The sequence below is a fragment of the Rhodopila sp. genome (genome assembly GCF_965277165.1).
Lineage (GTDB): Bacteria > Pseudomonadota > Alphaproteobacteria > Acetobacterales > Acetobacteraceae > Rhodopila.
Genome location: NZ_CBDICE010000006.1, coordinates 2691127 through 2748170, shown reverse-complemented (window position 1 = coordinate 2748170; position 57044 = coordinate 2691127). Strand labels below are relative to the sequence as shown.

Genomic DNA, 57044 nt, shown 5'->3' with positions numbered 1-57044 from the left:
CGACGTAATTTTTTGTCGCCGCTTGCGGTGCCAGTACGGGGTCGGCTGCGAGTATCAGCGCACCCGTAAGCGTATCGCCGCTTCGAAGAACACGCTGATCGACATATTGTTTAGTCGAAGCTTGTCCATTGCTCGTGGGGTCCGAAGCTAAATATAGACCTCCGGAAAGCGTACCCCCCGATTTCGGCAACGACCCGCCGATCTGGACGTCGACATAATTCTTCGTGGCAGCTTGCAACGAGGAGACGGGATCTGCAGCAAGCGAAAGCACCCCGGTCAGTGTGTCGCCAGTGCGCGCCAGCTTTTGATCAGTATACTGCTTCGTTGAAGCTTGCAGCGCTGAACTCGGGTCGGCTCTTAGGATAAGGCTTCCTGAAAGCGAACCGCCAGCCAACGGCAGCGTGGCCGCGGCAATGGAATCTGCATATCCTTTCGTGACCGCGTCCATGGTCTGCTGAGGTGGCGCTGCGAGCGCCAGAACCCCGGACATTGACCCACCCGATAACGGCAGAGTGGTGCCCACCTGTTGGTCTACATAGGCCTTATTCGCCGCCTGGCCTGCTGTAGTTGGCGCCCCAGCCAACAAGAGGCTGCCGGTCATCGTAGCACCACTTAGGGGAACCGTTGCCGCGGCCAATTGCGCCAGAGTTTGCGTTGTTGCCGAACCAGCCGCCGTGACTAGGGCGTTCGACAAATTGACGTTGGCGACCCCTGCGATTCCACTCAGCAGCTGGCCGTAGGTGACGGCTACATTCACGCCCGCCTGCGACATCGCAATCAGATCGCCGGTTGCCGGCACATTCCCGGACGGCAGCGCGGGTATCGAAAATGGTGCCGCGGTCGCCGACAGAATTGAACCACTCAAATGGAGGTTCTGACCTACCGTGATGACCTGCGGGGCACCTATGCCCGTCCCGATGCCACCAAGCAACGAGCCAGGCGGCACGACCAGTTGCGTTTGAACGCCATTCAAAACCTGAGCGCGCGTGACCTTGCGCGCAATGCCGGCCTGACTGACTATAAATTCGTCAGAGTCAGACGCCGACGTGGCGGGGGCAAGCTCGTCAATTGTGGGCATGAATACTTATTCTCCGGTCCCCGTGTTTTTCTGTCGGGGCGTGATCCGAATGGTGAGAGCCGTGATCGGTCGGTAGCCTAAAAGATTTGAACCCAATCAATCACTTGACAGAAGAGGATTCCCGTTCTGGTCAGTTAATAAAACGCCCGCGGTCGTTAACAATGCGTTTGGCGGGATTGGAGGAACCGAAAGCAGGAGAACAGGGAGCAAGACACTTCTTTGCAGTGATCGGCCGTTGAGTGTAGTTATACCAAACGTAATTGTATAGATTGTGCCGGCTTGTCCTTGGCACAGCCAAAGTATAACCTGACTACCATCCGCCGTAGTGCTCTGAACCTCTAGATCGCCAGGGTTTGACGGCGCAACGCTGACCGACAAGGTTGAAATCCCGTCGCCGTCGTTTCCAACGATCGCTGGTCCGATGTCCAGGATGTAATCCAAGACATCCCCAGGATCCTTCGTCGGCCAATTCAGCGGCGGCGGTGCTATGGCAGCCGAGCCCCGCGGAACCGCAACGAATGAATCGACGGTCACCAGGCGCGCGTGACTTGGCTTCCAGACATGACTTACCGTCGTTGACATACAAAACCCATTAAAGAAACTATACTACAAAGATACGTATCGAACTGTTCTGATTCCGTCACCGAAATCAGAACAGTTCAACGCGCTTAACTGGAACTTCTGACAAAGAGGACGGTACCGCGCGGTTTTGATCGCCTGACATGCCCACATATAGGGCCCGCCCGTAATCACCACCTGACAACAACCAGACCACCGCCACCGGGGCCGCCGTTAAACGTTTGGTTGCCTGAGGCACCCCCAATACCGGCACCTGATGCTCCGCCGCCCGGGAAGCTTCCGACCACTCCGGTCGTCCCGCTGTTCTGGGCTCCACCAATCGGAGATGCACCGCCCAGGCCCCCTTGGCTGGATAAGCCCGCCTGACCTGCCGATCCCACGAAGTTGACATCCCCGCCGACGCCGATCCCGCCCGGTGTCGCGCCATTCTCGGGTGCTGCCACAGTCGCAAGGTAGTTCAAGCTTCCCCCCGTAGCACTGACGATCTGCCCGAAGCTGGAAGTCCCACCTGAACCTGCAGTGCCGCCGCCAGTGGTGCCGCCGGTCCCGCCGGCCCCAATGGTCACCGAAATGAGTTGTCCCGGCGTCAAGCCGGTCACCAGTTTTCGCGCGTAACCACCTCCGGATCCGCCACCGCTCGCCAATCCAGAGATCGAGGCGTAGCTACCGGATCCTGCGCCCCAGACCTCAACTTCAACCTGGGTAACACCCGCCGGAACCGCAAAATAACCATTACTGGAGAAGCTCTGCACCCCGGATGCAACTCCAGGTCGTAGTGACGGTAATTTCCAGGCTAGGAAAGGCGCTGTAGGTACTGTAGCAATATTAGCTGCGATAATTTGGCTTTGACCATACGAGACAGCAATCTGATAGAGCCCGATCCATCCACTGTCGGCACTTGGCGTAAGCTGACTTTCAGTATTGCCAGGTAGCCCCGGTTTGACCTGTAACTGGACCCGTTGCATCCGTATAGTATTTTGTGGTGAACCTGAGTTTGACGGCCCGCTAAAGGACTGCGCGGGATTACTGGCGTTGTAGTAAGGCAGAACAACCGGGTTGCCATCAGATTCTTGAAGCGATGCCTCAATAAGATAGTTGATCGACTGTCCGGCGCTCGGCGGCGGCGTCATAGTAAATGTGGTCGATCCAATGTTGATACCCATCTTCATGATCAGGTCGGTGGGGTCAGGCGGAATCGATCCGTAAGCCAGAATGTCAACAGGCCCAAGTTGCGCGATACTTCCAGGTCCGACAATGATACTCATAGATGCAGGGCTTGTTGGTTGACACGTTAATCCATCGGCAACTGTACTCGTCCCGAGAACGGCCTGCATGAGAAAGCCCAAGCCTATCATGGCATTCTTGTTGGCCGACAAAAGGTCCGTATCCAGAGGGATGCTACCGGGATAGACAATGTTGCGATCCATGCAGTTTTTTGCCACTTCCTAGATGAAGATTTAAATGAGCCGCAACCAAGCTACTGCGTTGACCGGCAGCAGGCTGCACAGGGTTGCCCGAATGTCGGCATCACTCACATGACCCGGCAACAGGGAAAGATCGACGTAACTGATCGCCCCCTCGCAATAGGCACCATTCGGCGTGCCGTAACCCGCTAGCAAACCAAGCCCAGGCGTTGCCGGGCGGGTGACCGTGACGAAGACCTGAAGCGGCAGCGCGAGGTTTCCCCAGCCACCGGCGACTCCGTAGGCCATTCCAGTGGCCGGCATCGGCTGACCGTGTATCAGACCACCGTAAGAGCCGGTATCCATGCAATTCGCCGGTTCGAAGATGACCGGCGGGCTGCCGATCAGACCCTGGAGCCCAGCCGACACCGCGGATCGCGTGGCCGCCTCTTGCAGCAACGCCCTCTGAATGCGGTTCCGAAAAGAGAAATCTGCCTCGTTGAGCTTACGAGTCAGCATATCTCCAAAGTAATCATTTGATATCAGATCAAGCCAGTTGTCGGTGGCTGTTAAAATCCTGGTTTGCATGATTGCGTAGCTAATCAAACCATAGAGCCAGACCCAGGGTGTGGCTAAGCTACTCAGGACAGCCTGTAGATTCGGACTCTGCTCCGCAAACCACCGCTTCGGAAGCACCGAGCGCAGTCGAAAGACAATGTCGGCAAGATCACCCGTCATTGGTCGTGACTACGATCGAGCCCGCTTTTATTACCGTCAGTGATGGCGGAACGATATCGGATGGCGAGGCGTTCAGGAGAATCCCAGCAATATTAACTATGCCAGAACCGGCCAAATAGGCGTTTTGAGCGACGCGTGTAACCGAGGCGCTGGCGCCTATCGGCAAACTGCTCAGATATACTGCAATATAGTTCTGTATGCTCGAAACACTCTGGGACGCGACTGCGACCGATGTGAGAGTCGCGACAAGTGAAACGTTGACCGTCAGCACCGTTGGAGCGATGACAGCGAATGTCGTGCCAATGGGACGCACGGAATCGACGGCTGTCGCAACGGTCGATAGCAGGCCGGATGGCGGATATCCGGTTCCATCATCGACGACGACCAGGAAAGATCCTGCTCGGATGGACCCGTCAGGAGCGGTGTTTTCCTCTATCGCAACATCCAGGCCCTGCTGGATATTGGCGATCGCGTTTTGGACCGCCAACAGAGTGGCACGGGACCGGCTAGCTAGATAGTTCTGAAACCGACTCCGGAATGCCTGATCACTTTCTGCATCTGCTCCGTCAGTCAGAGGCGCGGCGTTATTAACTTGGTCAATTCCGGGTACGGACGCCGCAATAACGGTTATCGTCCCAGCCAAAACATTCCCGTTGGATCCCCCCGTCAGGCAAACTACCGGCAAATTCGCCGATGCAACTCCGCTCGGCAGCACATAGGCAGAAGTCCCAGCTTGCCATATAGAGAGACTTTGGTCTTCTGTAATTGCAAAGCTCAACAAGCCGTCGGCCGTCTTGAAAACAGTTCCGACCGGTATGGTCGCTGACAGATTGGGAGCAAACCGCGAAATCGTAACGATACCCGTCGAGGGTATCGCCGGTAATCGGATCAATGAGAAGTCCAACATCCAGGAGTCCAGATCCGGGCCACTCGATGTTGAGGCACGGGTCGATTGAAGAACCTGCACTACGAGCCATTGCAGCCACAGAACTACGGATGCGTTAGCCTCGAAAATCGCGCGAATCACCGAACCAACGGTTATATCAATCAGGTTGGAGGATGAACTTTGCAACGCAGCTCCCATGTCCTCGATGAGCTGCCGGAATCCCTTGAGACTTAGGTTCATGCCGGATTAACTCGTGGAGACGTTAAGCTGAGCCGGCGCAAGGGAAAATGGATCAGCATAGCTGATGTTGGCAACAATATAACCGGCTGCCGGATCGACCACCCCGACGTCGACCTGCGGTGCTGGTGTTGCCGGGACCGCGGTTTCCAGCGCAAGCTGGGTTCGGACGATTGCCTCAATATCCGCGCTGTTGGCGGGTTGGCCAACGAATGCGGAAAGTCCTCCGCCGTATTCGAGATTCCAGATGTAATCGCCGGAATTCGTCAGCAGGCGCCGATAAACGCGCTGATTAATGGTGTCGGCGCCCATCGCCACGGCTAGATCGCCACCGCTGCCTACGACTAGGTCGCCACCCCATTGATGAAAAATGTCATACATTTTTATGTTAGTCCAAAGGAGAGGGCGGGCTTGTTGTTCCGTTTGATGTTGAATGCGTATGCGAGTCGTAGTGATTTCGGAGACTCGATAACGCCCCGTGCTGGTCGTACACGTCACCCTGGACGTGCAGATCTCCGCTGATGCGAATAGTCCCGTCGTTGCAAATCTTCAGAAAGCTACCGCTCTGGTGAACAAGCCAGCATTCGCCGCCTGGCACCACGGGGGGCATTTGTTTGTTTGAATAGCTTCGGCCGATAATGATCCCCTGCTCGATATCGCCCTCTTGGGGGGCTATAAGTACTTGATCGCCTGGGCTCGGGGGGCATACTAAACCCCAGCCGCTCCCCACCCACTGCGACAATACCGGAAGCCATCCCGACAAGACGCCGTCCGGCTGAATGAGAACTCTAGCGGTAGCATTTTGCGAATTCACTGACGTTATGGTACCGAATTTCAACTGTCCCGAGGACTGATCCAGACTTGTCGCGTGAGCTTTGATTGCGCTCGATAATCTTTCGATCATACTACCTCAGGGTCAGAACTCGCAGGATAAGCCTCTGCAGAAAAGGCTAAAAAGGGACAGCACGGATGATCTGGCTGGAACCCGAAGAAGAACTATAATGACGCTCTATAGTATCGATTCTGTATATTGCGTCCAGCTGTGAATTTGTTTCGTCGATTAGCACTGCGGTTCGTGCTGCTAAACCGAGGTCCCATGGCATTTCGATGTGCACCACGATTCCAAGTCGACTGAGCTCGCTGGCGTAGCGGCCCGCTGAGTCTGCAACCTGCTGCGAGGTAAAATTCGCCGCGGAGAATAGAAAAGGCTGAATTCCCGCTGGTTGGGAAGCCAGACTTGCGTCAGCTCCATCCTCCGCGGAATTGATCGCATAAGAGGCCATATCTTGGGAATTCCAGGACTGAACCCGCGCGCCGACGTTAGCCGATATGGTTAGGTTCTGCTCGAATCTTATTGTCCGGACGTCGCAAAGGGCGATATGTGCCGGCAAGCCTTCCCAGGAACCAGATGGTTGGAAAAAGAGCGATCTACCCTGAACAAAGACGTCGAAACTATTTTCACGTGCAAGTTGTACAACTAGGTCCCAGTCCGAACGAAGTCGGGAAAACTGCCCAAGTGAAAGCCGCGTGTAACCGTCACCATAATAGCGCCCGACTTCACTTGTCGTTGGCGTAACAACTGGCGTTAGTCCGTGGAATAAAGCTATATTGGAAACAACCTCGGAAGCCGTCTGGTTCACAAAGTCTTGTTGGCTATAGGAGTCAATCAGTGTCGACGATAAGTCTCTTCCTTCGACTGCGACTGTTTGCATTATGGGATCAATGACTACGGTATCGATCATGCCGCTGATCAGGCTTCGCGGTAGAGGGTAGATTTGTGACACAGGAACTATTTCGACATTAGCGGATCCCAGGGACGACCAGAACGAGATATCGCTCAATGGCGAGGATCCCATCGCAAATGTCAGGGCGTATGAGTCGGAGGAAAAGCAATTGCCGGTCACAACCGACGCATGAAGTAACCCTTCGATTGGGACGCCGTTCAACGTGACCTGAAGCTGCATCCTGTCCGCTAAGGATAGCGGCATTTTATTGTGGCCCCGTCCCATCGGAGAATGTTGACGAAGGGGGCGGAATGACGAGCTGCTTTTGCCCGGAAATCATCGGGTCAGTCAGGTTATTGGCTCGTGCTATGTTAATCCACTGCAGTGCACTGCCAAGCCGTTGCGCGGCAATTTCAAACAGGTTTCCACCGATCGTGGTAATTGTCTGCGTGTTAGAGTCCTGCGCCATCAAGAATTCTTCCAATTCGACCTACATACGATCTGGCATTTACTGACGCCGCCAGTAAGCCCGCTCCTCTCGCCATAGAGCTAAACGTGCTGCAAAGAATTGCGGGATCTGCGTTTGGTGTCACGGCCGTGGCAACAATGGTGGATTGCTGGTCGATTTGGCCGTCGATGAAACCTAGTGTGGTTCCAACCGCGCCCACGGCTTGTAGATTATTGACAGTGCCCGTCGTCAGCGCATTAGTCGCTGATAGGGCGCTCTGCAATGATCCAACCGAGAGGCCCGCGCCGGCAATCGCAGCGAGAGCATTACCAAGATCCGAAGAAATTAGCGCTGATACGGTAGATTTGGTTGTAGCGACCCCGGATTGATACGCGACAAGGCAACTGACTTTGTAGGGGATCCACCAGGGACTATGATAATCCGCGAGAAAACTTTTCACCACAACGCGACGTCTGAAAGTCTCCCAAGTCAACCATACGATTTCACCCGATAGGCGCAAGTCGTCGAAGGCGCGAACCCGTTCCTCGGCATTTGGACCTGAAAATATGCCCTGAAAAGCAATTTCCCCATCGTCTGGACCTAGGCGCTCAAGAACCCTCCTGCCACCAGATAAGTTGTGTACAGCCAGTCTGTGTCGGCCTCCGAACCGCACTGATTGGGGAATTTCAAATCCTTCGAGACTAATGGATCCAACTTGAATAGGAGACTGCATCAAGGATCAGGTTGCTTCCGTGACAAAGTGACGGTTTTGAGTCATTGCTCTATTTTAAAACGGTGCGACCCGGCTTCGAGGCGCTGCGGCCCGTGGATCAACACCGGTCATCCCAGTTGTGGGTTTGTTCAGAGCGCGTTCCAAGTGTTGTACAGTCCATCTTCCCAAAGCCGAACCATCGATATGCAGTGTGGATACTGCCGCCTTGCCCCGCTGGCCCTCGCTCGCGGCCGTTGCATCTCCGCCTTGGAAAAATGCGCCCTGGTCATTGGTTGCGCTGCTACTCGATAAAGACTCCTCGCCAGCAAGCATCGAAACCTGGCGTGGGAATGAATGATCGGTTCCGAGGATCGGAAATCTCTTTACGGAATCACTGTTTTTATCTGCAAATAGTTGCGCAGGCGAAGGACGCAATGACGGTGCCAACGCGGCTGACGCCCCGGATCCAGACGATGCGCGAATGAAGTTCATCAACGGCGGAGATTTGTCGCGCCGACCTGATATTCGGCCGTCGGCAAAAGGTTTAGCCGCGATGTGGCGCTCGAGTGTCGCAAGTCGGACTGAAACAGATGTCGGAGTCAGCGGAGCCTGAACCGCTGTCTTGGAGACGGGTTGTTCGGTCGCAATCTTTGTCATGAGGCGTGGAGATGCCGTCGCCGCCTTCGACCCGCCGATTGACTCGGCTATCCGCTTACGACCCGCGAGTGCGTCCCGAGCCGGATATTTAATTCTCTGCGCCGCAGCAACACCGTGTCGAAACATCGCCTCGCCACTGGTTGCGTTGTCCGATGTTTGATCTGAAGGCCGACGTAGATATCGTAAAACCCTCGTTGGAGCGAAGGAAAATCTAGGGAAGCGCAAGATCCTCTGCAGACCGAGGAACCAGGTGATTCGGGTGGCATCCACTCTGGGCATAGGTTTCAACCTCGAGGTTCTCGTTCGGGCTATCTTCTGTCCGAGGGTGACAGAATCCATTCGAAAGCCGTCCAGTCAAAGCTGTGGCCCTCAAGTGTTCCGAGGGCGATCACATAAGCTGCCCTCTCCGTAGCGGAGAGTGAGAAAGCAACGTCGAATGGCACCCCATTCCGAATAAGGTATAGGCAGTCGATCAGGACAGGGTGCCGGGCAAGTTTCCCAGATCGGACTCCGGACCATGAGAGTCTTGTTCGTCTTTCATCGTTTCCGCGATGGCTGCCAAGCCGTCATCGCCCAGTCTCTCGATCAAGCTTTCGATCTGCGGCTCGGTGGCTGGTACGGGCACCGGCACTCCGTCGATCTCCATGACCGAGAATACCAGACTCGCCATCGATAGCCAAGGTTCGTTCTGAGCAAGAACCGGACCAGCGGCTTTGAACAGCCTGAGCGTGTCAAGCGCGGTCGGCCGCCGCACCACTAACCGCCGCCCCCTTTTGTCAACGGCCGTAGAGGTCCTGGCGGACTCTCGTAAGATGCTCTGAGAAGGGGTCATCAGATGCGACGCTTTCTGGTGGCATAAAATTCAAGCTTCTGCTTTACGCTGGCGTCTCCCTTCCAAGCACCTGCACTGGCAAGCTTGAAGACCACCCCATCGAACTGGTAAGTGGAAACCGAACTATCAGTCTCAGTAATGTACTGATACATTGTGCCCGGCTGAGTGCCGCCACCGTTGTAGAAATCCTGCTCCAATCCCGAAATGAAATCGTCTAGTGCGGATGTCCCTCTTTCAACCTCAAAGCTTCCCTCCCAGCCCTTCGGAAGTTCCGCGGCCAGTTGGGTCCCGTCAAGTCGGCTGACCCGGACCGCGTTCGTGAGCTGCCGGCTTTCAAAGCCGGTCACGTGACTCATGTCGACCCGGCCATTAGGCCCCATAACCACAAGTTGGGTATCTCGGCCGATCGAGAACGCTGTCAATGCCACTTCATGATCTCCTAGTTAACCTGGCCCGTGGGCAGCGTTTGCCGGGAGACCTGGACCGTCTGTCCACCCTCAACATTGACGATGAACCGCTCGTTAATCGCCTGATATTGGATCTGAGCGTCCGATTGAACGTAGCCGAGGCTGGTGCGGGAGGAAGGGTTGTTCGTCGTATCACAGATGACACTGAACGGTAGCGAACCATCCGTGCTACCAAGGAGGCCCTGCCCATACATGTTGTTTAAGAATGACAACTGCGTGGACCTGACCTGCTGGAACAGATTGCTATTAATCACTTGACCGACATACTGCCCCATCCCGGCGGCTAACGTCTCGGCAATGTAGTTCGTAAGCCGTGTGTAGTTGTCACCGTCGGTCGCCGGGTTCGACGACGTATTGTGCCCTCCGCGGACACCCCAGAAGGATCCCGCCGGCTGTGGATTGCAGATAAGGTCGATGCCCGCGCCAAGCAGTGCACCCAGCTCGGCGGTTGAGTATGCCGTATTCTGCCCCGAACCAGGTGTGCCAGTGCGCTGGCTGCCGATAATCCCGTAGACCTGTTTGTTGAGGCTAGATTGTTCCGGTGAAAGGTTAGCCAGCCGCCCGGCCGCAAATCCTTGCGGCGACACAAGACGTATCGTGTTATTGACTTGGTCGGACCACCATAGCCAATCGCCGAACATAAGCTTCGCGGCGTAATTGTCCAAACCAATCGACGCTTTGGTCGACACCGCGTTCGAGATCGTGTCACCGGCCGGCGTTGTGAGGATCATGTAGATCCCCTCCTGGAGGCCGAATGCCGCCTGAGTCGTCCAACTCGATGGGTCAGCGCAATCAGCAAGAACCGCCAGCCCGCAGCCTTGCCCGCGCAGAGCATACAGCCCGGTTCGTCCCGGTGCATCGGTGCCGAGCAGTTGAGCACTCCCAACCTGCGTAGCACCGTCAGCCCCGGCACTGGTTGAACCCAGGGTAATTGAGAAGGGTGCCGGCGATGCCGTGGTTCCACCTGCACTGGCGACGATGAGAAGCGAAGGGCCACGTTGCGGTCCTAGACCCCCGTTGACCGCTGCCGCCAGACCGACCCAAAACGCCGCGCCGTCACCAACCAGACCGTCGAAAATTTCAGGCACAAATCCCGGCAGCAGAACCGTCAACATCCAGGTGTTCGGCTTGGAGCCCGCACCAAGAGTTAGCGTAATGTTGTTGCCAAGCGAACCCGTATACATAGCAGTGAAGCTGGCGTTGGAACCGGGAACTAGGGTGTAGGCAGATGCATCTGTGCCGTCGGTGACCCGGACGCAGCGAAAGTTTTGCGCGCCCTGTTGAACCGCGATCGCGACCTGAGTTCCCATGTCATAGGTCCGAGGAACGACGGACCCGAACTGCTGCGCATAATCGCCCATGGTGCCGATGATGGTGGGCTCGTCAACCGGCCCCCACGACGCGGTCCCAACTACTCCAAGAACATTTGTCGGAACGCCATTCAGGACCAGATTTTGCGGCGGAACGATTTGGACATATAGATCGGGTACAATCAGCGATGTCGTGTTGACGCTGCCTTGCTGTGAGATTGGCACCTGAACTAACCTTTTGACCGGGTGGGCAACGCAACCTTCGTGACAAACTTCTTGTGCTCGGTGGAAAGTATCTCGCTGATTTGTCTAGTATCTGCAATAATATCGCCGCGAACGAAGTTAAGAAAAGGTTTCGTGACTATGAGTTGGTGTGTCATGAGAAAGCCTAACCGTATGTTATGTTGCCGTTTATCCCGGAAGCACCAAAAAGCATTGATGGCTGCTCGATTATCGTCACCGTAGGATATTCAACAGTGTACAGTAGGTCTCTCCGATAAAGCAGCGCATTCTGGGACTGATCGTAACAGGCTGTGCTCCGATAGGTTATTCGAGCGCTGGTATCATCCGAAAGAACTAGGAAGCTCATTTCGTTGAACGCCGCGTCAAGTGCAGTGGCAACCAGGTCCCGGATCGGCGGTGTCGGGCACCAGCTGATGATTCGCACATCCTTCTCTTGTCTACGACTTTCAAACGATGCCGAGCTGTCATGCACGACCCTGACCAGGATCGTGCTCGCTCCTGGAACGCTGACGGTAGGACCTTGAACGAGCGAGGGGCGATTCGTCTGAATCAGCCCACTCAAGTTCGCGGCAACGAGGCCGGGAGTATCCCCTGCCACAATCCGATAGGCATAGGCCGCTCCATCGACTATCACCCCGACCACATCACCGGCAGAGGGGTTTCCAGATATTATCACAGTCTGTCCGGTCACACTGCCGGCCACCCCCGGCATCGACGGCATCTTGTACCACTCCGGTAGATACCGAGTGGTTATCCGTCCCGACTCGTTGTCGCTCGTAACGGTGACATTTACCGAACCAGCACTGAGATCCGCATTGAGAGTGGTGGAGTTTGGCCACCCGCGATAGATACGGCAAAACACTCCGAGAATGCTGGATTCAATGGTGCCTGCAGGATACAATATTGATGTCACGGTGCTCGCGACGGCTTGCTCCACATCAGAAATGTCTGCCATTTTAAGTGGTTGCCAATTTCGCGCTTATCCTCCAACCCAAGTCGGTTAGTTCCGATCCAGTGATCACCGCGGTTCGATTCAAATCGTCGGTGATAAGGTCGCCCGGACCAAGGATAACGTTGTCAATTGCCGGCAGCAAAACGTTCCAATAAGGAACGGCTTGATCGGTCGGAAGATTTGTCGTCGACGCGCTTGAGCGATTTTCGCCGAATACGCTCGCCGGCCACCCCTCCATCAATACCGAAGAATGGCCTGAAGTATAGCCACCGTATGCGCTGCCGGCGATGTCCATCTGCATGTTTGGTCTAACAACAGAAATAGTGCGGTTGGTTTTCACACATAGGACCGATAACAGAGGCGCTTGCGACGCTACGAAAAATATTCCGCCAGCTTGGACAAGATAATCGTTTGTTCGCGTGTAGCTGCCATCGAAGATCCCATACCATAGTGCCTCACCATAGACGTTAGTTCGGTAATCACTGTTGCTTAGCGATACGAATGTCGCCGGAAGCCGCAGAAACCGGTTTCTACCATCTAACGGTTTGAATGGTCCTTTGGGACGGAACGCATCTGTTGTCTGCCCGGTGTGACGAGCACACAGGCCCGATCCCAAATAAAGACGATCCTGTAGCTTCCGTCCGTCCATCTCTCATACGATCAATGATGCCGTGCCGCTCGAGAGGGCAGGGCCTGTTGGGACGCCAAGAAAGCCGCAAAGCCGCCGCCTCCATTCATCGAATAGACGCATCCGGTCATTCAATTCATTCTTGTTCCTCGTCCACATGGACGCTGCATCCGTGTCCAGGTTGTCGGACGCTCCGGGGACAGCGGCTTCCAATGCGGTCAGTGTACCGAGATAGCGCCGAACGATCACCACCTCCGAGGTCGAAAGGTTCGTCAGACGGAACTCAAGCACGCCATAAACCTGAAAGTAGCGCCACGACTGCATCCCGGTAGGAGCTGCTCCATAGGCCGGATATCCACAGAAGCGGCGGATGTCGACCTTTTCAGCATCCAGGAGCGGGTTCAAATGAATGATCCATCGCCACGGCTGAACAGGATGCTGCCAGATCCGGTTGGGGAGATCGCCGCCGCAAACGAAATCAAACTGTTGACCGAAAGAATGAGCCGGCTGTTACCCAGTATTGGCATATCCGTCATCGAGGCTGTAACGGTCGCGTCGGAACCAGACTTGATGTAGGCGACAGCACTCATGGTATTCGTGACGACAACCGAGTCACCGCCCCCGGCCAGAGCAGCGTTTGCCGAAATGCTCCCTACCGATACGCTTGTTGTGCCAGTGGGACGAAAGGGGCTTACGGAACCTAGCGGCATTACTATGGAACCCTTTTGTAGCAGTCAGCCGATATGTTCCACGATGACCGCCCGCTTGAACGCGGCGTTGGTCGCGGTTGGAACGGTCGTCGGGTTCGTGGTCGTGTCGGATGGGGCGCAAAACCCACCGATCCAATACCAGGACTGCGCAATGATCTGCTGCAGCCGGTCGATCGCCTCGCGTGTCACCATGGCAATTCCGTCAACCATCGTAACGATGGAATCGACCGGTGCGATGTCGGTTGCAGCCATACCGGCAAAATCACCCTCGATCAGGGCTCCCTGGCCACAGATCATCGGCCGGCGAATCATCAAACCAGACAAAGTGGGGTGCGATTGAACGAACGCCTCGTTGGTCGGGACAAAGCGAAGACCCAGAAAGTCGTTCGTCATACCCTTCTTGAAGACCTGGTTCGCCGACGTCGCACCCTGAAAAAGCTGCTTGAAATCGGGATCCGCAAAAAGCTGGCGTGAGGACACAGGGTCGAGATAGCAGTTATAAGCGCCGTCAATTTCGGGCACGGCATTCAAGCGCAGTTTGGCTACCGCATCGAGCAGATTGGACATCGTCAACGTGTCGGATGCAGTGATAAGCGATGTGTTTCCGCGCTGTGATGGACGCACGATGGTTGCACCGCTCGCCGCAGTGACCGTGTTTCCGGCCGTTCCATCTGATACCGACACATTTCCCGAGAGCGTGAGCGCGCCAGACACGCCGTTCGGCGACGTCGAGACGTTCACAGCATCAACGACAACGCTCACAAGAGTGTAAGAATTGGACCCGATCGTAACAGTCATTGGTGTACTAGCAGTGATCGCCTGCTGAATCCCGTTCAGAAAGACGGTCTGAAAGCCTCGCACATCGTCGACAAAAACCGTCGGACCGGCGCTTGTGAGCGTCGTGCGGACTCGTGTGTTGCCACCCAGGTAGGCCGCGAACAAGGCATTTCGGCTCAATTCGTCTAGGCTTCGGGCCGCCTGCTCGCCATTCACATAAGCGTTCTGCAGGAATTGCGAAGCGATTCCTACTCGCTCAGTCACGACATTGAGGTCGGTTGTCGCCGCATAGAGATTGATGCTGATCGTGTACTGTTCAACACCCCACGTCGTTGGGGTCAGGCCGTTGTCGAAGTTGGTATTTGTGGCCGGCGCAAGTGGCGTCGTCACAGACGGCTTCAGCCCTGCCCTGGTCTTGGTCAGCGTCTCACCAATACCAACCGCAACCGTCACCTGGTCGGCACAGGCCCGGTAGCCTAGCCGCGAACGCAGCGCCTGCTGGAACTCGCGCTCCAGAAAACCCTGCTGAATGATTGGTTGAAGTGAAACGGGGAAGTTTTGAATACCCATCAATCGTCCTATCTAAAATCTGCGACCGTCCGTCCGGATGACACACGATCAGAATTGGTATTTGGTAACCGCCGCCCGCGCAGCGGCATACTCCTCGTCGGTCATTTCCAGGGCCGTCTTGAGCCGCACCGGCTGCGATGCCGGCGCGATAGCTGCACTGGACGATGACACTGGGCCAAATAGCCAGGGCTTGGTTCGCCTGAGATCGTCCATTAACTTCCGCGCACCAACTATTCTATCATCGTTACCTAGTCGGACAGTCGAAAGATCGACCAGCTTTAAGCCATCCAGATCAATCATTCCGGCCCGAACCGCCTCGGTACGCAGGTTTGCCAGAACAAGACGAGATTGAAACTCGCCGCGAAGCTTTGCGACCTCGTCAATCCCTCCCTCGTCCACCTCAACTTCGGATCCAATTCCAGAAAGCACGTCAGCTAAATCATCACTCATTACAATCTCGTGGAATCTCTTCAAGGTTTGTCGATATCAATCCGTCCTCGGTATATTCGAGGTCATAGCAAGCGGCGATTGCTTTCAAAGCGGTCTCGCGACTGATGCAACCCGCTGCAACCAAGGAAGTCAGCGACTGAACGTCCTTTTGGCGCTCATCCGCAGTTGAAGGATACCACCTCGGCCATTTGAGGCTCAGAGACGCACTGGGATCCAAAGGCTCAACCGGAATGCCCAAAACCACAATTGAATACTTCTGCGAAGCCCGCACAATAAGTCGAGCCAATTGCAATAGGCCGGCTTCTCCATAGCTGGCTCGCAGATTGTCGGCCAAACAGATCAGCCCGTGATTCAGCAGTTCCAGCGCCCGGCCGGACTGCGCGGCAGTGATGCGCTCTGGGCTGGCTCGATTGCCGTGGATGCTTTCCAGGGCTAGCTCGCGCAAGGTGCGAACATATTCGATGACTGCAGCCGAGGCCGACCCGCCAATCTCCAGCAGGCGTGCATCGCCCTTCTCCGAAACAACTAGCGCGTTCCCCGCACCCCTGACTAAGTCACCATCCAAAAGGCTGGGGTCCTTCAGCAGTAGAGTGGGGTCGCTGCTATACTTCAGCCCACGGCCTACTTGGCTGAGCTGATAGTCGATTTCCACCTGAGAATGCATCGCGGCTGCGAACGTACAAGCGCCGTCGTTGCTGTCACCGGTTGTTGGTAAGCCCGGCAGGTTTCTGATCCAAATGATCGGCACTACCCCCAGTCTGTGAGACACCGACCGGATGGTATCAATGATCGGTGGGACTGCTTTTCCAACCGGGGCGGGTTCGAACCAGGTCTCGCTTTCACTGTTCCAACTCCGGGCGAACCAATACTGACTGTCTGGATCGTCGATTGAATACCCGTTCCGTACAAGGTCCGATCCGGAGACCTTATAACGCTCGTCAACTCGGGCGAGCGTGTCAGGCGCGGATGGATCCCAGATGGGCGTCAAATACATGGTGTCCAGGACGTCAACAAAGACCCGTCCTTTCAGCACGCGTAGCAGCAACGCCACGGATCCGGTTGCACCTCTCATCGCAGCCTGAGTCATCGTGAGGTTCAGCCGGATCTCTTTGGCGATATCGGCAAAAACCCTTCGCACGGATGCATCATTGCTGTCTATTGTCGGAAAGTGGCCTTCACTAAATAATAGCGACACGCTGTCTTCCACGACAATGCGGCACAAAGGATACCGCACGCTGGGGCGCCGCTGACGCAATGGAATGTACTCGCCTGCTTCACTTCTCTCCTGATGAAAGTGGAACGGTAATACATCATAAAGCGTTCCATCAAGAACGCGGTTCAACACCGTTAATCTGCCGACACGGTCAGGATAGTCACTGTCGCGCGGGACCAGATCGCATAGCGTATCAAACATGAGGTTCCAAACAAAAAAACTCAGCGGCTAAGTAGCGACACAGCAGTTGAATTCAGTAGACGAGGGCGGGCAGTCAATGTTGTAAACGCACGCACCAAGGCATCGACTTGATCGTCTTTCTTTCCCCAGGGAAAATTCCGCATCTCATCAATAAGCGTCCGGGTCCAGTCGCCACCAATAACGGAGACATTGCCGCCCTCAACCTGCGACGCAAGCGGCATCGCCCGCGTTGCCTTTGAACCAGTTTCGCGCGAGGAAACCACATGAAAGCCGGCTAGCTGTCTCGTCAGATACGACATCTGACTTTTTCCGGCCTGACCCGGGTCTTCCGGTATTGCAACGATAACCTTGGCGCCATCCTTCCGAGCTGTAGCCAAAATTAATTCTTCAATCTGATGTGGGCTTCCACGCATTCGGGCCACATCCAGAATTAGATACCGACCAGTCCTATCTCGCGACAACTTGACGCCCACTGTCCAGTCCGGATCGTTCCGTCCCGTAGTCTCCGTGGCCGCGAGATCCCATGCGCGAACCATTGTTTCGGCATCCCGCTCGGATTGCACGACTGCAATACGATCAGTCGAAAACAGCCTGCCGCCTGATGGCAGCGGGGTCTGTTGAAACAACGCCGACCATGCGCGCTCTCCGATCAGCGATCGTTTTCGTCCCAGCGCCTCACTATCCTCCCACTCTGGCCATAGAGCGGCCCCGACCGCGCGACCAAGTGGGTCATCTGCTTCCGCCAGCGCGGGAAGACGCACGACGCGCCATTCTGGTCCGCTTTGGTCCAGCAACTGGCCGGCCAGATCTTCCGGATGCCAGCGAGTCATAATCACGACTACCCTGGCCTTCGGTTTGAGCCGAGTGGTTACATCTGATTTGTACCACTCCCAAACATGGTCACGATGTCGGGCACTCTCGGCATCTGCCTGCGACCTGACTGGATCATCGATTATTACAAGATCGGCTCTACGGCCGGTTATCGCCCCGTGTATGCCAACCGCCAGGTATTCACCCCCCGTGGTTGTCGTCCACATGTCCGCTGCCCGCTGATCTTGGGTTATGCTCAATCCAAGATATTTTTCGTGAGTAGATACAAGGCTGCGGGCGCGCCTGCTGAAGTGCTCAGCAAGGTTAAGCGAGTGCGACGCACTAATGATCGAACTACGTGGATGTTGCGTATACCACCACGCTGGGAAAATGACTGATGCGTAGGTCGATTTGGCGGACCCCGGTGGCATCAGGATCATCAGCCGATCGTTTTGGCCTCTCGATAAACCTTCCAACTCAGACATTAAATAGAGGTGATGCGCAGCCGGCTTATAGCCGGTGTCTTTGAGCGCTTCTTCTGCCCAGGATCGCAGCGAACCCCGAACCCGACCTTTCGCAAATAGTGTTTGTTCGATAGGAGCCCTGTCATTCCGGAAAGTTTGCTACGCAACCGGTATCGGACTGCGCGTCCATCAAGCGGCTACTTGGATCGAGAAATCCGACCGTCGCCGCGTAACCCCGATCATAGGGATTACCTTACACCATTTTGGGGCGTTTGGTCAAGCCTTTTTTCCTATCAGGTCAAAAAATGAGCGGGCCTGAAGCTATCCCGCGGACGTATCTGCTTGTCAGACCCGCGTAACGCGCTCTACCCACTGAATATGGATCTGCCGCCACCACCAACCGCCGAATTCAGCATGCACATTCTTGCCACCGACGGCGACGCCCGCGTTGGCGTTCTGCACACCGCTCACGGGCCGCTTGAAACCCCAGCTTTCATGGCGGTGGCCACGGCGGGCACGGTTAAAGCCATGACCGCCGACGCGGTTCGAACAACCGGGTGTCAATGCGTTCTCGGCAACACCTATCATCTGATGTTGCGGCCCGGCGCCGACAGAATAGTGACGCAAGGAGGGCTTCACCGCTTCATGAATTGGCCAGGCCCGATCCTGACTGATTCGGGAGGCTTTCAGATCATGTCGCTCGCCGTGATAAGGAAAATCGACCCCGATGGGGTTACGTTCCGATCCTTTATCGACGGTAGCATCCATCGTTTGACCCCGGCAAGCTGCATAGAGTTGCAAAACAAGTTCGATTCCACGATCACAATGGTCTTGGATGAATGCACCGCGTTCCCATCAACCTTCAGATCCGCCGAGTTGTCGATGGAGCTGTCGATGCGGTGGGCGGATCTGTCAAAGCAGGCGTACCGACCGCGGACTGGATACGCCTTGTTCGGGATTGTTCAAGGAGGCATTCATGCCGATCTCCGCCTTCGGTCCGTCCGGGCGTTGCGAAGTATAGGCTTCGATGGTTATGCAATCGGTGGATTGGCAGTCGGGGAAGGGCAGGCGGTGATGCTGAAGACATTGGACGTCACAATACCAGATCTTCCTAAGGGAGCTCCTCGCTACCTCATGGGGGTCGGAACACCCGATGACATCCTCAGCGCTGTCGAACGCGGCATTGATATGTTCGATTGCGTGATCCCGACCAGAGCGGGTCGCACCGCACGTGCATATACCACCGCCGGGGTCTACAATCTCCGCAACGCTCGTTTTGCTGACGATCCCGCTCCGCTAGATCTCGCATGCGACTGCCCTGCTTGCACGAGATATAGCCGAGCCTATCTCCACCATTTGTTTCGTGCGAAGGAAATCCTGGGACCCATGCTCCTCACTTGGCACAACTTGACCTTTTATCAGTCATTGATGCGAGGCATCCGCTCTTCGATCATGCTCGGACAATTCATTAGCTATTCCGCTCAATTGCGTGCGGCTTGGGCAGCGCCAAAGACGGTCCGATGACGAACACCTCCCCTTATCGGCACGTCACCCTGCTCGGTCAGCACGCAAAACAACCGATGTCCCCCGAAGACGCCGTTTTGGAGCGTGTCGCCAACCCCGCTACCGGCAAGCATTACATCGTGCGCTTGGTATGCCCGGAGTTCACCTCGCTCTGTCCACTGACCGGCCAGCCGGACTTTGCCCACGTGGTGATTGACTATGTTCCAAACCATTGGCTCGTCGAAAGTAAATCATTCAAACTCCTCCTTGGGTCCTATCGCAACCACGGATGCTTCCATGAGGCCTGCACAATGGAGATTGCCGCTAAACTGGTTGGCCTGATGGACCCGATTTGGCTAAGAATTGGATCCTATTGGTATCCAAGGGGCGGTATCCCCATCGACGTGTTTTGGCAGTCCAATGCACCGCCCGCTGACTTATGGGTGCCGGCACAAGACGTTCCCCCATATCGTGGGCGCGGCTAGGCGACAGTGACCCGCGTCGCTAAGGCCCGCCGAGAAATTATCGAATCGCGGCGGCATTAAGAACGCATGAATAGAATCGCGAATTTGCTGGCTGCGACGCGGTGCCGCACGGCTAGCCTGAACCGGTGATTGATATCGACGACATCCGCGCGCGCCGGCAATTGGCCGCGCCTTTTCTCGACGAGCGTGGACGGCGCTTGTTCGCCGCCAATGAAGCTCTGGCCCAAGGGCTCGGCGGCGTTACCGCAACCGCGCTAGCGTCGGGGCTGGCGCGGAGTGCGATCAACCGTGGCAAGCGCGAGCTTCGGTCTGCGTGCAACGATATCGCTCGGCGGGTGCGCCGTCCGGGCGTCTGGCACCAGCAAATGGAACAAGATCGAAGATCGTCTGTTCGCCTTGATCACCGTGAACTGGCGCGGCAAGCCGCTGCTCAGCCATCAGGCTATTGTTCAACTGATCGGATCGACAACAACCGAAGCTGGCCTCAAGGTCTGCTGCGAGATCGATGGAAATGGATACCCAAAGGTGATCAAAGTCACGGACGAGAAAACGTAGGCGATCAACATCACCCGCGGTGAATTCCATGGCGAACGGAACTACACCATAGCACCCAACCAACAACCGCCTTGAAGCACTCATTATTCCGCAGGCCCTAAACGCAAACCGTCAAGCCAGCTAGCCTTCGTCATGAATTTGCAGGGCTCGGGCGTAAACTGCCTTACGTGGCAATCCGGTCGCCGTGCTCACCAGCGCTGCGGCATCCTTCACCGTCTGCGTCGTCAGAGCGGACCTGAGCCGCCCGTCCAGATCCTCCGGATCGTCTGTCTCAGGGGGGCCGATCAGCAGCGTGATCTCACCGCGAGGCGCATCCCGTGCAAACAAGTCAATGAGACTGCTCACTTTACCGCGTTCGACCGTTTCGAATCGCTTCGTCAATTCACGCGCCACCGCCGCGCTTCGATCGCCGAACACAGCCAACAGATCCCTTAGCGTTTCCAGAAGCCTGTGCGGCGCCTCATGCCAAATGAATGTCGTCGAGAGTCCCGCGCGCTCTGCAACTCGCAAACCACCGAAAGCAGACCGGCGCGCCGCCTGCTTCGGCGGCGGAAACCCGAGAAACATGAAGGGCGACGGAGGCAAACCAGACAAGGTCAGAGCGGTTACCGCAGCGTTTGGCCCCGGAACCGATGTGACCCTCAGGTCGGCTTCTATCGCCGCCCGAACTAATCGGTAGCCTGGATCCGATATCAAAGGTGTCCCCGCGTCGGAAACCAGAACGATCGTCTGGTTTGCCCGCAACCTCTCCAGCACTGAACCAATTTTAGCATCCTCGTTGTGCTCATGCAGGGTTTCAATTCGGCTATGGATCTCCACCGCCGCCAGTAGCCGGCCGGTCCGGCGGGTATCCTCACATAGAACGAGATCGCAGCTATCAAGGATGGATCGCGCTCGCGCCGAGATGTCCCCAAGGTTGCCGATCGGGGTAGAAACAAGCACAAGGCCATTCAGCGGGGCGGGTTGGCCACCCTGCTGACTATCGGGAGGCGCGGCCGATGCGGCAACGGGCATTGTTTCTCCTTATCTTCGCCCTGACTTGCTCCGGATGCGATTTTCAGAATTCCGGGCGATACGGCGGATTCTACCAATCTGGAGCGAACGGTCCAACGCCGCTAGGTCCGAACGGTCAGGCAACGCAGACAGTTGCCATCCTGCTGCCAATGACAGGCTCTCATTCGGATCTAGGCCAGGTTCTCTTGCAAGCCGCGCAGTTGGCGATGGGAACTGATGCCGGTCCGGCGCTCGACGTTCTGGATACCGGGGGCACCCCTGCCGGTGCCGCAAAAGCGATCCAGGCCGCGGTCGCCAAAGGTGACCGCCTCATCCTGGGACCTCTCACCTCCTCCGAAACTGCCTCTGTGGCACCGATCGCCCGCAGCGCAGGGATCCCTGTATTGGCGTTCACCAATGACGCGTCACAGTCTCAGCCTGGGATTTGGCCTTTGGGCATTTCGCCGAATCAGCAAATCCAAAGATTGGTCATCGCCGCTCAGGCACAAGGCAGGACCCAATTTGCCGCCTTGCTTCCGGGCTCAGACTTCGGGCGGGCTATGGCTGCGGCGCTGACCAAGGCAACGGCAGCTACCGGCTTGGCGGCACCAACGATAAAAATGCATCCGCCTGGCATGGCCTCGATAACGGCCTCGGCGCGCGATCTGTCTGACTATGCCGACCGGCGGGGCCCAATCGAGGCGAAAGTCAAGGCCGCACGCGCTCTTGGAACATCCGAAGGTCGGCGGGAAGCCCAGGAAGTCTCAAAAACGCCTATCCCGCCGCCGACATTCGATGTCCTGCTGCTGGCGGATACAGGCGACGCCTTGCAGGAGATCGCCGCGATCTTGCCCTATTACGACATCGATCGTTCGGCGGTCCAAATCATCGGTCCGGCCCTTTGGGCTGATCCGTCCAGTGGTTCCGGTGCAGTTCATGGTGCGTGGTTTGCAGCCCCGGACCGCAGTGCACGCAGCACCCTGGAACAGGACTACACCGCGAAATACGCTTTCCCCCCGCCTCCGTTGGCGGACCTCGCTTATGATGCGGCTTCGGTCGCCAAGGTCATCCTCCGTTCGAGAGGCAACGACAGTGCAATACTTACCCAGCCCGGCGGATTCGTCGGCAGCGATGGCTGGTTCACCTTGTCGCCCGATGGACAGGTTAGGCGCGGATTGGCGGTATACCGAATTGAGCAAGGTGGTCCAGAAATGATCGATCCCGCTCCCCAATCGGCAGCGACGCCTAGTTTATGACCCGATGAAGCCCAGGCTACTCACCTCACCGCACCCTGACGAATCCGACCAACCGTTCAGCCTCGCTGACGATCGGATCGGATATTGCGGCAGCCCGATCCGCACCCTTCTTGAGCAGATCGATAAGTGCCACCCGGTCATTAAGGAACCGGCGGGTCTCAGATGCGATCGGTGACAGGTGTTCCACGATCAGTTCGGTCAACGCCGCCTTGAACGGACCAAAACCCCGACCGCCATGTTCCTTCAGCACCGCGCCAACGTCGCGGTCGGTCATCGCCGCGTAGATCCCAACAAGGTTCCGCGTCTCCGGCCGCTGGGCCAGTTCATCTATCTCGGACGGTAGCGGCAGCGGATCCGTTTTCGCGCGCCGGATCTTCAAGGCGATAGCCTCAGGATCGTCATTCAGGTTGATCCGGCTCTGATCCGAAGCATCTGACTTCGACATTTTCTTCGTGCCATCCCGCAGACTCATGACGCGGGCGGCAGGTCCCAGGATCAGGGGTTGAACGGTAGGAAAAAACTCAACCCCGTAATCATGATTGAATTTCTGTGCAATATCGTTGGCAAGCTCAAGATGTTGCCTTTGATCATCTCCCACCGGCACTCGGGTAGCATGATAGGCGTGGATATCGGCGGCCATCAGATTTGGATATACATACAAGCCGCAGGAGGCGTTCTCGCGATCCTTTCCCGCTTTGTCCTTGAACTGCGTCATGCGGTTGAGCCAGCCAAGTCGGGCGACACAATTAAATATCCACGCAAGTTGCACGTGGGCCCTCACACTCGATTGCAAAAACAGAATGTGTCGCATCGGATCAACACCGCACGCCAGCAGAACAGCGGCCATCTCCAGCGACTGTTCCAGCAGAGCCGACGGATCCTGCCAGGCGGTAATGGCATGCAGATCCACCACGCACCAAAGGCAGTCGTGATCGTCTTGAAGCCTCACCCAGTTTCGAATCGCACCAAGATAATTCCCCAAAGTGGGGATGCCGGACGGCTGAATACCCGAAAAGATACGCTCCATGCGATTCAAGTCTCTGTCGTTGGGGCTGAACTGATGGCTGATCCGCTTCCTCGAGGCAAGCGACGACGCGATATCATGCGAACAACATCCCGGAGATCGTACGCGCCGAGTAAGGCAGCCGCAATCCCGTAAGTTAGCATGCCGGCTCCTACAAGGCTGCCGAGCGAGCCAAGGCGAAGCCATCCATGAGACGGCGCCTGAAACAACCAATCCCGCAGCCCCCAGAGCACCAGAGCCATGGCTGTCGATGCCCCGATCATCCCGCGGAACCGGCGACGGAGTTGATAGTCAGATGCAAAATGTCCACGCCGCCTCAGCACGAAGGCAAGGCCAACAGCATTGCAAATTGCGGCCAGGCTTGTAGCCAGCGCCGGCCCGATATGGCCAAGCGGCACCATGAAAGCGAGGTTCAAGACAAGATTCAGAGCTACGCTGGCGACCCCGATTTTGACCGGCATGCCGGTATCGCCGCGCGCGAAAAATGCCGGTGCAAGGACCTTTACCAGGACGAACGCGGGCAGCCCGACTGCATAGGCGGCCAGCGATTGCGATGACAGCCGCACACTTTCCAGGTCGAACGCTCCCCGACCGAACAGGACGAGCATGATGGGTTGCGCACACACCAACAACGCCAACGCCGCCGGCAGGGTGAGAAAAAGTCCATATTCGATCGCCCGGTTCAGAGTGCTGATGGCGGAAGCAGCCTCGCCCGCTCGGACCTGCCGGGAAAGCAGCGGCAGAAGCGCGGTTCCAACCGCTGTGCCGATAACGCCCAAAGGCAGTTGTTGCACCCGGTCGGCGAAATACAGCACTGACACCGTGCCAGGGGGTAGCAAGCTGGCAATGATAACATCGACTGTCAGATTAAGCTGGGTCACTCCAGCACCAACAAGCCCCGGCGCCATTCGCCGCATCAGCAGACGCATCTGCGGCGTCATCTTGGGGCGGGGGATCCTAAGCGCCATTCCGCCACGCCGAACAGCCATCATCAGCAGGCCTAGTTGGACGATGCCCGAAATCGTGACACCCCAAGATAAAGCATGGCCAACCGTGGGAACGTATGGCGTCATCCAAATCATACAAGCTATAGAAACGATATTGAACAGCACATAGGATGCGGAAGCCGCGGTAAATTTCTCCATTCCGTTCAGAACACCCGAAACCAAAGCCGCAAGGCAGATTAGGACCAGATACGGAAACGTAATCCTGGAAAGTGTGATTGCCAGGGCGAATTTGGCAGGGTCATCTGCGAACCCGGGCGCCAGAACGTGCATCAGTTCCGGCATGAAAATCTCACCCACGATCGTCATGATCCCAAGCCAGAATGCCATCACCGCGAAGGCCTCTTGGGCAAACTGCTTCGCCGCGCCGACGCCCTCGGTATGCAGTAACCCAGAGAAGGCTGGGATAAAAGCGGCGTTGAAAGCGCCCTCGCCGAAAAGGCGGCGGAATAGGTTGGGCAGCTTCAGCGCAACAAAAAAGGCGTCCGCTATCGGCCCGGTTCCGACCAGCGCTGCGATCAGCATGTCCCGGGCGAAACCTAAGACACGGCTGATGAGTGTCCACCCGCCGACAGTCAGGATGCCCCTCAGCATTTCGGGCCATGTCCGCCCAACTGGCCCTTACTCATCCCGTTGCGGACGCGAAAGAAGCTGAGTGATGACTTGATCAACCGTTTTGACCCCGGCAAGAAGATCGGCCACGGCACGGCATATCGGCAGCTCGACATCGGATGCACGGGCAACCAGTGCCGCGGCGGTCATGACGCCCTCGGTTACCCCGGAACGGCTCTCCAGTATCTTCGATAGACTTTGGCCCTCCCCCAGCGCGTAGCCCATACTGAAATTCCGACTGGCGGCCCCGGTGCAGGTCAACAACAGGTCTCCCAGTCCAGACAAGCCCATGACCGTCTCGGGCCGCCCCCCCAATGCAATCGCCAGACGACGTATTTCACCTAGGCCACGCGTCACTAGGGCCGCGCGCGCGTTTTCGCCGAGGCCGGCTCCCATCACAGTGCCAGCGGCAATTGCGATGACATTCTTCGCGGCGCCACCAAGTTGGGCGCCGATCGGATCATCATTGCCGTACAACCTGAACGTGCCACTGCCCAACATAGCCTGAACCCTCGCGCGGAGGACGGCGTCCGCACTCGCTACCACCGCGGCGGCAGGTAAGCCGCTAGCTATCTCATGCGCGAAGTTGGGTCCGGTTAAGACAGCGAGCGAACGGCCCGGGACCACCTGTTCTACTACTTCCAGCGGAAAGAGGCGCGTCCCGGCTTCGACGCCTTTCGCACACACAACGAGGGCTCCGCTTGCGGGTGTCAGCCGTAAAAGCGAAGACCGGAGATACTGCGTCGGCACGGCCCAAAACGAAAGTTCCGCGTCGACCCGGATATCGTGACCCACTTCAAGCTCAGTCGGAAGCCGATGCCCCGGCAATCGCTTGCTCGCACGCATTTCCACGATTGCAGCGGCCTTACCCGCATCCCGGGCCACCAAGGTGACATCATGGCCCACTCGGCTTGCCTGCAATGCCAGCGCGGTCCCCCATGCACCGGCACCTATAATCGCTACCTTACTCATCGGCCAATCGGGCCACGGACACCGCTCGCCCGTTCTCGTCATCTCCGATCCCCTCGAGTATGGCCATGGCAATCGAGAGCGCCTGATCCTCGAACTGGTAAGGTGGATTGATCACTACGAGGCCGCATCCATTGAGCCGACCAGGATTCGTCGGTTCCCGAAGATACAACTCCACCGTGACTATGTCGCGAATACCCAATGATGCCAGTTCTGCATGGAAATGCCGAACCGGGGCCATGTGCTTGATTGGGTACCAGGCGGCAGACATCGCATGACCAAATCGGTCATGCCCGCACCGGAATCCATCGACGAGCGTAGAAAACTCACCGGTGGCCTCGAACGGTGGATCAATGAACAACAGTCCCCGCTTTTCTCGCGGTGGCAACAGCGCATTCAGGGCCTCCCAGCCGGACCGCTCGTGAACCTCCACCCGAGGATCTTGCCGGAATACTCGCCGCAGCTTTGCCGCATCATCCTGTTGCAATTCGCAGCAAACCAATCGGTCCCCATGCCGCAAGACCGCCCCAGTCAAAACCGGAGACCCTGGATACAGACCAAGCTGTCGCACCAGTCCAAGGTACCTTTCCAAATTCGCCGAAGGTCTTTGCAGTAACCTAAGGATCCCGCTGTTCGCCTCAGCCGTGCGTCGCGCAGCTTCAGCGTCGAGGTCATATCGCCCCGCCCCCGCATGCGTATCTAGCACAAAGAAAGGCTTCGGCTTCCGAGCAAGTGAATCGAGCAACAGGACCAACAGCGCGTGCTTGAAGCAGTCGGCGAAATTGCCGGCGTGATAAGCATGGCGGTAGTTCATCCAAGGACAGCTTCGAGAGTATCGAGCGGCCACCGCGGACGAGCACTCTGCTCCAGGCTATCGCTCCAGCCAAGCCGCAACCGCTCGACACCGGCCCAAGCCACCATGACCGCATTGTCAGTGCACAGTCTGATCGGCGGAGCCACGAGATGAAATCCATGAGATGCAGCGGCAACGAATAAGCCAGCCCTTACCGCGGCGTTCGACGCCACGCCCCCAGCGACAACAAGCATATCGGCGTCCGGGAACCCTCCGCGCATCAAGTCCATCGCGTGCGCGGCCCGATCGCAAAGCACATCGACGACAGCCTGCTGGAAACTCGCGGCGATATCCGCACGCGCGCCACGTTCAAGGTTCAACCCGGCTCGTAGCACCGTCTGTGCAACCGCCGTCTTCAGACCGGAGAAACTGAAATCGCAACCTGGTCTCCGCATCATCGGTCGAGGAAACACATGGCTGGCAGGATTACCTTCGGCCGCAAGCTTCTCGAGTGCCGGGCCACCGGGCCACTCGAGACCTAATAATTTGGCGACTTTATCGAAAGCCTCGCCGACCGCGTCGTCCACGGTGCCACCCAACCGCACATGTTGCCCAATTCCTGCTACTGCGATGCACTGCGAGTGGCCGCCGGATAGCAGAAGTAATAGATACGGGAATGCCGCCTCGTTCTTCACCACGCCACGCAAACGGGGCGTCAGGGCGTGCGCCTCCAGGTGATTCACGCCGACGAAGGGAAGCCGGTTAGCTAAGGCAACGCCCTTGCCGAATTGGGATCCGACCACCAAGCCTCCAATCAACCCCGGGCCCAATGTAGCCGCGACTCCGCCGAGATCCGGGAAGCCGATGCCAGACTGCTCCATAACCGACCGAACCTGCTCGGCGAGGTACCTCAAATGAGTTCTGGCGGCGATTTCGGGCACCACCCCGCCAAACGGCGCGTGCTCAGAAAGCTGGCTCAAAACTGATTCGGCCAGAATACGACCCTTGCCATCAACCACGGCGGCCGCTGTCTCATCGCACGAGGTCTCGATCCCAAGTACTGGCTTCATCGTACCTTTCCAGCCGATGTCCAGGCACTCGGCAACCCGTCTTTCTTGCCGATAGCCCCGAGTCGAGCACCAGGATATCGACCTGATCAGCCGCGCGACACATCATTGATCGGAACCTCTTTGACAAGGGCCGCCATTTGAAGCGCATTTTGATCACAAGACCGGAGCCGGGTGCTACTCAAACTGCTGCTCGGTTGACCAAGATCGGCTTCCAGCCGGTCATCGCGCCGATGCTGACAATCAACAGCAGGCAAATTCGTGCCCCTGATTACGTCGCAGCGACCTTGCTGACCAGCCGAAATTCCGTTGCGGCTTGTCCACCGTCCTTACACGGCAGCCCGGTCTTCGCAGTCGGTGCCGCAACCGCGAACCTGGCGTCAAAAGCCGGCTTTCGCCACGTATTCAGTGCCGACGGCGATGCCGGGGTGCTCTGCAAACTGGTCGCGGATAAGCTATCCCCGGAACACGGTAGTCTCTTCTTGCCGACTGGGCAGGGACAAGGGATTGATTTCGCAGCCTCCCTTCGACAACGCGGCTTCCGCGTCGTCCGTCGGGTGGCCTATCGGGCGGACGGTGTGCCCGTCTTGCCAGCAGCCGCCGCTATGTCCTTGCGGCATGGCGAATTGGCGGCCGCTCTGTTCTTCTCCGGCGAAACCTCGCGCCATTTCGCGCGCCTCGTCCAAGCCGCCGAACTAGCCGAAGCCGTTCGCGGTATCGAAGCGGTGTCTATCAGCGAACGGGCTGCCATGCCATTAAGGGTCCTTCGATGGCGGCGCATTCGCGTCGCCGAAAAGCCGAACCAGGACGCAATGCTGGTGTTGTTGAATGACTGAACAAACCCTCCTCCCACCGCCGGACGAAGCACCCGAACCCTTTGCCCAGGCGCCAAAGAACCCACAACGAAATCTCGTTCCCTGGCTGTATGGCCTGGGGTTCCTCGTGCTTGCTGCCGCTATATTCTACCTCTGGCAATACCCTAGCATGCCGAACGAGCCCGTGCCCGATGTTTCAGCCATCCAGGCCGCCCAGCAGCAGATCGCCGCTATAGATGCGCGGCTGACCCGATTGGAGCAGCGCCCGCCCCCTGATCTCGGAAAAATCACCGCGCGTGTGGACGCGATCGATGGGCGTGTCGTCGATCAGACCCACCTCGCTAGCCAAGTCGATACCTTGTCCGGTCGGATCCAATCCCTATCGAGCCGCGATCAGACCGCGCTCGATGGGACCAGACAGCAACTTCAGACCCTGGCCAGCCGGGTCGCAGCCGTCGCATCAGATGCTGGCGATCTTGACGCTGTTACCAAACGCCTCGACCTGCTCGCCCGTGTCCAGCAGGCATCCATCGCACTCGCTGAAGGTCAGCCGCTCGGCGACCTTCCGAATGCGCCCGAACCGCTCTCCCGTTTCGCTCATGCCGCTCCGCCCACCGAGGCGCAACTTCGCCTCCTCTTTCCGCGCGACGAACAGGCCGCACTCGCCGCGAAGCAGCCGGAGGTTAGCAGTGCACCCTTCGTCAGCCGTGTCTGGGATCGAGCACAAGGTCTGATAACCATTCGAAGGGGCGACAACGTTGTTGTCGGTGACCCTTCGGCAACGATCCTCAATCATGCCCGGGCCGCCCTTGACGCCGGCGACATCGCCGGCGCGGCAACTTTCGTCGAATCGTTGAGAGGACCACCCGCTCAGGCCATGGCAGACTGGCTTAAGAACGCAAGGGCTTTGCTGGATGCACGATCCGCATTAGCTGCCATGGCCGATAAAGCCTGATGCTGAAGGTTATCCTTTTCCTTATCGTCGGCTGTGTCATCGCCGTGGTGGCATGGCTGCTTGCTGGAATCCCTGGAAATATCGCCGTCTCGATCGGCGCATACACGATCGAGACGTCGGCTCCGTTCGCGATTGTGATGTTGGTCGCGATGGTGATCCTGATTTTGCTCGTGTTGCGCATTCTGCGCGGCCTGCGTGGTATCCCCAAAGCTGGCGCCGGCTGGAATCGCCGCCGTCGCCGGTCTTCAGGACAAACGGCTATCACCCGGGTGCTCGTCGCCCTGGCGGCAGGTGAGCAGGGTGCGGCTCGCAAACAGGCCCACCGTGCTCGCCATCTTCTTGGCGAGTCGCCACAAACTCTGTTGCTGGTGGCCGAGGCCGGACGGTTGGCCGGCCGAGAGGATGAGGCAGAGGAGGCCTACCGTGCCCTCGCAAAGCACAAGGATGCCAAATTTCTCGGACTTCGAGGGCTGCTGCGCCAGGCGGTCGATCGCCGCGATTGGACCGAGGCTCTAGTTATCGCTAATCAGGCTGAAGCGGCCCATCCCGGCACGCTATGGCTGCGTCAGCAACGCGCCGAACTGGCTCTGCAGACCGAGAACTGGGCCGAGGCAATCGAACTCGTCGGCAGCGATCCTCGGCGGCCAACTTACTATGTTGCGGCGGCGGACGCCGAACCCGATCCTCATCGCGCCCTTAGCTTCGCGAAACAGGCTTGGAAACAGGATCCTGCATTTGCGCCCGCCGTGCTTGCCTATGCCAGCCGGCTCCGCTCAGTTGGCCATGAAAGGCGGGCCCAGTCTTGTATCGCGGAGGCATGGAAACATGTACCGCATCCCGATCTTGCGAGTTTCGCGCTCGCCCTGGAACCGGATAAACTGACGCGGGCCCAAGCAGCGAAGCGCCTTGCTGCTCGCAATCCGGACAATCTTGAGAGCCAGTTGCTTCTGGCCAGGGTCGCCCTTGACGCTGGATTGACCGGCGAAGCTCGTCACCAGGTTGAGGTAGCGGAAACTGAGGGACCACCCCAGCGTCGCCTTTGTCTGCTGCTTGCCGAGATCGAGGAACAGGAACGCGGCGATACTGAGGCCGGGCGCCTCGCGCAGCGCGATGCTCTTCGCCGCGCCGCAACCGCCGAGCCCGACCCGCACTGGCAGTGCACCAAATGCCACGCGGATCATACTACTTGGCACCCCAAGTGCGGCACTTGCGGAAACATCGGCACCCTTCAATGGCTTAGCACCGCCCGGACCTCCGGGCTGCCAATTGTCGTTGCCTGATCTCCTGAGCCGGTGTTTTTTGGTCAGTGTTGAGCAAAGAGACGTGTCGGGCGGATACGCCTGTCTCCGCTGGCGGCGACCCTGGGTCCGCAGGGCACCACCTTGATATAGGGCGCTGGATCAACTGAACGCCCGTTGACGATCATACCGAAATACAGGTGCCGACCGTAGCTGAGGCCAGTACGCCCGACCGTCGCGATTCGTTCCCCGCCATAAATCTCCTCCCGACCCTCGGCTAGCACCGGTGCAATCAATCCGAGATGGCTGTATATCCCGATAAACCCATCGTGCTGGATCAGAACCTCAAGCCCGCCAACTCCGCGCCGCTGCACGCGGATCACCGTGCCCGCCGCAACTGCAAGCACCGGACTTCCGATCGGAGCCGGCAGGTCAATTCCATTGTGGAATGTTCCCGCGAGCGGTCTGTTTGGCAGTATCCGAGGTCCGAATGGAGACGACACACACGCCGGTTCAACTGGCGGTAGCATTGCGGTCTTTCCGGGCACAGGATACCCCCTGCCATAGGACGCGCCGGGCGTCAGTCCTATTGCCAGGATAAAACCCAGCCCGAATGCCCGCCGCAGCAGGATACAACCCATTTTCGTGATCAAACTGCAACGCCCTTCAACCGTCCACACAACCGAAGCGTAACGAAACGCCGCTGTCCAATCAGCTTCATGTGCGGCCGATCTCTGACAGGCCAGCCTCTATTTGGATTGAAGCGGATGAACCCCGCCTCGGATATCTCGCACCGACCCATCAGCCTGGCGATATTCCGGGCCGATTGGTATCTTCCCGTAACCTCCGGGTATGTCCAAGACGTACGTCGGCCATGCCAATCCCGTCACCCTTCCGCGCAGGCGTTCCAAAAGGCCGCGGCCTTCCTCTGTGGGGACGTGAAACCGGGCAGTGCCGGGCGCCGCGTCCAATTGGTGCAAGTAATATGGCTTCACCCTTTGGGCGATCATCGCCCGGAACAAATCCTCCAGGGCGTCGGAGCTATCATTTATACCACGCAACAGAACGGATTGCCCCAGCAACGGAACCCCGTGTTGCCGGATCCGGCGCAGCGCTTGACCGGCGGCGGCCGTGAACTCCCGTGCATGATTGGCGTGCACCACAACCCAAAGTGATCGATCTGTCTCAATCGCCTTGACCGCATCGTCTGTCAGACGTTCCGGGCTAGCTATCGGCACGCGAGTATGAATCCGGATCGTCTGAATATGCGGCATCTCCGAAAGCGCCTCGACGATCCCACGCAGTCGGCGTGGCGATAGCATGAACGGATCACCGCCCGTCAGAATAATCTCGGTCACCTCCGGATGAGCTGCTAGCCATTCATAAGCCGTCCGCAACTCGGCATCGGTCAAAACACCGCCATCGGGACCGACATGCTCCCGCCGGAAGCAAAATCGGCAATACACCGGACAAATCAGCAGCGGCTTCAGCAAGGCACGGTCGGGGTAGCGGTGCACGATGCCCTTGACCGGCGACAGCGCCGCGTCGCCGATCGGATCCGGCCTTTCGTGTGCAGCCGTCACCAATTCCGCCGCATCGGGAATGAACTGCCGCCCGATGGGATCGTCCGGTTTACCTATCAACGCCTGCATCGCCGGCGAAATGGCGACTGCGTAACGAGCCTCTGTCGCCTCGATCCCGGCAAATGCCGCCGGAGATATCAAGCCCGCCGCAAGCAATGCCTCCGAATCTCGCAACGTCGAGGGAGCTAGCGGAGTTGGTTTGCCACACCCCCGACGCTCGGCGTCGTCTCCGAACGAAACCCCTCGTCCTGCCATGTCGTCGTCAATCATTCCGCACTTGCTCCGTCGGCCTTGCGATTCACTCGGAAAATGCTCTTCCCACAGCCACTTGCATCCCGGAACTCACCACCCGTCTGTCCCGGGTCTCCTCTGTCCCGGGTCTCCATATAACGAACCCTGGCCACGTCCTTGCTCGTGCGCCCGACCTCGCCTACGGTCCGCCCGTCCGAGCACCCGAGGAGACCAAGCATGGTCGAAATCCCGAACCGCCCGGAATACCAGAGTGAACTGTTCAAAAAAGGCCTGGCCGTCCGCCGCGACGTTCTGGGCGGCGAATATGTGGATGCCTCTCTGGCACGCGCCAACGACTTTAACGCGGCCTTCCAACAAATGACCACTGAGATCGCATGGGGCATGTGCTGGACCCGCCCGGGCCTCGATCGGAAGACCCGCAGTATGATCAACCTGACGATGCTGTCCGCGCTGAACCGAGGCTCCGAACTGCACCTGCATCTGAAGGCCGCGTTGACCAACGGCGTCAGCCGCGATGAGATCAAGGAAATCCTGATGCAGGTGGGTGCCTACTGCGGCATTCCCGCCTGTCTCGAGGCCTTCAAGATTGCCACGGAGGTGTTCAAGGAGGTCGACGGCGGGAAGGCATGATCGAGATGGCAACGACAGTCGGCTTCGTCGGCGTCGGCAATATGGGCTGGCCGATGGCCGCCTGCCTAGTGAAGGCCGGCTTCGCGGTCAACGTCAACGACTCCCGCCGCGAAATCGCCGACAACTTCGTCCAACAGGTCGGCGGATTTGCCCCCGACAGCCTCCGGCAACTGACCGAAGGCTCGGACATCGTCGTGACGATGCTTCCGACCAGCGCCATTGTTGAACGCGTCCTGACGGCAGGCGACGACAACCTTTTGGCCGGAATGAAGCCCGGTTCCGTCATCATCGAAATGAGCTCGGGAGTGCCGTCCATCACCCAACGTCTGGCGGAGCAAGTGGCGGCCCTTGGTGGTACGTTGATCGACGCTCCGGTTTCAGGTGGCGTGCCGCGGGCGAAGACAGGGCAACTCGCCATCATGGCGGGCGGAGATGATGCGACGATCGAAAAGGTGATGCCGCTACTGTCGGCGATGGGAGCATCGGTGCTGAAGACCGGCGCGGTCGGGTCCGGTCAGGCAATGAAGGCGCTGAATAACATGGTCAGCACCGGCGGTTTCCTGATCGGGATCGAGGCGTTGCTGATCGGCCAGCGCTTCGGTCTGAATCCGGGTGTCATGACCGACGTCCTGAATGCTGCTACCGGAATGAACAACTCCACGCAAAAAAAGTTCAAGCAGTTCGTGCTGTCGCGAAAGTTCGATGCGGGTTTCACCCTCGGTCTGTTGGCCAAGGACTTATCCATCGCCATGCAGGTTGGCCGCGAGACAGCCACCGCCGCTCCGATGTCAGCGCTCGTGAACGAGCTAATCGTTTCGGCACAGGCTAAATTTGGGCCGGGGGCCGATCACACCGAGATGGCGAAACTATGCGAACTGCTGGCAGGCTCTGAACTGGATCCCAGTTGAGTGCGTCTGCTGGTAGGCGCTCTGCTCGTTGTGACAATGGTTCCCTCGGGCGTTGGCGCGTCGGATCCCTCTGCGTTGTGGAAAATCGTCAATGGCCAGTGCGTGCCGCACGAAGTGTCCGAGCACAATCCGTTTCCCTGTGCTGAGATCGACCTGAAGGGTGGCGTCGCCAGGGGCTACGGCGTCCTGAAGGACATCAACGGCGTCGCCCAGTTCTTGCTGATCCCCACAGCAAGAATCGGCGGCATCGAGGATCCCGCGATCCTGGCGCCGGGCGCGACCAACTACTGGGAGGCTGCTTGGAAGGCACGCAGCTTCGTGGACCAGCGCCTGCACACCTCGCTGCCATGGGACGCGGTCTCGCTGGCAATAAATTCCCTGCTTGCCCGAACTCAAAATCAATTGCATATCCATATCGACTGTATCCGTCCCGATGTGGTTAGCGCCCTTGCCGCTAACCTTGAAAGCGTCGCCGGCGAATGGGCTCCATTTCCGGTGCCGCTTGCCGGACACAACTACCGATCCATTCGGATCAACCAGGAAAACCTCCACGACGTTGAACCGTTCCGCCTGCTTGCGGATCACATTTTACCATCCCAGCGAAACCTCGGGCTGCACACCCTAGTGCTGGTCGGAGCGAATTTTGCCGACGGGCGCGAAGGCTTCGTTCTGCTCGATGATTATGCCGACCTTGCGGCGGGCGATCGTGCGTCCGGGGAACAATTGCAGGACCACAGTTGTGCCATTGCGCTGAAGTAGCGCATGAGCTTTTCTGCTTGTCGGTCAACCCAATCCGCAAAGCCGGCATCATGCCGGTCGTTATGGTCAGCGACGAAGTCAAGCCGCACGATCCGATCGGGGCCTCATGCCACCGCCGACCCATCCCAATCTGAAAAATCTTGACCCGATATTGGAGTGCGCCCCTGCGGGTGGACAGAATCAAGCCAGCATTTTGACCGTCTGGCGGGTGTGTTGATCCTCAAACTGGGCCGGGCTGAGATAGCCAAGCGCTGAATGCAGTCGTTTGGTGTTGTAGACCTCGTCGATGAAGCGTGGAAGACCGGCGGTAACATCCTCGAAGGTTTCATAGGCTGCCAAGTAAACCGCCTCGACCTTCAAGGTTTTCATGAAGCTCTCGGCTTTGGCATTATCATAGGGATTGCCGCGTCGGCTCATCGAACCTTTTAGGCCGTACTCGGCAATCAAAGTGCGATAGGCGTCCGACGCGTATTGCGCCCCCCGATCGGAATGGTGAATACAATCCTTGGGCGGCTGACGCAGGCGGATGGCGGCCTTGAAGGCGGCGATCGCAATCCGGGCATCCATCGATCGGCTGATGGCGTAGCCGATCACTTTGCGCGACCAGGCGTCCAGGATGGCGGCGAGATAGACGAAGCCACCCGGGATCGCCACATAGGTCAGGTCCGCGATCCAGAGCTGATTGGAGCGCTCGACCACCAGGCCCTTGGTCAGGTTCTTGAAGATCGGGCTGGCATGGTTGCTGTCGGTGGTGACGACATGCCGTCGGCGGCGCTTCGGTTGCAGATCATGCTCGCGCATCAGGCGGCGGATCTTCTTGCTATTCACCACCATACCCTGGTGGCGGAGGGCCGCACTCACCCGTCGGTACCCGTAGCACTCAAATTCGTCACAGATCTTGCTGATCCGTTGGACGAGATCGTCCTGAGACGCCGCGATGGGCGGTGCGTCGTAGAACGTCGAGCGCGCCAGCCCCATCAGTTCGCACCCCCGGCGGGCGGTGATGCCACGGGGCCGGTGACGACGGAGGTATTCGCGCTTTTCGGCCGGGGTGCCTGCTTGAGAGCCCCCTTTAGCATCTCGATCTCCAGCGCCTGGCGACCGACCATCCGCTCCAGAGCTGCGATCTTGGCTTCGTATTCCTGAAGCAGGTCAGCCGCCTGGACATCATCATCCAACGCCCCGGCTTCAAACTTGCCAACCCAGATCCGGATCAGCTGGCGCGAGATGTCGTGGCGCTTGGACAGCGCATGCAGCGCCTCCCCGGCGATGAATTCCTCGGCTACCTGCCGCTTGAACGCCGCACTATGGGAACGATGCTTGGTCATGGCTTCTAGTCTCCAGAAGCCCGATCAGGGGGGTCAAATCTACGAACTCAAACTGTCCACCCGCAGGGGCGCACTCCATATGAGGCAAATCACAGTTTGTTAACGGTTCATCCGGTAGCAGTGCCGCTCGAAGGGGGACCTGCGATGGACATGGAGAGCCTGAAAGCCCTGAGTGACGATTGGTTTCAATGGGAAGAGCTTGGCTTTGCCACGCGCAAAGCCATTCGTGTGCACAAAGCGACTTTGGCAGAGGCCATGGCCTCTGAGGCGAAGGAACTACAGCCCGTCCCAATGCTCAACTGGCCGCCAACCCTCTTTGACGATGTAGTGCCACATCATTGATTGGTTACAATCCGGACCACCCGTCGGCACTGCGCGCTGTAACCCGACCCGCACGGCAATCCTCTCAGGACCCATGAATAACGCACGAGGAGATCATTCATCCCAAGTGAAGCCGTATCCCGCGACGTCACAGACCCGCATCATTAGCGATCACCCCCGTTTGGGTCTGCTGCCGACGGCCATAGTCGATACAAAACACCTTTCCATTTGCCTGCCCGGCAAACACGAGGCTTGACGCTTCACACCGGGCCAATCCACTGGCAACGTGAAGGGAAGGGGGGACATCATGAACTTCGACTTTTCCGATGACCTGAAGCAGCTTCGAGACCAATCCAGGCGGTTTCTGTTCGAGCGCTGTAACTCGGGGGTTGTCCGGCGGTCGCTGGACGCCCAAGAAAGTTATGCCGCCGATCTGTGGCACGAAATTGCCGAGATGGGCTGGATCGGTGCCGCAATTCCGGAAGAATTCGGCGGCGCGGGCTTAGGCTACGAAGGCCTTTGCGTACTCGCCGAGGAGATCGGCCGAGCCGTGGCTCCAATTCCGTTCGGATCGACCGCGTACCTGGCGGCGGAGGCGATCCTGACCGCTGGTTCCGATGCCCAGCGACAGGAATATCTGCCGAAGCTGGCGGACGGCTCGCTGATCGGCTGCCTCGCGCTGTCAGAGGGCAACGGCAATCCGGATCCCACCCAGATCCATGCGCGCGTCGTCGGTGGCCGCTTGACGGGCGCCAAATGGCCCGTTGCGGATGGCGGGATCGCCGGCATTGCCGTGGTGGTGGCCTGTGACGAGCATCGGCAACCCAGCCTGTTCGTGACCGATCTGGCCAGCGTCCGCCGGCGTGACCTTCGCACATTGGATCCGACACGCAACCACGCCCGGCTGGACTTTGACGGCGCCCCAATCCAGCGTTTGGGCTCCGGTGGATGGGGCGCTATTCAGCGGGTCCTCGATCGCGCGGCAATTCTGTTCGCATTCGAACAAGTCGGCGGAGCGGACGCCTGCCTGCAAATGGCGCGTGAGTACGCGCAGGAGCGTTTCGCTTTCGGGCGACCGATCGGATCGTTTCAGGCGATAAAGCACAAGCTGGCGGATATCTACGTGGCCCTCGAACTGGCGCGTTCCAATGCCTACTACGGCGCATGGGCTCTGGAAGCAGACGCCACCGACCTGCCATTGGCCGCGGCAACCGCTCGGGTCTCGGCGATCGAGGCGTTCCATCTGGCATCCAAGGAAAACATCCAGATCCATGGCGGGATCGGCTTCACCTGGGCGGTCGACTGCCATCTGTTCTATCGGCGGTCCAAGCAGCTTGGGCTGGGTATCGGATCGGCACCCTTCTGGAAGAATCGCCTGGTCGATTTGCTTGAAACACGTAATGCGGCCTAACCGACGCTCGCGCTGGGCGGTTCTTTCACATCGCGTGAAGCGTACGATCCATAGAGGGAAAACACATCATGGATTTCAAAGATACCCCCGAAGAAGCCGCGTTTCGAGCCGAGGCACGCGCCTTCCTCAACGCCAACGCCGAACCAAAAGCCGGCAACCGCCCCGTGCTGCGTCAATCCGGAGTCGATGCCGACTCAGTAAAGCGCTGTAAGGCATGGCAGGCCCAAAAAGCCGACGCGGGCTACGCCGGTCTGACCTGGCCAAAACAGTTCGGCGGTCGCGAGGCTTCGCCCATACTGCAAGTAATCTACAACCAGGAAGAAGATGATTTCGCCGTACCGCGCGGCCTGTTCGAGATCGGACTCGGCATGTGCATCCCGACCATGATGACGTACGCGAAGCCCGAGCAACTTGACCGCTACGTTAGACCCGCCCTCCGCGGCGAGGAAGTCTGGTGCCAGTTATTCAGCGAACCAGCCGGCGGATCGGATCTCGCGGCGCTGCGGACGCGGGCAGAGCGTGATGGCGACACCTGGATTATCAACGGGCAGAAGATATGGACCTCCGGCGCGCATCTGTCGGATTTTGGCATCGTCGTCGTGAGGACCGATCCAAATTTACCGAAACATGAAGGTCTGACGTTCTTCTTCCTCGATATGAAGTCTCCCGGCATTGATATCCGGCCAATCCACCAGATGTCAGGGGCGCGCCATTTCAACGAGGTTTTCTTTACCGACGTTCGTGTTCCCGACAGCCAACGCCTCGGCGCGGTGGGGCAGGGGTGGAAGGTCTCGCTGACGACGCTGATGAACGAACGCCTCGCCGTCGGCGACGTGCAGCGGCCCGAGGTCGATGACCTGCTGGAACTCAGCCGCAAGGCGCGAATCGACGGCAAGCCGGCAATCCGCAATGGCGCGGTGCGTGAAAAGATTGCCGAATGGCACGCACGCTCCCAAGGCCTGAAATTCACGCGGTTCCGCACCATGACCGCGTTGTCGAAGGGCCAGACACCAGGCCCGGAAAATTCGATCCATAAGCTGGTCAACGCCTCTAAGCTGCAGGACATCGCGAATTACGGGCTGGATCTTATGGGCGCGGGAGGCCTCGTCATCGATGACGATCTGACCGAGGCCTACGCGATGTTTCAGTCCGCCCTGCTCTCGTCGCCTAGCTCACGGATCGCCGGTGGCTCCGATGAGATCTTACGCAACATCATTGCCGAACGCGTGCTTGGTCTGCCGTCCGACATTCGGGTCGACAAGGGCAAGCCGTTCAACCAGGTACCGACAGGCAAACGGTGACACGTGTCGCGACGACGATTGGATGCTTCCCTCTACTGAACCCAGTCATCTGCGCGGCCGGGGAACCAGTTATGACCGAGGCGGGCATCCGCGCCGCACTCCGCGCCGGCGTGGCCGGCGTAATCGCCAAATCCGTGAATGAAAGCGCCGCCGCAAGCAATCAATTGGACCGCGCCGACTACGTCCGTCTGGATGCGGATGGAACGCCGACATCGGGGCAGGGGGTCTCTCTGTTCAACCGTTCCGGCCTCACGCAACGCGACACTGCCGAGTGGCTTGACGCAATCGCCGCGCTTGATCGGGAAGCCCGCGTCGAGGGCAAGTTCGTCGCTGCCAGCATCGTCTACGCACGCCCTCCGGGAGCCATTTCGATCGCCGCAACGGCCCGTCAGGCTGGCCTGCGGGTCTTCGAATTGAATGTTGGAGCGCCGCATGCCTCCGAGGCCACACCCGCTGCGATTGCGCAAGAGACTGATCCCGACCGACTGTCAGATCTGGTGCGTCAAGTGCGCGCAGCGACCCACGGTATGCAGCTTTGGGTCAAGCTGACCGGTCTTTCGCCCAACTTGCCTGCCCTCGCGATGGCGGCGCAAAACGGAGGTGCCGATGCGGTCTGCATCATGGGCCGCTTCATGGGTCTGGTGCCCGACCTTGAGACCTTCAAGCCAGTGCTGGGAACCTCCGCTGCATATGGCGGTGGCTGGGCGCTCCCCATCGTCTGCCGCTTCTTGGCGCTGACACGCCAAGCGACCCAGAAGTCGCTGCCCCTGATCGGCACCAACGGCGTGCGTTCCGGCCGGGACGTAGTGCGCATGGCGCTCTGCGGCGCCGTCGCCACTGAAGCTTTGTCGATCGTAATGCATGAAGGGTTCGGCGCGTTCACACGGATAGTCGATCAACTGACATCGTTTCTTGACCATCGTGACCTGACATTCCAAGATTTGATCGGTCGCTCGGCCGATGCCTTGCACGGATATGGCGAATCGCCCTTGACCCCTGACAGGTGGCGAGACTTTGTGCCATCAGAAACATTGGCGGACACGAAACCGCACTGAAGCCGCGCAAGCAGCTCCAGTAGGGTGGTAAAGTTGTGTCAGCGTCCAATCGGCGATATCCCCGATTGCGAGAAGGGGATGACATGGACGAACCGTTAAGCGCAACGATGACCTCTGACATGACAAATGTCAGGTGGCGCATCTTTTTCCTGATTCTGGGCACTGTCGCCATCAACTACATCGACCGTGCGTCCTTGTCGGTGGCAATGCCGACCATCAGCCGCGAGTTCAACATCTCGCCAGCCGTTCAGGGGCTGCTGCTGAGCGGTTTTTTCTGGAGCTACTGCGCCATGCAGATCCCCGGCGGCATGCTGGCGGATCGCTTCCTTCCGCGTTCGGTCATCGCCGGTGCGACCATCGCCTGGGGAAGCTTCGCTGCCCTCGCCGCGGGAGCAACCGGTTGGATCACCATGCTGCTGACCCGGGTCGGCCTCGGCCTCGCCGAGGGTCCGATTTACCCGGCCGGCGCAAAGCTGATCGGTATGTGGATGACACCGACCGAGCGAGGCCGGGCCGCCGCCCTGCTGGACGGCGGGGCGCCCTTGGGAACGGCACTGGGATCGCTGATCATCGCCGGCCTGATCAGTGCGTTCGGATCGTGGCGCGCGGCGTTCCTGGTCGCCGGCATTGGCACTATGGTCTGTGGCGCATTCGCCTGGTTCTACATCCGCAACCATCCGCATGAGCATGACTCAACCAACCACCAGGAACGCTCGCACATCCAGGATGGACTTCGTCGTTCTGCCGCGGATGCTGACGGCAGCGCCTCACTCTCCGGGGTGTTCCGTTCACCGTCGATATGGATGTTGTTCGTAGGCTGGTTCTGCTTCAATTCGCTCTGGTATGGATTTCTCACCTGGGTTCCCATCTTTCTGTCAAAAACCCAAGGACTAGATATCGCAGCGCTCGGCTGGGCCTCATTTCTGGTATTCTTCGCTGGCTTCGTCGGGGAGTTGATCGGCGGCCAACTGCTCGATCATTGGCTGCGCACCCAAGCCTCGACCGAGAAAGTGTATCGTCGTCTCTTCGGCATCTCTTCGGGCCTGGCAACCATCGCGGTTTTCCTCGTCGCCTATGTGCATCAAGAGGCCGCGGTGATCACTTTGTTGGCGACAACGCTTTTCTTTCTGCGCTGGTGCGGCATGTATTGGACCCTCCCAGGCCTGCTCATAGGTGGAGAGAAGGCCGGATTTCTTGCCGGTTCGATGAACTTCGCCGGCAACATCTCCGGCATCGTCGTGCCAGTGACTGTCGGGCTGATCGTTAGCACCACCGGCTCCTACTATCTCGCCCTGATGATGTTCGCCGTCGCGGGGGCCGGGCTGTTCCTCTGCTCGATTGGCATTCGCTATCGTCGCGCGATCTAAGGGCCCATGCAGTCGGAAAAGAACGCCACCAGATGAAGCTGATCGATCTTAGCCGCGAGATCCACCACAAGATGGCGCGGCTGCCGAACCAGCCAACGGTGATTATCGCACCGTTCTCCCACAAATGAGGAAAAGCGATTCGCCGATGGCTACTCCTGCTCCTCGGCGGTGATGTCGCTCAACATGGGCGACCACTCCGGTACCCATGTTGACGCCCCGCTGCACTTCGACGAGCGGCCCGAGGCGAAAGGCATCGACGAGGTGCCGCTCGAGAACTTCTTTACAGAAGCGGTCTGCCTAGATCTTTCGCACAAAAAGCTAAAGTCCGACATTAGTATCTCCGATCTCGAGGTTGCCGAACGCGCCGCGGGGATCGACATCAAGCCGAAAGACACCGTACTGCTGCACATGGATTTCTATCGCCGCACCCAAGGCACCGATGCCTACATCACCGATTTTCCCGGGCTTACAAAAAAGTCGGCGACGTCGCTCGGTGAAAAAGGCATCACCATGTTCGGTGTCGAAGCAGTCAGTCCCGGCCGACCAGGCCGCAACAATTTCGAGGTGCATCACGTTTGCCGTGACATGGGCTTCACCCACATGGAAGGTTTGGTGAACCTTGATAAATTGGTTGGTCTAGGGCGGTTTCGATTTATCGGCTTCCCGCTCAAGATCCGCGGCGGTTCAGGCAGCCCGATCTGCGCGGTTGCGTGGGTTGAATAGCGTCCAAGAAAAGAGTGCTCACCTAATGACGAATGTCAGATGGCGAATTATCGCCGTGCTACTGATAGCGACGACTATCAACTACGTCGACCGGGTCAATCTATCTTACGCCGCGCCGACCCTGATGAAGGAATTCGGCATAGGCCCGGCAGGCATGGGAATCGTTTTGTCAGCGTTCCTGTGGACCTACTTCCTGCTGCAGGTGCCCATGGGCCTCGCCCTCGACAAGTTCGGGGTACGCTTCGTCTACGGCGGCGCGGCTTTGTTATGGGGCGTCGCGACCATGCTTACCGCCACCGCGACCGGCGTCGTCTCGCTCATCGCATGGCGCACATTGCTGGGTGTTGGTGAGGCACCGCTGGCTCCGGCCGGGACCAAGGTCATCGGCTTCTGGGCGGCCGACCACGAACGGGGCTTCGCGTCCGCCATGACCGTAGCCGGCGTGCCGCTCGGGGTCTTCATCGGGTCTCCATTCATCGGCTGGCTACTGGCGGACTTCGGCTGGCAGACGGTCTTTGTCGGCACCGGCGTGATCGCAGTGCTCTGGGCGCTTGGCTGGATCGCTTACTACCGGCAACCAGATCAGCACAAAAGCGCTAATGACGCGGAACGCGCCTATCTTCACCAAAACAGCAAACGCGAGGCCCTGCCGACCCACGCGACCTGGGGCGAGTTGCTTACGAACCGCAACATTCTCGGCCTGTCGATTGGGCATGCCGCGCTACTGTTCAATCTGTATTTTCTTCTGACCTGGTTGCCGACCTACTTGATCGAGCAGCATCATCTCACGGCGCTGCGCACCGGGCTGTTCGGCTCGATCCCGTGGTTCTTCGGCCTCGTCGGTGCCTTGGTCGGCGGCCGGATGTCGGACCTCCTGGTGCGCCGCGGGTGGCCGATCATGCGTGCAAGAAAAGCGTTTCTCGGCCTCGGAATGATCCTCAGCATGACCTCGCTGATGTCGCTGTTCACCGCGACGCTGACTGCCACCGTGGCATGCCTGTCCGTCGCGCTATTTGGCCTACTCATCACCAACAGTGTGGTCTGGGCCGCGAACGCCGAGATTGCGCCGACCCAGCAGGGGGCTCAGGTCAGCGCCATTCAGAACTGTGTAGGCAACGCGGCAGGGCTCGTTGCGCCAATCATGGTCGGCGTGTTGCTTCAGCTAACCGGGTCATGGATGGCACCAATGACAGCGGCCGCTGTAATCGCTCTGGCGGGCGCCGCCGTCTATACCCTGATGCTGTCCGACCGTGCGGTGCTCAAGCAACCAGTTTCAGTGCAGGAACTGGCGCGGTAACCTCGCCGAAGACGCCGCCTACGCTCCCGCGGCCCGCATGAAGTCAGCGATCTCATCAATCACCGGCAGGACCTTGTCGGCAGCCTCCGACTCCAGATTGAACACCACCCGCTCCACACCAAGATCCGCGTAGCGCTTCATCAGATCTCGCTCCCGCCGCGGGAACCATACGGTGACCGCGATCTCGTCCGGTTTGCGTCCCGCCTCGGTCGCCATTTTGCGAAACTCCGGAATCAGGTCGCCAATCTCCTGATACCCGCTGCGTGCCGCCTGCGGAATCCACCCGTCACCATAGCGGATGGCCCGGCGGGCGGAGTAAGGAAATGCGCCCCCAACGATCACCGGAGGATGCGGCTTCCGTACCGGTTTCGGCCACGTCATCATCGCATCGAAGTTGACGAATTCACCATGATATTCCGGCTTCGATTGGGTCCAGATCTGCTTCATCGCCTCGATCCGCTCCCTGGCAGCCTTGTGCCGATCGGCAAACTTTACACCGTGATCTTCCAACTCATCCTGGTTCCAGCCATTACCCACGCCAAACAAGAACCGGCCACCTGACACCTGATCGATCGAGGCGACCAGTTTCGCGGTCTGGATCGGATCACGCTGAGCCACCAGGCAGACGCCAGTGCCGACCATCAGCATTTTGGTCGCCGCTGCCGCCGCTGTCAGAGTCACGAACGGATCCATCGCATCGTAGTAGCGCTTCGGCAGGTCGCCGCCGCCAGGAAACGGCGACTTGCGGCTAAGCGGTATGTGCGAATGCTCTGGCGCCCACAGCGATTCAAAGCCTCGCTGCTCTAAGGCCTGGCCGAGTGCGCCGGGTTGCATCGAATAGTCGGTGAAGAACATCGATACGCCTGATTTCAGCATCTTGCTTTCCTCCTGCTGGCCGTTTCGAGCTGGATCTCGCCAAGGTTTTCCTGGTTCAGCGGCTGTCAAGTCACTTGGAATTCCCCGCCATCATGAACGCCCTGTCATCCGCCCTGGTCGACCATGCATCGGCAGGCTAGCTTGTCGCCAGACCAGCGGCAATCGAGGAAAAACCCGTGTCCGAACCGGAGCGCGCTCCTGCCGACAGCCAGGCAACTGCGAAAAACACCCCAGTTAAGATCACCGACGTGGCCGCCGCGGCGGGAGTCGCCCCGATGACCGTCTCCCGCGTGATCAACACCCCCGACCGTGTCTCACCGGAAACCACCGCCCGCGTCCGCGAAGCGATCGATCGCCTGAGCTATGTTCCCAATCTCATCGCCGGCGGATTGTCATCGCGCAAATCCCGCATGGTCGCCGCTATCGTCCCCACCATCGCGCATCCGATGTTCGCCAGCGTCGTGCAATCGTTCTCCGACGACATGCGCCACGCCGGCTATCAGGTCATGCTGTCGATTTGTGGCTACGACGACACCGACGACGAGGCCCTTTTCCGCGCGGTTCTGGGGCGCCGCCCGGATGCGTTGCTGATTACCGGATCGGGCTACAGCCCAGCCGCTTGGCAGATGCTGATCGAGGCGCGCATCCCGGTGGTCGAGATCTGGGACGTCTCCAACCGTCCGATCGATATGCTGATCGGCTTCGACCACGCTCAGGTAGGCGCTGATGTTGCAAGGTTCATGTTGAACAAAGGCCACGATCGTTTCGCTGTGCTGACCGCACGCGACTCCCGGGCGATGACCCGTGCGCGCGGGTTTACCGAAACGGTAATCAAGTCCAGCGCCTCCCTGGTGCTTGACCAGAACATGCCGGCGCCGAGCACCATCGGCGCCGGACGTGCCGGCCTGCGTGCGCTGCTGCCATTTCTCGATCAGCGCTGTGCGGTATTCTGCAGCTCTGACCTCCTTGCGTTTGGTGTGGTTACCGAGGCCCGCATGAACGGTATAGCCATTCCGCAACGTCTAGGCGTCTGCGGTTTCGGCAATTTCGAACTCAGCGCCATGAGCGAGCCACCGATCACAACGGTCAGCCTCGAAGGAGCGGGCACAGGTCGGACCGCGGCCGCTTTCCTTCTGCGTCGTCTGGCCGGAGAGGGGCCCAGCGGCGGCGATAGGGTGCATGTCGCCTTCCGCATCGTGGACCGCGCCAGCGCCTGACGGCATAGCCACCTCTGGCAACGCCGCGAAACCGCCTCGCTGGCGCGGTTCTTGCTGCCCACTCCACTACCGATTGGTTCGATGCTGCGGAGTTGTGCGCAAGAAAAGACGTCAGTTCTTCGGCCGTGCGGCGGCAACTGCGCTCGCCGGTGGCATAGGCCGCCCATCGCTAGTACGAGCGGCCTCGGCCACGACACTGAAGTTCGTGCCCTACGCCGACCTTGCTCTGCTCGATCCGCTTGTCAGTGCGTTCGTCACTCGAAACCACGTCATGATGATCTTCGATACGCTGTTCGCACTGGACGCCCGCGGCGAGGCGCAGCACCAGATGTTGGCCGGCCATGCCGTCGAGTCCGATCAGAAGGTCTGGACACTGACCCTCCGTGATGAGTTGCTGTTCCACGACGGCACGCCGGTGCTCGGCCGAGACGTCGTCGCCAGCCTGCGCCGCTGGGGCGCCAAAGACGCATTCGGACAGGCCCTGATGGCGGCGACCGACGACCTCTCCGCACCAACCGACAAGCAGATCGTTTTCCGCTTGAACCGCCCGTTTCCACTGTTACCACAAGCGCTGGCGAAGCCGACGAACCTGATGGCGGTGATCATGCCGGAGCGGCTGGCGACGACTCCCTCCGGCACGCTGCTGAACGAGATGGTTGGCAGCGGCCCGTTTCGCTTCTTGCCGGAAGAACGTGTCTCCGGCGCACGCAACGCATATGCAAAATTCGAAAAATATCGCCCGCGCGAAGGTGTCGCCAGCTTCTGTGCCGGCCCCCGGATTGCCAATTTCGATCGCGTGCAGTGGCTGACGACGCCCGATCCATCCACTCAGGCCGCAGCCCTACGCGCTGGCGAGGTCGACTGGGTCGAGCAACCGGTCATGGATCTGGTTCCGTCGCTCAAATCCGATCACAATCTGCGAGTTGAAATCATGGAAACCACCGGCCTGGTGGGTGTGCTGCGTTTCAACCATCTATACCCGCCGTTCGACAATCCGGCGATCCGCCGGGCTGCACTACACGCGGTGAATCAGAAGGAATTTATGACCGCCGTTGCCGGCGACGGGGATCCTGGCGTGATCAACGACCATGTCGGTTTCTTCGCCCCCAGCTCGGTTTACGCTTCCAACGCCGGAATGGAGAACTTCAGTCCTAATCCCGACTTTGCCGCCTTGCGCAAAGCGGTGCAGGCGGCCGGCTAAAGCGGCGAGAAAGTGGTTTTGTTGGGCGCGGCCGACGTCCCGCGCATCACCGCGATCTGCGAGGTCGGTGCCGATATATTGGGCAAGATCGGTCTGAACGTCGACTATGTCTCAACTGACTGGGGAACTGTTGTGCAGCGGACGACGCGAAGTCAGCCGATTGCCGATGGCGGCTGGAGCATTTTCGGCTCTATGTGGGGCGGCCTGGACCTCGATAACCCGGCGGGCAACGCACTGTTGCGCGGTAACGGCAAGAACGCTTGGTTCGGCTGGCCAACTTTGCCGAAGCTTGAGGCGCTGCGGGATCAGTGGCTTCGCGCCACCGATGCATCTGCGCAAAAGTCCCTGGCGGCGGACATCCAGCGCCAGGCGTTTCACGACGCGCCGGCGATGCCGCTGGGCCTATACTTTCAACCAGTAGCATATCGGAACGACTTGGCCGATCTGATGAAGGGCCTAATTCTGTTCACTAACGTCAGGCGTTTGTGAGACGGCTCTACGCCGATTTCACGAATATAGCCCTTGGTAACTGCCGACGGTAACCCGCTCTGGCCACCAACTTGAGACGCTTGCCGGCTTCGCCCACAATAATCCCACGTCCCAGGAGCGAAGTTATGATCAGTGTCGAGGAAGCCCGCGGCCGCCTTTTGAAGGCATTGCACGAAACACCAGCCGAGATCGTCGCCCTCGCCAACGCCTGGAACCGTGTCACCGCCGGGGATTTGACCGCGCGCCTGACGCAGCCTCCCGCTGACGTCTCGGCGATGGACGGCTATGCGCTGCGCGCGATGGATGGCGTCGTCGACGCCGATCTGCGCGTAATCGGCGCCGCTCCGGCCGGTCATCCATTCGACGGGCAGGTAGGCCCCCGCGAAGCCGTCCGCCTGTTTACGGGCAGTGTTATCCCGATCGGCGCGGACGCCATCCTCCTTCAAGAAGATGCCACCCGCGACGGAGATTGTGTCCGAGTCAACGAATCGGCCGTGGCCGGCCGGCACATCCGTCGCGCTGGGCAGGATTTCGCCGCGGGGGATGTCGTGATTCGGTCTGGTCGGCGACTGACCGCCCGCGACATCGGCTTGGCCGCCGCTGCAAATCACCCGTGGCTGTCAGTGCATCGCCGCCCCCGCGTCGCCATCTTGGCAACTGGCGACGAGATCGCCATGCCCGGCGAACCAATTCCACCCGGTGGAATCGTAAGTTCCAACTCTCACGCGCTCGCCGCCTTGGTCCAAGCAGCCGGCGGCGAGTCCGTGGTCCTGCCGGTCGCGCGAGACCAGCAGGCGGCGATCGGTGCAGTTGCCGACACGGTCGTCGGCATGGATATGTTGGTCACCACGGGCGGAGCCTCGGTTGGCGACCACGATCTGGTGATCGCGGCGCTGACGGCTCGCGGCATGACACTTGATTTCTGGCAGATCGCCATGCGTCCCGGGAAACCGTTAATGTTCGGCCAACTCGGTGTCACTCCCGTTCTCGGTTTGCCAGGTAACCCGGTTTCAGCCTTGGTTTGCGCGATCTTGTTCTTGCTGCCGGCGTTGGCCCGCTTGTCCGGTTTGGCCGTAGCATCACCACCTGTGTCCCCGGCATTCCTCGGCACGCCAGTGAAGCAGAATGATCGCCGCGCCGACCATCTGCGGGCAACGCTGCGCATCAATGAAGACGGCCGTATCGTCGTGACGCCTTTCCCAGTGCAGGATTCCGCGATGCTCCGCCGGCTGGCGAATGCCGACGCGCTCGTCTTGCGTGCGCCCAACGCACCTGCCCTGCCGGAGGGCGCCGAGGTCGGCATAATCCGACTCGATTCGCTCGGTTTGTGAGGCTATAGCTTCAAGAAAGCCCGCTGAGATACTGAGATTTGCATGATTATCCACAGTTTCGCTTGACGACAGCAACGGAACCAACATAGAACGGCTTCGACGGTTGCCGATTTGTTCCGGCAAATATGCAAGGAAGTCCGCAATGTTGACGCGCAAGCAATATGAACTGCTGGTTTATATCGAACGCCATCTGAAGCAGACTGGCTTCTCTCCGAGCTTTGAGGAGATGAAAGACGCTCTGAAACTGAAGTCGAAATCGGGTATCCACCGGCTGATCTCGGCGTTGGAGGAACGGGGATATCTCGCCCGTCGACATCATCGCGCTCGTGCTCTGGACGTGCTGCGTCTGCCGGACAACATGCTGTCCCACGATACCCCGGCGACCGCTCCCCCCGAAGCCGACATGCCGCCTGGCTTTAAGCCGAACGTTATCCGAGGTGACTTCACTCAACGCCTGTCGGGGGTTCGCACCGCGAACGATGCAGGCGCGATCCAGTTGCCGTTGCACGGCCGCATCGCCGCCGGCCTGCCGATCGAGGCTCTCCGTGATACCACCAGCTACATCGAAGTGCCGCTTGCCCTGCTTGGCCCAGGCGAACATTACGGTCTGGAGGTTGCAGGCGACTCGATGGTTGAGGCCGGCATACTGGATGGCGACACCGTAATCATTCGTAAGGGTGATACCGCCGAAAACGGGCAAATCGTCGTGGCACTCGTCGACGACACCGAGGTCACACTGAAACGACTGCGCCGGCGCGGCAACTCGATCGCGCTTGAGCCATGCAATGTCAGGCACGAGACCCGCATTTTTCCGGCCGACCAGGTCAAGGTGCAGGGCCGGATCGTTGCGCTGATGCGGACATATTGAATGCGATGCCTTTGCTCGACAGATCCCCATATCTCGCGGCCGCGGACCCGCAAATTCTGGGCGACCTGTCAAGTTTCGATCATCGTGCGCCCGAACAGTCAGCCGCGACTCTTTGCCAACAGTTGATCCTGCCGCGATACAATCAAACCAGCACGATTAGCGCATCCACCGCCGTAATCCGATCTCCCGTGCAAATAACCGGATTTACATCCATTTCAGCAACCGAATCGCGATGATCCGCCGCTAGGCGGGACACATCGCTTATGACCCGCGCCAGCTGCTTCATATCCACCGCCTGCATGCCGCGGTAGCCCTCCAGCAACTTCACGCCTTTAAGTTGCCGCAGCAGATTCTCAGCCTCGAACGGTGTTACCGGGGCCGGCGACAGTGCGGTGTCATTCAGCACCTCCACCAGAATCCCGCCAAGCCCGACAACAATCATTGGTCCGAACAAAGGGTCGTTACTGGCCCCAACAACAATCTCGATCCCTTGCGGCACCATCGGCTGCACCAGCACCCCGTGAATCCGCACCGGTGACGGGACCTTGGCCGCGTTCGCCATCACAGCCGTATACCCGTCCCGCACCTCGTCCGCGTCGCGCAGGTTCAGCCGGATCACCCCAGCCTCGGTCTTGTGCGGCAGATCCGGAGACTCGACTTTCAGCACCACCGGATAACCCAACGCCGCCGCCGCGTTCACTGCGCCCTCGATCGATGTGGCCAGCCGCTCACCTACGACAGGCACGCCATACAACGCCAATACCGACTTCGCCTCACGTTCGGTCAAGGTCCGCCCATCGGCGGCGGCAAGCAGCTCCTTGGCCCGAACCATCGTTTCAGCCGGTGTCGCGGCAACTTTCGGCGCATCAGCCATGCGTTTGTTGAAACGCCATTGCCAAGCGGCCAGCGTGGCGAAACAGGTGCTCATCGACCGGAATAGCGCAACCCTGTTGCACTGATTTGCCTCCACGACGCCCGGTCCGTCCTGCCATTCCGTCTGCCACACAACGCAGGCCATCTTTCCATGCTGCTCGGCCAACGCGCTGTAGGTCTGCGGTCGCTTTGCTGATGGCGCATAGCCATAGGTCAAAGGCGAGACCAGAACGCCATATTGCGGATCGCTCAGGAGGGCGTTCGCGCAAACCCCAAGCGATTCAGGGTCAGCCAGGATCTGAGCGGTGACGTCGCAAGGGTTGCGCGACGATCCGAACTCCGGAATGCGAGACTCCAGAATGGCCCGTACGTCGCCACTCGGCTGCGGCAGGAGCACCCCCCACTGCTCGGCTCGATCGGCCGCCATGATCGCCGCCCCGCCTGATGCCGCGACGATCGCCGCGCCCGAGGCTTTCGGCGCCGGCGCCTTGGCGAAGAATGCCGCGGTTTCCATCAACGCCTCGAACTCGTCCACAACGATCGCTCCCGCCCGCTTGAAGACGGCTCGATAGGACGCATTCGAACCCGCCAGCGACCCGGTATGCGACATGGCGGCCTGCGCACCTTGCTCGCCGGTCGCCATCTTGAAGATCACCAATGGCTTGTCGGCCGCCCAAGCATTCTCCGCCGCGAGCACCAGCCGGTCCGGCGTCGCCATGCCCTCGAACACGCAGGCAATCGATCCGCAGGCCGGATCGGTCGCCAGGTAGTTGACGAAGTCCGCCATATCCACGTCACAGGAATTGCCCGACGTCATGACATGACTGACCGAGAGCCCTCGCACCACGCCTTGCGCCAATGCCATGCCCAATGCCCCCGACTGGCTGACAATCCCGACCGCGTTCCGTTCCGGCTTCGGGATCGGCGTGATGTCCATGAACGTTATGCGGCTGTCCAACAGGGCATTCACCACGCCAATGCAGTTCGGACCGACGATCCGCAAGCCGGTCTCCTGTGCGATCGCCGCCAGGCGTTCCTGCTGGGCGACGCGATCGTCCTTGCCGGTCTCGGAGTAGCCCGAGGCGAAGATGATGGCGCCCCCGACCCCCGCCTTGGCGCAGTCCAGCACAATTTCTTCGACCGCTTCCCGCGGGGCGGTAATCACCGCGCAATCCGGCACCTCGGGCAGGTCGCGAACATTCGGATAGCAGGTGCGCGCGCCGATACTGCTGTAGCGCGCGTTTACCGGATAAGCCCTCCCGGTATAGTGATCCATGTTGGCGAGCACCTGCTTGCCAAACGAACCAGGTCGCGTCGAGGCCCCGATGACGGCGATGCTGGCCGGATGCAACAGCCGAGTGAGTTCTTCGCGGCGATAAACGCCGGTTCGTCTGATTGGCATGTTCTCGCCCGATTGACGTTCCCGATCCGGCCAGCATACTCACGGGTAATGGCTCGGCAAGCTACGCCGCGCGACAGCGGCGAATTTGCGATCCCGGTCGTATGGCAAGCGACATGCCACTCAGTCCAGGTGCCGCAAACTCAAGAGGAAAATCAAGATGGCGTCACTGTTCGACCTCACCGGCAAAGTCGCCATCGTCACCGGGTCTACCAAGGGGATCGGTCTCGCCATAGCGACGCGCATGGCCGAACATGGCGCGACCGTCATTGTCTCAAGCCGAAAGCCGGACGCGTGCGAGGCCGTCGCCGCCAGAATTCGCGACGTCGGTGGCAAAGCCCATGTCATCCCCTGCCATATCGCGCGCAAGGAGGAACTGCAGAACCTTGTCGATCAGACATTGTCGCGCTGCGGCGGGATCGACATACTTGTGCAGAACGCCGGGGTGAACCCCTATCTCGGGCCTGCCGCGGGCATGCCCGACGACGCCTATGAGCGGGTGATGGGTTCCAATGTCCGCAGCAATTGGTGGCTTGCCAATATGGCGCTCCCGCACATCGCGAAACGCGGCGGTGGTTCGGTGATCATCATCTCCTCCATCGGTGGCCTGCGCGGCTCCGCCCAGCTTGGCACTTACGCGATCTCCAAGGCAGCCGATATGCAGTTGGCACGAAATATCGCGGTGGAGTGGGGGCCGAAGAACATTCGCGCCAACGCCATAGCACCGGGTCTGGTGAGAACGGACTTTGCTAGGGCATTATGGGAAAATCCGACACTATATCGAAAACGCACCAAGAATACCCCGCTTCAGCGGATCGGTGAACCGGACGAAATCGCAGGCGCGGCCGTCTTCCTGGCCTCCGCTGCGGGAAGCTTCACCACCGGCCAGACAATTGTCATCGACGGCGGAACGACCGCCGGATCGGTCGTGTCGCACGATGATTGATCCAGCCTGAACCACCAAAACTTCGCCCCGCGCGTCGGCAAGACCTATGCACCCCTTGCCGCCGGGACCGGCTGAGCTGTGATAACGAGAACCGCATGACGCCGCTCTTCGACCCTGCAGACTTCCGCCTTCCTCCCGGCGTCGCCCATGTTTGCGCGGGCGGCGAGACGGCCGCTCTGCGTGCCCACGATGCAGCGTTGCTCCGCTACGTCGAAGACAAGAGTACCGGCCCGTCCGGCCGCGCCAATCAGGAAAGGCAGGTTGAGGAAGCACGCGCCGGCATGGCACGTCTTTGGCGCGTACAGCCGGCGGACATCGGCTTCGTCAGCAACGTTGCTGAAGGCGTAAGCATCGTCGCCGAAAGCATAGATTGGCGTGAAGGCGACTCCATCGCCATCGATGCGCACGAATATCCGTCCGTCGTCGCACCGATTGCTTTACGCCGCCACCCCGCGATCCGGCTGCGGCAGGCGCGGGGCGCCGACCCAGGTCGCCTCGCATCGTGCGTCGACGCCAGCACTCGCATCATCGCCACCAGCTACGTCTCGTATCTGACTGGCGAGCGCATGGATTTGACCGCCTTGCGCGCTTTAGCCGATAGTGTCGGCGCGTTGCTGCTCGTCGACTTTACCCAGGCCTCTGGCTACCTGCCGATCGACGCTGCGATCGCCGACTTCGCCTTCTCCGCTAGCTACAAGTGGATGCTCGGTATTACCGGCGTCGCAGTGGCCTATTGGAATCGCCAGCGGCAACCGAACTGGTCTCCTACCACGGCCGGCTGGAATTCTCTCGCCGCCGGCTCCAGCGGCTACGACAAGCCCTTGGCGTTGCAGCCGGACGCAATGAGCTTTACCCGCGGCAATCCCGCTCACTGCTCGATCTACGTCTTGAACAGCGCGCTGAGCTACCTGTCCCAATACGATATGCATGATGTCCAGCGCCATGTACAGACCCTCACCGCAGCCCTTCTCGATGATCTCGCGATGTCACAAATCCCACTTATGACGCCAAGCGATCCAGCACGCCACGGCGCCAGCGTTTGTATTGCGTCGCCGCGCGCGAAACTGATCGTGGAACATCTGTATAGACATCGAGTCTATTCGTGGAACGGCCATGAACGCGTCCGTTTCAGCTTCCATGGCTACAACACCATGACCGACGTCGAACAGACACTCGACGCACTGCGGTTGTGCCTATAATAGCCTACGGGCTCCCGCTAATACCGCGAGTTCCAGCCACCATCCATGATTGGAACTGTGGACGCCTGCGGTCGGGACGTAGACGAACACCGCGGAATGACTGGGGCGTCGGAAAGTTCGGCGCCCCGCGTCAACATTAAAGGTTTGCCTGGAAATCCACGTAATCGCGCACCTTCTTGTAGATCTGCAAGCGATTGCGCTGGCTGTCAGCAATAATGATCTCATCGGTCTTCGGATTAAAGTCAACTGCTGTCGGAAAGCATAGGCGCCACTGTGGTTCCAGATTTCTAACTCGCCGCAATGCCTTCATCATATCCGGATTGGCATCGATACTCTGCTGTCCCCATTTGGACATCTGCTGCGCATCACCCATCAGATTGGTCAACGGCCGTCCTCGGGAGTCGAATACACTGACCCGATGGTTGCCCCAATCGGCGATGTAGATATCGCCATCGCTATCGACCGCCACATCCGTGGGATGATTAAGCACGCCAGCTTTGGGGTAAGCCGCCGGAGGTGTGGTCGATATGTGTGGGCCAAGGTAGGTGACGGCAAACGCATCAGGTGCCGCCGGAACGGTGCCGTATTCACCGATTTTCATCTGAAACGTACCGTCAGGCGACAACTTTTGGATACGATGATTCTTCCAGTCGGCAACATACATATTCCCATCCGTATCCAGCGTAATCCCCCAAGGCTGCTTGAATTCACCATCGCCGCTGCCGCCCCTGCCGTATTTAGCCAGAAACTTACCGTCACCGGTGAAAACCTGAAGCCGATTATTGCCGCTATCGACGACGATGACATTGTCGTTCTTGTCACACGCCAAGCCAGCCGGACGCAGCAACTCCCCGTCGCCGCTTCCGGTTTTACCCCATGACCGGACGAACGTCCCATTGCCATGGAACACCGAGATGGTGTTCATCCACTCATCTGACACGTACACGTTGTTCTGGCTGTCGACCGCGACACCGAACGGCCAACGCGACTTTCCCTCGCCTTCACCCCAGGTAAAGAATTCCGCCAGCAGTTCCTCTTCACCAGGAGCACCAAGTTTGACCCGATTGACGCGTTGGCCGAAGTTATTTTCGTTGCCGCGATTGGCGACAAAAATATCTCCGTCGTTCCCCAGACACATCGTCTGCGGATAGTTGAACCCAGTTCCTGTCGCCGCGGCACGTCCCACCGCATAACTCCAGTCGTAGGTTCTGCCGTTTGAAACCGTCGTAAGCGGCATCGCTTCCTCCCATCTGAACCATTTAGTTTCCAGAACGGCGCGAGACTGAGATCAACCCGCCATGGCGAACTTCCGCCCCAGGGCATCAAAGCGCCGCCAAGCTACACGCCGAAGTCATTGCGGTGCGCTAGTGCAGGAAGCTCGGCTGCTCATACGTGCCGTTAACGATAGGAACCGGGTCGATGTGCAGCCACTTGTCCAGGATCGTCGAGTAAATGCCCCGGAAATCCATGTTCGGGTTCAGATCGCCCTGCACCAGATGCTCAGCCGCCAGCGACGGATACTCGCCGTAATGACCACCTTTGACCCGATCGCCAAGCACGAATGTAGCCCCTGCGGCTCCATGATCAGTTCCGGACCCGTTGTCACGCACCCGGCGGCCGAACTCCGAGAACATCAGCACGATCACGTTCTCCGCCGCGTCATGCTGGCGTAGATCGGCCATGAACGCCTCCAAACCCTCGGAGACGTCGGCCCAAAGTTTGGCGTGCAAAGGGTTCTGCCCGGCGTGGCTGTCGAAGCTGCCATGGTCGCAATAGAAAATCCGCGTCCCAAGGTCAGCCAGATGCACCTGCGCAATCCCGCGCAATTTGCTGGCTATGGAACTACTCGGATATTTCACATCCGATTTGTAAAGCGACGGCGCGACCTTCAAAATATCGGCCCCCTTCAACGAGTCCAGCCCCGTCGTCCCGAGGTATTCCATCACGCCGCTACCCTCGATCGGCTGATACATGCGGGAAAAACGTTCAAGGACCTGCTGCCGCTGCGTCGGCTCCTGAATGTTCGGCAGGAAGCCATAACGTTCCAACGCGCCCGCGACGCAAGCCACCGGCACCCCTGGAACCGCTAGCGCCCGGAACAGGCACGGCCCAAAACTGACCGCTGTGACAACGTTTTCCTTCTTTGGATCGAATTCCCGAATCACCCGGCCGAGCCAACCCTCGGTGCCAACCTTTTCGGCTTCACAGGTGTGCCAGATGTCCATCGACCGGAAGTGTGAGCGAGGAGAATCCAGGTACCCCACGCCATGCATGATCGCCAGTTTCTCGTCGTCCCAGATTTTTTTCAGCGGAGCCAAGTATGGCGGGAATCCATACTCATTATCGAATGCC

General features: G+C 59.0%; 54 protein-coding genes and 2 pseudogenes (2 of these 56 only partly in view). 24 read left to right on the top strand and 32 right to left on the bottom strand.

Features of this window, described 5'->3' with window-relative positions:
- The 14 genes from ACQY4Y_RS24815 to ACQY4Y_RS24750 form a co-directional block, all read right to left on the bottom strand.
- Positions 1 to 1078, bottom strand: the 5' portion of a protein-coding gene (locus tag ACQY4Y_RS24815) for a hypothetical protein (RefSeq protein WP_428493239.1). It extends 2306 nt beyond the left edge of the window; 1078 of the gene's 3384 nt are visible here — the first part of the coding sequence; it begins with the start codon at positions 1076 to 1078; its stop codon lies off the left edge, out of view.
- 96 nt (positions 1079 to 1174) lie between these two features.
- Positions 1175 to 1660 (bottom strand): hypothetical protein, encoded by a 486-nt coding sequence (locus ACQY4Y_RS24810; RefSeq protein ID WP_428493238.1) that lies wholly within the window; start codon positions 1658 to 1660, stop codon positions 1175 to 1177.
- A gap of 167 nt (positions 1661 to 1827) precedes the next feature.
- Positions 1828 to 3084, bottom strand: a complete 1257-nt coding sequence (locus ACQY4Y_RS24805; RefSeq protein ID WP_428493237.1) for a glycine-rich domain-containing protein — start codon at positions 3082 to 3084, stop codon at positions 1828 to 1830.
- Between the two features lie 30 nt (positions 3085 to 3114).
- On the bottom strand, positions 3115 to 3798 hold the full coding sequence (locus ACQY4Y_RS24800; protein ID WP_428493236.1) for a hypothetical protein: 684 nt from the start codon (positions 3796 to 3798) through the stop codon (positions 3115 to 3117).
- Positions 3788 to 4924 carry a baseplate J/gp47 family protein gene (locus ACQY4Y_RS24795; RefSeq protein WP_428493235.1) on the bottom strand — a complete coding sequence of 379 codons (1137 nt, stop codon included), beginning with the start codon at positions 4922 to 4924 and terminating at the stop codon, positions 3788 to 3790. The genes ACQY4Y_RS24800 and ACQY4Y_RS24795 overlap by 11 nt, the downstream gene beginning before the upstream one ends.
- A gap of 6 nt (positions 4925 to 4930) precedes the next feature.
- A complete protein-coding gene (locus tag ACQY4Y_RS24790) occupies positions 4931 to 5302 on the bottom strand; it encodes a hypothetical protein (RefSeq protein ID WP_428493234.1) in 372 nt (123 codons plus the stop codon).
- A gap of 7 nt (positions 5303 to 5309) precedes the next feature.
- Positions 5310 to 5825: a phage baseplate assembly protein V gene (locus ACQY4Y_RS24785; RefSeq protein WP_428493233.1), complete on the bottom strand. Its 516-nt coding sequence runs from the start codon at positions 5823 to 5825 to the stop codon at positions 5310 to 5312.
- Positions 5826 to 5871: 46 nt separating this feature from the next.
- Positions 5872 to 6885, bottom strand: coding sequence for a hypothetical protein (locus ACQY4Y_RS24780; protein ID WP_428493232.1), 1014 nt, complete (start codon positions 6883 to 6885; stop codon positions 5872 to 5874).
- Positions 6886 to 8934: 2049 nt separating this feature from the next.
- Entirely contained in the window at positions 8935 to 9216 is a 282-nt protein-coding gene (locus ACQY4Y_RS24775) for a hypothetical protein (RefSeq protein ID WP_428493231.1), read from the bottom strand.
- Positions 9217 to 9293: 77 nt separating this feature from the next.
- A complete protein-coding gene (locus ACQY4Y_RS24770) occupies positions 9294 to 9722 on the bottom strand; it encodes a hypothetical protein (RefSeq protein WP_428493230.1) in 429 nt (142 codons plus the stop codon).
- Between the two features lie 11 nt (positions 9723 to 9733).
- Positions 9734 to 11296 carry a phage tail protein gene (locus ACQY4Y_RS24765; protein WP_428493229.1) on the bottom strand — a complete coding sequence of 521 codons (1563 nt, stop codon included), beginning with the start codon at positions 11294 to 11296 and terminating at the stop codon, positions 9734 to 9736.
- Positions 11297 to 11459: 163 nt separating this feature from the next.
- Positions 11460 to 12269 carry a hypothetical protein gene (locus ACQY4Y_RS24760; protein ID WP_428493228.1) on the bottom strand — a complete coding sequence of 270 codons (810 nt, stop codon included), beginning with the start codon at positions 12267 to 12269 and terminating at the stop codon, positions 11460 to 11462.
- A gap of 1 nt (position 12270) precedes the next feature.
- On the bottom strand, positions 12271 to 12567 hold the full coding sequence (locus tag ACQY4Y_RS24755) for a hypothetical protein (RefSeq protein WP_428493227.1): 297 nt from the start codon (positions 12565 to 12567) through the stop codon (positions 12271 to 12273).
- A 351-nt stretch (positions 12568 to 12918) separates the two neighbouring features.
- Positions 12919 to 13299, bottom strand: coding sequence for a hypothetical protein (locus ACQY4Y_RS24750; protein WP_428493226.1), 381 nt, complete (start codon positions 13297 to 13299; stop codon positions 12919 to 12921).
- Between ACQY4Y_RS24750 and ACQY4Y_RS24745 the strand changes: the two genes are divergently transcribed.
- Positions 13300 to 13470 carry a hypothetical protein gene (locus tag ACQY4Y_RS24745; RefSeq protein ID WP_428493225.1) on the top strand — a complete coding sequence of 57 codons (171 nt, stop codon included), beginning with the start codon at positions 13300 to 13302 and terminating at the stop codon, positions 13468 to 13470. It abuts the gene before it with no gap.
- A gap of 158 nt (positions 13471 to 13628) precedes the next feature.
- Here the strand turns inward: ACQY4Y_RS24745 and ACQY4Y_RS24740 are convergent, their stop codons facing one another.
- From ACQY4Y_RS24740 to terL, 4 genes are read right to left on the bottom strand one after another with little or no spacing between them, the layout of a single operon-like run.
- Positions 13629 to 14951 (bottom strand): DUF4043 domain-containing protein, encoded by a 1323-nt coding sequence (locus ACQY4Y_RS24740; RefSeq protein ID WP_428493224.1) that lies wholly within the window; start codon positions 14949 to 14951, stop codon positions 13629 to 13631.
- Between the two features lie 48 nt (positions 14952 to 14999).
- A complete protein-coding gene (locus tag ACQY4Y_RS24735) occupies positions 15000 to 15401 on the bottom strand; it encodes a hypothetical protein (RefSeq protein WP_428493223.1) in 402 nt (133 codons plus the stop codon).
- Entirely contained in the window at positions 15394 to 16815 is a 1422-nt protein-coding gene (locus ACQY4Y_RS24730; RefSeq protein WP_428493222.1) for a phage portal protein, read from the bottom strand. The genes ACQY4Y_RS24735 and ACQY4Y_RS24730 overlap by 8 nt, the downstream gene beginning before the upstream one ends.
- Positions 16816 to 16835: 20 nt before the next feature.
- Complete coding sequence (gene terL, locus ACQY4Y_RS24725; protein ID WP_428493712.1) at positions 16836 to 18056, bottom strand: phage terminase large subunit; 1221 nt, start codon at positions 18054 to 18056, stop codon at positions 16836 to 16838.
- A 447-nt stretch (positions 18057 to 18503) separates the two neighbouring features.
- Between terL and tgt the strand changes: the two genes are divergently transcribed.
- The 3 genes and pseudogenes from tgt to ACQY4Y_RS24710 all read left to right on the top strand — a co-directional run.
- Positions 18504 to 19613, top strand: coding sequence for a tRNA guanosine(34) transglycosylase Tgt (tgt, locus tag ACQY4Y_RS24720; RefSeq protein ID WP_428493711.1), 1110 nt, complete (start codon positions 18504 to 18506; stop codon positions 19611 to 19613).
- The gene (gene queF, locus ACQY4Y_RS24715) at positions 19610 to 20077 is read left to right on the top strand and encodes a preQ(1) synthase (protein ID WP_428493221.1); all 468 of its coding nucleotides are present in this window, start codon (positions 19610 to 19612) and stop codon (positions 20075 to 20077) included. Before tgt ends, queF begins: the two co-directional genes overlap by 4 nt.
- Before the next feature lie 354 nt (positions 20078 to 20431).
- Positions 20432 to 20707, top strand: a pseudogene (locus ACQY4Y_RS24710) (ISAzo13-like element transposase-related protein); the annotation flags it as partial.
- 45 nt (positions 20708 to 20752) lie between these two features.
- Here ACQY4Y_RS24710 and rsmI read toward each other — a convergent pair.
- On the bottom strand, positions 20753 to 21646 hold the full coding sequence (rsmI, locus tag ACQY4Y_RS24705; protein ID WP_428493220.1) for a 16S rRNA (cytidine(1402)-2'-O)-methyltransferase: 894 nt from the start codon (positions 21644 to 21646) through the stop codon (positions 20753 to 20755).
- Between rsmI and ACQY4Y_RS24700 the strand changes: the two genes are divergently transcribed.
- Positions 21631 to 22881 carry a penicillin-binding protein activator gene (locus tag ACQY4Y_RS24700; protein ID WP_428493219.1) on the top strand — a complete coding sequence of 417 codons (1251 nt, stop codon included), beginning with the start codon at positions 21631 to 21633 and terminating at the stop codon, positions 22879 to 22881. The genes rsmI and ACQY4Y_RS24700 overlap by 16 nt on opposite strands.
- A 25-nt stretch (positions 22882 to 22906) precedes the next feature.
- Here ACQY4Y_RS24700 and trpS read toward each other — a convergent pair whose 3' ends face one another.
- Genes trpS through tsaD form a run of 5 tightly spaced genes read right to left on the bottom strand, consistent with a single transcriptional unit; the run spans position 22907 to position 28353 of the window.
- A complete protein-coding gene (trpS, locus tag ACQY4Y_RS24695; protein WP_428493710.1) occupies positions 22907 to 23908 on the bottom strand; it encodes a tryptophan--tRNA ligase in 1002 nt (333 codons plus the stop codon).
- 5 nt (positions 23909 to 23913) lie between these two features.
- Positions 23914 to 25503: a murein biosynthesis integral membrane protein MurJ gene (gene murJ / locus ACQY4Y_RS24690; RefSeq protein WP_428493218.1), complete on the bottom strand. Its 1590-nt coding sequence runs from the start codon at positions 25501 to 25503 to the stop codon at positions 23914 to 23916.
- Between the two features lie 27 nt (positions 25504 to 25530).
- Positions 25531 to 26493 (bottom strand): NAD(P)H-dependent glycerol-3-phosphate dehydrogenase, encoded by a 963-nt coding sequence (locus ACQY4Y_RS24685; protein ID WP_428493217.1) that lies wholly within the window; start codon positions 26491 to 26493, stop codon positions 25531 to 25533.
- A complete protein-coding gene (locus ACQY4Y_RS24680) occupies positions 26486 to 27304 on the bottom strand; it encodes a 23S rRNA (adenine(2030)-N(6))-methyltransferase RlmJ (RefSeq protein WP_428493216.1) in 819 nt (272 codons plus the stop codon). Before ACQY4Y_RS24680 ends, ACQY4Y_RS24685 begins: the two co-directional genes overlap by 8 nt.
- The gene (gene tsaD / locus ACQY4Y_RS24675; RefSeq protein WP_428493215.1) at positions 27301 to 28353 is read right to left on the bottom strand and encodes a tRNA (adenosine(37)-N6)-threonylcarbamoyltransferase complex transferase subunit TsaD; all 1053 of its coding nucleotides are present in this window, start codon (positions 28351 to 28353) and stop codon (positions 27301 to 27303) included. Before tsaD ends, ACQY4Y_RS24680 begins: the two co-directional genes overlap by 4 nt.
- A gap of 137 nt (positions 28354 to 28490) precedes the next feature.
- Here tsaD and ACQY4Y_RS24670 point away from each other — a divergent pair, with 137 nt between their 5' ends.
- Genes ACQY4Y_RS24670 through ACQY4Y_RS24660 form a run of 3 tightly spaced genes read left to right on the top strand, consistent with a single transcriptional unit; the run spans position 28491 to position 31400 of the window.
- The gene (locus ACQY4Y_RS24670) at positions 28491 to 29186 is read left to right on the top strand and encodes a uroporphyrinogen-III synthase (RefSeq protein WP_428493214.1); all 696 of its coding nucleotides are present in this window, start codon (positions 28491 to 28493) and stop codon (positions 29184 to 29186) included.
- Positions 29179 to 30120 (top strand): COG4223 family protein, encoded by a 942-nt coding sequence (locus tag ACQY4Y_RS24665; protein ID WP_428493213.1) that lies wholly within the window; start codon positions 29179 to 29181, stop codon positions 30118 to 30120. Before ACQY4Y_RS24670 ends, ACQY4Y_RS24665 begins: the two co-directional genes overlap by 8 nt.
- A complete protein-coding gene (locus ACQY4Y_RS24660; RefSeq protein WP_428493212.1) occupies positions 30120 to 31400 on the top strand; it encodes a heme biosynthesis HemY N-terminal domain-containing protein in 1281 nt (426 codons plus the stop codon). The genes ACQY4Y_RS24665 and ACQY4Y_RS24660 overlap by 1 nt, the downstream gene beginning before the upstream one ends.
- 23 nt (positions 31401 to 31423) lie before the next feature.
- On the opposite strand, the gene ACQY4Y_RS24655 is transcribed toward ACQY4Y_RS24660, so the two are convergent.
- Positions 31424 to 31888, bottom strand: a complete 465-nt coding sequence (locus tag ACQY4Y_RS24655) for a M23 family metallopeptidase (protein ID WP_428493211.1) — start codon at positions 31886 to 31888, stop codon at positions 31424 to 31426.
- 219 nt (positions 31889 to 32107) lie between these two features.
- A complete protein-coding gene (locus ACQY4Y_RS24650) occupies positions 32108 to 33196 on the bottom strand; it encodes a lysine-2,3-aminomutase-like protein (protein ID WP_428493709.1) in 1089 nt (362 codons plus the stop codon).
- A 213-nt stretch (positions 33197 to 33409) separates the two neighbouring features.
- On the opposite strand from ACQY4Y_RS24650, the gene ACQY4Y_RS24645 reads away from it, so the two are divergent.
- The 3 genes from ACQY4Y_RS24645 to ACQY4Y_RS24635 are packed head-to-tail and all read left to right on the top strand — an operon-like array spanning position 33410 to position 35490.
- A complete protein-coding gene (locus tag ACQY4Y_RS24645) occupies positions 33410 to 33823 on the top strand; it encodes a carboxymuconolactone decarboxylase family protein (RefSeq protein ID WP_428493210.1) in 414 nt (137 codons plus the stop codon).
- The gene (locus ACQY4Y_RS24640; RefSeq protein WP_428493209.1) at positions 33820 to 34731 is read left to right on the top strand and encodes an NAD(P)-dependent oxidoreductase; all 912 of its coding nucleotides are present in this window, start codon (positions 33820 to 33822) and stop codon (positions 34729 to 34731) included. Before ACQY4Y_RS24645 ends, ACQY4Y_RS24640 begins: the two co-directional genes overlap by 4 nt.
- Positions 34732 to 35490 carry a CDP-diacylglycerol diphosphatase gene (locus ACQY4Y_RS24635; RefSeq protein ID WP_428493208.1) on the top strand — a complete coding sequence of 253 codons (759 nt, stop codon included), beginning with the start codon at positions 34732 to 34734 and terminating at the stop codon, positions 35488 to 35490.
- Between the two features lie 180 nt (positions 35491 to 35670).
- Here the strand turns inward: ACQY4Y_RS24635 and ACQY4Y_RS24630 are convergent, their stop codons facing one another.
- Together ACQY4Y_RS24630 and ACQY4Y_RS24625 are read right to left on the bottom strand one after the other, a co-directional pair.
- Positions 35671 to 36495, bottom strand: a complete 825-nt coding sequence (locus ACQY4Y_RS24630) for an IS3 family transposase (RefSeq protein WP_428493629.1) — start codon at positions 36493 to 36495, stop codon at positions 35671 to 35673.
- Positions 36468 to 36818 (bottom strand): transposase, encoded by a 351-nt coding sequence (locus ACQY4Y_RS24625; RefSeq protein ID WP_428489847.1) that lies wholly within the window; start codon positions 36816 to 36818, stop codon positions 36468 to 36470. Before ACQY4Y_RS24625 ends, ACQY4Y_RS24630 begins: the two co-directional genes overlap by 28 nt.
- 144 nt (positions 36819 to 36962) lie before the next feature.
- On the opposite strand from ACQY4Y_RS24625, the gene ACQY4Y_RS24620 reads away from it, so the two are divergent.
- The 7 genes from ACQY4Y_RS24620 (at position 36963) to ACQY4Y_RS24590 (ending at position 44293) form a co-directional block, all read left to right on the top strand.
- Complete coding sequence (locus ACQY4Y_RS24620) at positions 36963 to 37160, top strand: hypothetical protein (protein ID WP_428493207.1); 198 nt, start codon at positions 36963 to 36965, stop codon at positions 37158 to 37160.
- Positions 37161 to 37446: 286 nt separating this feature from the next.
- A complete protein-coding gene (locus tag ACQY4Y_RS24615; protein WP_428493206.1) occupies positions 37447 to 38550 on the top strand; it encodes an acyl-CoA dehydrogenase family protein in 1104 nt (367 codons plus the stop codon).
- Between the two features lie 68 nt (positions 38551 to 38618).
- Complete coding sequence (locus ACQY4Y_RS24610) at positions 38619 to 39851, top strand: acyl-CoA dehydrogenase family protein (RefSeq protein ID WP_428493205.1); 1233 nt, start codon at positions 38619 to 38621, stop codon at positions 39849 to 39851.
- Entirely contained in the window at positions 39848 to 40906 is a 1059-nt protein-coding gene (locus tag ACQY4Y_RS24605; RefSeq protein WP_428493204.1) for a dihydroorotate dehydrogenase, read from the top strand. The genes ACQY4Y_RS24610 and ACQY4Y_RS24605 overlap by 4 nt, the downstream gene beginning before the upstream one ends.
- 119 nt (positions 40907 to 41025) lie before the next feature.
- Positions 41026 to 42273, top strand: coding sequence for an MFS transporter (locus ACQY4Y_RS24600; protein WP_428493203.1), 1248 nt, complete (start codon positions 41026 to 41028; stop codon positions 42271 to 42273).
- A gap of 183 nt (positions 42274 to 42456) precedes the next feature.
- Positions 42457 to 42996, top strand: a complete 540-nt coding sequence (locus tag ACQY4Y_RS24595) for a cyclase family protein (protein WP_428493202.1) — start codon at positions 42457 to 42459, stop codon at positions 42994 to 42996.
- A 25-nt stretch (positions 42997 to 43021) separates the two neighbouring features.
- Positions 43022 to 44293 carry an MFS transporter gene (locus ACQY4Y_RS24590; RefSeq protein ID WP_428493201.1) on the top strand — a complete coding sequence of 424 codons (1272 nt, stop codon included), beginning with the start codon at positions 43022 to 43024 and terminating at the stop codon, positions 44291 to 44293.
- Between the two features lie 18 nt (positions 44294 to 44311).
- Here ACQY4Y_RS24590 and ACQY4Y_RS24585 read toward each other — a convergent pair whose 3' ends face one another.
- The gene (locus tag ACQY4Y_RS24585) at positions 44312 to 45238 is read right to left on the bottom strand and encodes an LLM class F420-dependent oxidoreductase (protein ID WP_428493200.1); all 927 of its coding nucleotides are present in this window, start codon (positions 45236 to 45238) and stop codon (positions 44312 to 44314) included.
- 107 nt (positions 45239 to 45345) lie between these two features.
- Between ACQY4Y_RS24585 and ACQY4Y_RS24580 the strand changes: the two genes are divergently transcribed.
- The 4 genes and pseudogenes from ACQY4Y_RS24580 (at position 45346) to lexA (ending at position 50275) form a co-directional block, all read left to right on the top strand.
- Positions 45346 to 46386, top strand: coding sequence for a LacI family DNA-binding transcriptional regulator (locus tag ACQY4Y_RS24580; RefSeq protein WP_428493199.1), 1041 nt, complete (start codon positions 45346 to 45348; stop codon positions 46384 to 46386).
- Positions 46387 to 46480: 94 nt separating this feature from the next.
- Positions 46481 to 48076 (top strand): annotated as a pseudogene (locus ACQY4Y_RS24575) (ABC transporter substrate-binding protein).
- Between the two features lie 125 nt (positions 48077 to 48201).
- Positions 48202 to 49407, top strand: a complete 1206-nt coding sequence (locus ACQY4Y_RS24570) for a molybdopterin molybdotransferase MoeA (RefSeq protein ID WP_428493198.1) — start codon at positions 48202 to 48204, stop codon at positions 49405 to 49407.
- Positions 49408 to 49549: 142 nt separating this feature from the next.
- Positions 49550 to 50275: a transcriptional repressor LexA gene (lexA, locus tag ACQY4Y_RS24565; RefSeq protein ID WP_428493197.1), complete on the top strand. Its 726-nt coding sequence runs from the start codon at positions 49550 to 49552 to the stop codon at positions 50273 to 50275.
- Positions 50276 to 50417: 142 nt separating this feature from the next.
- Here the strand turns inward: lexA and ACQY4Y_RS24560 are convergent, their stop codons facing one another.
- Positions 50418 to 52550, bottom strand: coding sequence for an acetate--CoA ligase family protein (locus ACQY4Y_RS24560; protein WP_428493196.1), 2133 nt, complete (start codon positions 52548 to 52550; stop codon positions 50418 to 50420).
- Positions 52551 to 52707: 157 nt separating this feature from the next.
- Here ACQY4Y_RS24560 and ACQY4Y_RS24555 point away from each other — a divergent pair, with 157 nt between their 5' ends.
- Together ACQY4Y_RS24555 and ACQY4Y_RS24550 are read left to right on the top strand one after the other, a co-directional pair.
- Positions 52708 to 53493 carry an SDR family NAD(P)-dependent oxidoreductase gene (locus tag ACQY4Y_RS24555; RefSeq protein ID WP_428493195.1) on the top strand — a complete coding sequence of 262 codons (786 nt, stop codon included), beginning with the start codon at positions 52708 to 52710 and terminating at the stop codon, positions 53491 to 53493.
- A gap of 95 nt (positions 53494 to 53588) precedes the next feature.
- Entirely contained in the window at positions 53589 to 54692 is a 1104-nt protein-coding gene (locus ACQY4Y_RS24550; protein WP_428493194.1) for an aminotransferase class V-fold PLP-dependent enzyme, read from the top strand.
- A gap of 136 nt (positions 54693 to 54828) precedes the next feature.
- Here the strand turns inward: ACQY4Y_RS24550 and ACQY4Y_RS24545 are convergent, their stop codons facing one another.
- Both ACQY4Y_RS24545 and ACQY4Y_RS24540 read right to left on the bottom strand, forming a co-directional pair.
- Positions 54829 to 55929 (bottom strand): NHL repeat-containing protein, encoded by a 1101-nt coding sequence (locus ACQY4Y_RS24545; protein WP_428493193.1) that lies wholly within the window; start codon positions 55927 to 55929, stop codon positions 54829 to 54831.
- A gap of 127 nt (positions 55930 to 56056) precedes the next feature.
- Positions 56057 to 57044, bottom strand: the 3' portion of a protein-coding gene (locus ACQY4Y_RS24540) for a DUF1501 domain-containing protein (RefSeq protein ID WP_428493192.1). It continues 143 nt past the right edge of the window; 988 of the gene's 1131 nt are visible here — the last part of the coding sequence; its start codon lies beyond the right edge, outside the window; its stop codon occupies positions 56057 to 56059.

Excerpts from the sequence above, each read along its gene's own strand:
- terL (WP_428493712.1), bottom strand. The coding sequence starts at position 18,056 with ATGCCACCGGGGTCCGCCAAATCGACCTACGCATCAGTCATTTTCCCA.
- ACQY4Y_RS24615 (WP_428493206.1), top strand. The coding sequence starts at position 37,447 with ATGAACTTCGACTTTTCCGATGACCTGAAGCAGCTTCGAGACCAATCC.
- ACQY4Y_RS24650 (WP_428493709.1), bottom strand. The coding sequence starts at position 33,196 with ATGGCAGGACGAGGGGTTTCGTTCGGAGACGACGCCGAGCGTCGGGGG.
- ACQY4Y_RS24655 (WP_428493211.1), bottom strand. The coding sequence starts at position 31,888 with ATGCTACCGCCAGTTGAACCGGCGTGTGTGTCGTCTCCATTCGGACCT.
- ACQY4Y_RS24780 (WP_428493232.1), bottom strand. The coding sequence starts at position 6,885 with ATGCAGCTTCAGGTCACGTTGAACGGCGTCCCAATCGAAGGGTTACTT.
- ACQY4Y_RS24640 (WP_428493209.1), top strand. The coding sequence starts at position 33,820 with ATGATCGAGATGGCAACGACAGTCGGCTTCGTCGGCGTCGGCAATATG.
- ACQY4Y_RS24545 (WP_428493193.1), bottom strand. The coding sequence starts at position 55,929 with ATGCCGCTTACGACGGTTTCAAACGGCAGAACCTACGACTGGAGTTAT.
- ACQY4Y_RS24550 (WP_428493194.1), top strand. The coding sequence starts at position 53,589 with ATGACGCCGCTCTTCGACCCTGCAGACTTCCGCCTTCCTCCCGGCGTC.
- tgt (WP_428493711.1), top strand. The coding sequence starts at position 18,504 with ATGCACATTCTTGCCACCGACGGCGACGCCCGCGTTGGCGTTCTGCAC.
- ACQY4Y_RS24555 (WP_428493195.1), top strand. The coding sequence starts at position 52,708 with ATGGCGTCACTGTTCGACCTCACCGGCAAAGTCGCCATCGTCACCGGG.
- ACQY4Y_RS24740 (WP_428493224.1), bottom strand. The coding sequence starts at position 14,951 with ATGGGTATTCAAAACTTCCCCGTTTCACTTCAACCAATCATTCAGCAG.
- ACQY4Y_RS24590 (WP_428493201.1), top strand. The coding sequence starts at position 43,022 with ATGACGAATGTCAGATGGCGAATTATCGCCGTGCTACTGATAGCGACG.
- murJ (WP_428493218.1), bottom strand. The coding sequence starts at position 25,503 with ATGCTGAGGGGCATCCTGACTGTCGGCGGGTGGACACTCATCAGCCGT.
- ACQY4Y_RS24600 (WP_428493203.1), top strand. The coding sequence starts at position 41,026 with ATGACAAATGTCAGGTGGCGCATCTTTTTCCTGATTCTGGGCACTGTC.
- ACQY4Y_RS24680 (WP_428493216.1), bottom strand. The coding sequence starts at position 27,304 with ATGAACTACCGCCATGCTTATCACGCCGGCAATTTCGCCGACTGCTTC.
- ACQY4Y_RS24700 (WP_428493219.1), top strand. The coding sequence starts at position 21,631 with ATGCGGCAACGGGCATTGTTTCTCCTTATCTTCGCCCTGACTTGCTCC.
- ACQY4Y_RS24790 (WP_428493234.1), bottom strand. The coding sequence starts at position 5,302 with ATGTATGACATTTTTCATCAATGGGGTGGCGACCTAGTCGTAGGCAGC.
- ACQY4Y_RS24755 (WP_428493227.1), bottom strand. The coding sequence starts at position 12,567 with ATGCAGATGGACATCGCCGGCAGCGCATACGGTGGCTATACTTCAGGC.
- ACQY4Y_RS24595 (WP_428493202.1), top strand. The coding sequence starts at position 42,457 with ATGGGCGACCACTCCGGTACCCATGTTGACGCCCCGCTGCACTTCGAC.
- tsaD (WP_428493215.1), bottom strand. The coding sequence starts at position 28,353 with ATGAAGCCAGTACTTGGGATCGAGACCTCGTGCGATGAGACAGCGGCC.
- ACQY4Y_RS24610 (WP_428493205.1), top strand. The coding sequence starts at position 38,619 with ATGGATTTCAAAGATACCCCCGAAGAAGCCGCGTTTCGAGCCGAGGCA.
- ACQY4Y_RS24685 (WP_428493217.1), bottom strand. The coding sequence starts at position 26,493 with ATGAGTAAGGTAGCGATTATAGGTGCCGGTGCATGGGGGACCGCGCTG.
- ACQY4Y_RS24665 (WP_428493213.1), top strand. The coding sequence starts at position 29,179 with ATGACTGAACAAACCCTCCTCCCACCGCCGGACGAAGCACCCGAACCC.
- ACQY4Y_RS24795 (WP_428493235.1), bottom strand. The coding sequence starts at position 4,924 with ATGAACCTAAGTCTCAAGGGATTCCGGCAGCTCATCGAGGACATGGGA.
- rsmI (WP_428493220.1), bottom strand. The coding sequence starts at position 21,646 with ATGCCCGTTGCCGCATCGGCCGCGCCTCCCGATAGTCAGCAGGGTGGC.
- ACQY4Y_RS24810 (WP_428493238.1), bottom strand. The coding sequence starts at position 1,660 with ATGTCAACGACGGTAAGTCATGTCTGGAAGCCAAGTCACGCGCGCCTG.
- ACQY4Y_RS24805 (WP_428493237.1), bottom strand. The coding sequence starts at position 3,084 with ATGGATCGCAACATTGTCTATCCCGGTAGCATCCCTCTGGATACGGAC.
- trpS (WP_428493710.1), bottom strand. The coding sequence starts at position 23,908 with ATGGAGCGTATCTTTTCGGGTATTCAGCCGTCCGGCATCCCCACTTTG.
- ACQY4Y_RS24745 (WP_428493225.1), top strand. The coding sequence starts at position 13,300 with ATGAATGATCCATCGCCACGGCTGAACAGGATGCTGCCAGATCCGGTT.
- ACQY4Y_RS24620 (WP_428493207.1), top strand. The coding sequence starts at position 36,963 with ATGGACATGGAGAGCCTGAAAGCCCTGAGTGACGATTGGTTTCAATGG.
- queF (WP_428493221.1), top strand. The coding sequence starts at position 19,610 with ATGACGAACACCTCCCCTTATCGGCACGTCACCCTGCTCGGTCAGCAC.
- ACQY4Y_RS24645 (WP_428493210.1), top strand. The coding sequence starts at position 33,410 with ATGGTCGAAATCCCGAACCGCCCGGAATACCAGAGTGAACTGTTCAAA.
- ACQY4Y_RS24625 (WP_428489847.1), bottom strand. The coding sequence starts at position 36,818 with ATGACCAAGCATCGTTCCCATAGTGCGGCGTTCAAGCGGCAGGTAGCC.
- lexA (WP_428493197.1), top strand. The coding sequence starts at position 49,550 with ATGTTGACGCGCAAGCAATATGAACTGCTGGTTTATATCGAACGCCAT.
- ACQY4Y_RS24730 (WP_428493222.1), bottom strand. The coding sequence starts at position 16,815 with ATGTTTGATACGCTATGCGATCTGGTCCCGCGCGACAGTGACTATCCT.
- ACQY4Y_RS24660 (WP_428493212.1), top strand. The coding sequence starts at position 30,120 with ATGCTGAAGGTTATCCTTTTCCTTATCGTCGGCTGTGTCATCGCCGTG.
- ACQY4Y_RS24760 (WP_428493228.1), bottom strand. The coding sequence starts at position 12,269 with ATGGCAGACATTTCTGATGTGGAGCAAGCCGTCGCGAGCACCGTGACA.
- ACQY4Y_RS24800 (WP_428493236.1), bottom strand. The coding sequence starts at position 3,798 with ATGACGGGTGATCTTGCCGACATTGTCTTTCGACTGCGCTCGGTGCTT.
- ACQY4Y_RS24570 (WP_428493198.1), top strand. The coding sequence starts at position 48,202 with ATGATCAGTGTCGAGGAAGCCCGCGGCCGCCTTTTGAAGGCATTGCAC.
- ACQY4Y_RS24735 (WP_428493223.1), bottom strand. The coding sequence starts at position 15,401 with ATGAGTGATGATTTAGCTGACGTGCTTTCTGGAATTGGATCCGAAGTT.
- ACQY4Y_RS24560 (WP_428493196.1), bottom strand. The coding sequence starts at position 52,550 with ATGCCAATCAGACGAACCGGCGTTTATCGCCGCGAAGAACTCACTCGG.
- ACQY4Y_RS24785 (WP_428493233.1), bottom strand. The coding sequence starts at position 5,825 with ATGATCGAAAGATTATCGAGCGCAATCAAAGCTCACGCGACAAGTCTG.